The following is a 56,626-nucleotide window of genomic DNA, read 5'->3' on the forward strand; positions in this document are numbered from 1 at the left end:
CCACATCGACATCGCCGAGCTCCAGACCGCCGAAGGCAAGCTCTACCTCTATGTCGCGATCGATCGCACCAGCAAGTTCGCGTTCGTGCAACTGGCCAGGAAGACGGGACGGACCTCGGCCGCGGCCTTCCTCGAAGCTCTGATCGCGGCTGTCCCCTACAAGATCCACACGGTTCTCACCGACAATGGGATCCAGTTCACCTTCCCCCCGCGCTATGCGGACGGCCCGACGGCAAGATACGCGACGCATATGTTCGACATGCGCTGCCAAGAGAACGGGATCGAACATCGGCTGACCAAGATCAAGCATCCCTGGACCAATGGCCAGGTCGAACGCATGAATCGCACGATCAAGGAAGCGACCGTGCAACGCTACCATTACGATCGACACGATCAGCTCGAAGCTCACCTGGCTGACTTCATCAACGCCTACAACTATGCTCGGCGGCTGAAGACCCTGAAAGGCCTCACGCCCTACGAATACATCTGCAAATGCTGGACATCCCAGCCAGAACGATTCAAGCTCAATCCGCTCCAGCAAATGCCGGGACTAAACAACTAGGGAAAGCTTGCAAGGGAGAGGTCCCATTTCAATAAGGACGAAATGTCGTCTGTGTTGGCCGGCTCAGTGCGCTCATAGATCTCAGCAGGTTGTTGCGACGGGTGAGGGGATCGGGACGGGGCACCGCAGGTGCATAGGTCAGCCTGGTAAGAACTTGCGCGCCATGATGAATATCAGGACTGTTGACAAGTACCTCGGCGTAAGGTGAAGCGAAATGCTGTAGCGCAGCAGATGGTTGCATGGCGAGGGTCCTTCGGCAGCTTGTATGCAAATGCGCGAATGAGGCTATTGCCGGGTATCGTCAGAATGCAGATATCGCGCTTCCGCATTGGCGAGTTCATTGTACTTAAGCAATTCGAAGAGCTCATCGAGCGTCGCAATATTGGGCTCAATGCTGCCAGTGGTCTCCTCAGCGAAGATGCGACCGCAGGCCTGCCGCATAGCGGCTATTGCGGCCCGCATGGAGTGGTTGGCCCAGATCACCGTGGAAATGTGGGCCTTGCGATAGGCAGAGACCGGTGTTCGATAGTACTTCGTTGGAACAATCACCACCGGCAACCTGTTCTGCCAGGCGCGCACAAATGCAAGGATCTCGTCGGCAGCGCTCCTTCGCGAGTGAATGAGGATCGCATCGGCTCCAGCGTCGGCGTAAGCGTGAGCGCGAGAAATTGCTTCGTCCATTCCCTGGCCGCCGATCAGCGCTTCTGTGCGGGCCACAAGGACGAAGTCTCCCGCGACTGTATCCTTCACGGCGCGCAAGCGGCTAGAGAATTCATCGATGTCCGCGAGGGGATGCAGATCACCAACGAACGAGTTCATCTTCGGAAAGCAGCTGTCCTCCAGCGCGATCCCGGCAGCGCCACGCTGACGAAGTTTGCGCGCCAGCAGGCGAGCGTTGTTAAAGTTGCCGAAACCACCGTCCCCATCGACCAGAACCGGCAGCTGGCTCGAATCCACGATCCGCTCGACGACGTCGACCAGTTGAGTCCAGGACGCTTCATTGGCGTCGCGGTAGCCCAGAGAGGAGGCTATCGATAGGCCCGATGCCCAGAGGCCCTTGAAACCTGCGCGCTTGGCGATCGCGGCCGACAGACCGTCATGTGCTTCCATGAGAAACGAGAGTTCGCGGCTACAGCAGACCTGAGCGCGTAGCATGTCGACAAGCGAGGAAGCACCGGATTGAGTGAAGCCGTTGGTGAGGACAGATAGTGACTGGTCTTGCATGCTGAGTCCTCGTGCGCTTGGCCGGCCGACGATCGTCATGGAACGTGACATGTGTCTGTCATCTAGATCAATTGCGCAGGTTGGTAGTTGACGCGATCTCAAGCTGTCGGACCCCCCGCTGCAGATGCGCAGGAACTCCGGCTAAGGCCAGACCATCACCGGATCATCAATCGTTTTTGGCGGAAGTAAGCTCCTGCGCTTAGGACGTCTGCCCGCGCGCGCACCGGCTCGGTGTACCAGCATTCCGCGATCCTCGATTGCTCGAGCGCTCGGGTACGAACGAGGAGATGGATGCGTGTCTGAACCGGAGACGCCAGCGGGCTAATGATTGAACCGAGCCAAATGCTCTGATGTCGGCTATGCAACATGCTGTCGCTTTCACGACCCGTCCGATTGGACAAATAGCGTTCAAAAATCAAGCTGAGCGATTGGCACAAGCCTTGATGGAGGCGTGCAAGCAGCAGCCCGTGTGCAAGGAGCGGCAGTGGTGGCTTACAAGAGCATTGGATCTAAGTGCAATGTCCGCAACGAGTACGGGGTCGACCGTTCCAGAGATGCAATGTCTGGCAACGCGCGGGTGGTATTGTCCGCATGATCGATTATTGGATACTGGTTCGGGACAACATCGCTGCGCGCTCGCGTTGCGGCGCTGCGCCTTTTCCGGGTCCTGTACCGGCCGGCAACCATATTCGTGAGGCCGTCGAATTCAGATGGATCGAGGCGGAGGGCCGGCGGATGGATTCCGATGGACCAACTGCAGCCGATTGGCGGAAGGTCAGCACGCTGTCGCTCAATATTCTGACGAAGCAATCAAAAGACATTCTGGTTGCCTGTTGGGCAGCCTATGCTTTGTTTCGGGTCGAGGGATATGAGGGTCTTGCCATTGGCCTCAGCATCTTGCGCGGCATGGTCGTGACGCACTGGGAGGGGCTATTTCCACCATTGAGGCAGGAAGGTGCCCGGGTCGGAGCGCTCGATTGGCTCGTTGGTCACCTTGGGCCGGCGGTGTCTAAAAGTGTGCCGACCGCAGCCGACTCTTCGGCGGTCGTCGCCGCCAATGATGCGCTTGATGATCTCGCTCGCCAACTCACTGGGAAATTGGTCAACGGGCAGCTCGTTTTGGAGGGGGCTCCGGGCGCTGCAATCGCATTATGAACGAGCCACTTGCGAGCTGGCCACCGTGACCCAAGCATGAGTCAACCATGAAGAACCTCCCAAGCGGTTGAGCGGGAGTCGACCGTTGGAGCGTAGCGAGGTTTGAGATTGCAAGAGTTTTTGGGTTTGAAGGTCCGAAAGCTTGTAATTTCATTTCTGCGATTCGTCGAATCGCGGGTCGTGATTCCGTGTTCGCATCGGAAAGGACGATGCGACCCAAGGAATTCGGACAGCGGACAGGCCGATCTTCTGCGCTCGCGGCTGGACGCGATCATCGACATAAACCACGCCCTTGTGAAGCTTTCGCGGACGATCGACTGGTCGTTCCTCGAGGAGCGGTTCGGCGCGGTCTACGAGGACAAGCCGGACCGGCCGCCGCTGCCGACGCGGCTGATGGCAGGACTTGCCATCCTCAAGCGCCTGCGACCTCTCCAATGAGGTGTTGTGTGAGTGCGGCTGGAGAAACCCTCCTACCAGTTCTTCTGTGGTGAGGAGTTCTTCCAGCTCCGGCTGATGTTCGATCGCTCTTCCGCTGACGCGCTGGCGCCGGCGCGGGGGCGAGGAGAAGCTGCAAGCGTTGCTGCAGGGGGGCCTCTCGGTCGCCACCAAGACCGAGGCGATCAAGCCGTCCGACCTCAACCGCGTCATGGTCGACACCACGGTGCAGTCCAAGAACGTGATGTTCCCGACCGATACGCGGCTTCTGAACCGGGCACGCGAAATCATTCGCGGCGTCTTACAGCCAATCTTGGTCTCGGATGTCCCTCGCGACCTTGGTGATGGTGGTGACGTGGTCTGCAACGAATTTCGGGCGGTCATGGCGGCCAATGAGAAAACGTTCGAGCATTACTCATCTCGAATGCTCAAGCGCACCGGAGGCGTGAAGTATCGATATTTGCCGGTAAGCGTTCCATTGACGAACTGAAGGCCGTGATCACCATAGATCATATCCTCACGTACGTAGCCGTCCGTTATGGCCTCTCGATTGTTGCCGCCAACTGTTTTTCGGTCAGTCGTCACTAGATGGCTGGCTGGCGGCGAGCCGAGTATTTCGATTATGGCATCGCGTGGTGTGCCAAGTTTCAATGAATTGAACTGTTTGGAAGGAATTATTCCGGCTTCATTGATGAGCTCGGCTCTCATTCGCGGAAGATCCTCAGATCCAATTGGTCTACGAACCACAACTTTCTCGATGCAGTGTGAATGGATTGGGATGCCAGGGTGCGAGTCCCATTTGATGTAATGATCAGAGCGCAAGATCTCCCAGCCCGCTTCTGTATAGATGGCCTCCAGCTCGCCGCGCCGGAACGATTTCTTGTGACCAGATGCCAAGGACTCCTTCGAAATAGGATGGTCTGGTTGATCGAGCGTGTTCGTGAAGCAATGAAATCCCCCAGGGCGCGTTCGATTTATTAAGGTCGTGACGAGCGGCTTCCAGACTCCCCGTTCGGTGAAATGCAGTACGCAATGCGCTATAAAGACGTCCAGGTAAGCAGGCGGCTGGAAGTCTTCCACACGAGCGACCCCACTCGTTATGTTCACGCCAAGATCACCTGCGAGGCGGTTCAGCTTGGAGATAGCGGTTTCGGAGGTGTCGGTCGCGATCACCTGATGATCAAAATGAGCCAAATAGAGGGCATTGCGGCCTTCCCCGCAACCCAGCTCCACAACCACGCTCTTCGTGCGGAGAGCTGGTGCTATCTCGAAGATTTCGGGACTGGGACCACCCATACACGATACGTTGGGTTCGGCGTAGCCCGAGTCCCACCAGAGTGGTGAATGCTTCGCGCCCCCTTGCATACTGCACCTCACGCTGCCTGATATTGCTCTTCCAGAGCCACTATCGTGCCCGAGTAAAACATCCTCGCCACAATGCTCGAATATGTGAATCCCGAGTGAGTCAGTCGATAAGTATCACCGTCGGCCAGGTCGACGAGCTGCAGACATTCGAGGGCCTTGAGCTCTTCGCTGAAATCGGCGGTCAGTTCGCGTCCGAATACTGAAGCGTAGTTCTTTCTGCTCAGGGCTGACAACGTGAGGCCAAGCAGGACGTAGCGACGCGCGAGATCGTCCGGCGTCAGTTTGATCCCGTGCGATGCTATCGCCTCAGGATCGAAGGAGCGAGCCGAGAAGGCGTTGATGATCGACGAAGCCACACTCGAATCGACTGCATAGTCCGAGCCATAGTGATATTGCCCGAAATAGCTTCTGGCGCCAGCTCCTAATCCTAACAGGGGCGTTCCCTCGAAATCCGAGTTCTCCTGCCGGTAGGCTCGGCCGCCGGCGATCTTGGTGAAACGCGTAAAGGATTCCTGGCGGTAACCTTTGGCTGCCATCAGAGCAACATTCTGGTCGTAGACCTCATACTTTTCCGCATCAGAGAAGAATAATTCGGGGGCGTGCGCCTTCGAGGTCATGATGTTTGTCATCGGACGAACAACAACGGGGTAAAGGGAGACTGTCTGCGGCTCGTAGTCGAGCGCGCGGCCAAGCGAAAAGTTCCAGGAGTCACGGGTTTGACCACGCAGGCCGTAGATCAGATCAAGATTGACGTGGGAAAAACATTCCGTCAGTGCTTTGATTCCGGCTTCTGCAGTCTCGATCGAATATGGTCTACCAGTGTGCGCAAGCTCGCGGGCTACCATGCTTTGGATGCCCATGCTCATTCGGTTGACGCCATGCCCCTTTAGGCATTCCAGAAGGTCGTTGTCGAAACTGCCTGGCGCGCTCTCGACCGTAATCTCACATTTCCGGCTTCGTTTTGGAAATGCAGCGTCGAGGGCGGTAAAAAGATCGCTGAATTGATGTTGGGTCAACAGGGTTGGCGTGCCGCCGCCGAAGTAGATGCTTACAACCTCTCTATCTCCGAAGTATTCTCCATATCGCGCGATGTGCTCTGCCAGCCGAACAACATAAGACTCCCTCGTCGCTGCTGTTTGGCGGGTTGTAAGAAAGAGGGTGCAGTAGGTGCAGCGATAGCGGCAGAACGGGATATGGATATAGATGTTGATTTGCTTGGAACGCCTGGCCTGCTCAACGACTTCAGTTATGCGGAGTGGCTGCGGAAAAGCCCGATAAGCGCGCTTGGAAGGATAACCATAGACGTAGGTCGGCAACTGCTTTTTCGCTATGTTTGTCCGAAGAAAATCCACACAATCCATGACTTAACTCGTTGATTGCCAAAGCCGGTGATTGCCTGAACGCCGTCCTTTGGCCGAACGCCGCCAGTTCATGCTTTGTGATCAACAGTTTCCATGGAAGCTGCCAATCCGCACTCGGTCACGGCGTTTTCATTACTTGTGCTCTTCAGGCCTGGCTGTGCGGAGTCCGCCAACGGCTCCTATGAACGGCCAAGACCTGCTTCCCGAAGTGCAGATGCTTCTTCAGCAATTCTGTCACACAGTATGCTGACATCTCAGTCTTCATTAATTGTCTCCCTCTTAGTGAGAGGATCAATCACTAATGCCGGTAGGCAGCTCCCGCCGCCGTGACCCGACGACACTCAAGAGTCGTGCCAAGTGCGTGGGAAGAGGCACCGAAAAGCCGTCCTGCATTTTATTCAACAACTTAACTGCGAGCGCTGCGGCCTTTCGGTCGAACATCATGGGTCGCGGACGTGAGGAACCGGGGAATTGGGAGCGACGAAGTCATGTCGGAACAGCTGCAACCGGAAATGAGTGCTGGTCTTGTCACGGAGCCAGCAATGTTGTTTTGCAGACATCGTTAGCGCGCCGCACGTTTCCGGAGAGGGGCGCTCTGCCCCACGCGTTTGATTAATTCTCGAAGGATTGCTCCTCATGGCCCAGACGCGACTTGCCGGGTTTCTTCGATGCTCAATCCGTGGCATTTCGGGAATGTGCCAATTGCATCGAGGATCGGCTTTGCGAGTCCCGAACACTGAATCGCTGAAAGGGCCGGCTCCGCTTTGAAGCATAATTGCCCTGACTGCGACTGTTCGCGGCGAAACAATTTTGGGCACCGATTTGACAGGTATCGTGGTTGCAGGTGGAGAGCCGCTCGTCTGTCCAGGCGCAGTGAATGTCATAGGGCGTCAAAGACGTTGACGGTATGTCAAACAAGCATGGAATCCGGAATGAGACTAGAACCTATCTCAAAATTGAAGATCAGCGTCGATCGGCTATAAAGGAAAGATGATTCGGCTGACGGACGAGCAATGGGAGCGCATCCGGAAACACTTTCCGGAAGAGCACATTGCCGACGGCCGGCCGGGCCGGAAGCCGATTGCGACGCATCAGGTTCTCGAAGCCGCTCTTTGGATTTTGAACACGGGCGCGCAGTGGCACATGCTGCCGCAGTGCTATCCGAACTATAAGACCGTACATCGTCGCTTTCAGAACTGGTGTCGCAATGAAGTGTTGCGACGCGTTCTGACCGATATCGCCAACGAACTTCGCGAGAAAGGCTTGCTCGACGAAGAGGAGTGTTTCATCGACGCGACCTTTGCGATGGCCAAAGGCGGCGGTGCAGAGATCGGCCCAACGAGGCGCGGAAAGGGCTTAAAAATCATGGCGATTGTGGATCGCCACGGTTTGCCGCTTTCAGTGAGCACGCATGCCGCGAACCATCACGAAGTGCGCTTGGTACAGCTCTGCTTCGACTTCTACATGATCGAGGCCAAGCCAGAGAACCTGATCGGCGACCGCGCCTATGACAGCGATGCGCTCGACGATGAACTGCGGTCACAAGGCATCGAGATGATCGCGCCACATCGTTCAAACCGAGTGAGGTCGCTCACCCAGGACGGCCGCAGGCTTCGTCGTTATACTCGGCGTTGGCTGGTCGAACGCTTCTTCGCCTGGATACAGTGGCGGCGGCGCCTGCTGGTCCGCTGGGAGTTCTATCCGCAAAACTTCCTCGGCTTCGTCCAGCTCGCTTGCCTGCTGATCCTGTTTCGACAATTTTGAGATAGGTTCTAGTCGATCGCGCGGATTGTCACTGCGCCGTTGCGCGAAGTTCAAGACACGTTTCGAGACCTCGCGATCAGGGTGCGCGCTCGCGCGCTCAACATTGCGCTGGCTAGCGGAAGTCGAGATCCCTTGCGGACGCCCAAATCGTGTGTGGCCGCAAGCCCAATCAGCCTCGAGCCGGGATACAAGCAGACTTGGCGGCGCAATCAAAGTTGAAGCGAGCGCTCGAAATCGGCGGTTAATGGGATCGTATGGCGCGGGATCGGCTCGACAAGTGCGCGGCAGTGAGAAGGCTCATGTCTTGGAGGTGATCGAGTTATCGGTTGGTGTAGGTACAATCTGACAGAGAGAAGGTCGTAAGCCGTGGCAGTTGATCGTCGAACCTTCGCTGTGGGTGGGTTTTCCACGCTCGTGAGTGGATACGCGCTGATGAAGCAGGGGCGGACCGCGCCGGCCTTCAACCCCGTGGTCGTCGGCTATGTCGCCCCGTGGAAGGCCCGGGCGGGCGGTCCAAGCATCAAGACAATCCCGGCTCGCGAGCTGACCCACCTGATATACGCATTCGGCGCCGTTTCTGCGGAAGGATCCGCTGAACTTGCGGATCGTTGCCTCGACACAGGAGCCTGCGACGGAACCTCACGGTCGGGCCCGGTCGGCGGCAATTTCGCCCAACTTGCCGAACTGAAGCGGCGCAATCCGAAGCTTCGGATCCTGATGGCATTGGGCGGATGGAGCGGATCGAAATATTTCTCGGCCGCCGCTGCCACGCCGATTTCGCGCGCGCGGTTCGCGCAATCGGTCATCGAGGCGTTCTTTCGGCCGTATCCCGGTCTGTTCGATGGTGTGGACGTCGATTGGGAGTTTCCCGTTTCGGGAGGGCCTCCAGGAAATCTCGCGCGCCTCGAGGACCGTACGAATTTCACGCTCCTGATCGCGGAACTCCGCCGAAAGCTCGATAAGCTTTCCGCATCGGAGCGCAGGGAGCTGGAGCTCACCATTGCCGTGTCGGCCGCGCCCGACAAAATCGTCAATCTACAGGCAGCCGCTCTCGCCCGGCTGGTCGACCGGTTTCATCTGATGGCCTACGATTATCACGCGGGCTCGGCCCTTGCTGCCTTCAATGCCCCGCTGTTCGCCTGCGCCGGCGATCCAAATCCCGATCTCAATGTCGATGCGAGTGTGAAGGCCTTGATCCGGGCCGGCGTGCCGCCGGCCAAGGTGACGCTCGGGGTCGCCTTCTATGGCCGAGCGGTTGCGGACGTTCCGCCCGAGAACGGCGGGCTCTTTCAAAAGGGGGCGACAGCAAGCGAGGAGTGGGGAGGGAGTGACGGCGTCGATTATCGCGATCTCGTTGCCCGGCAACCGGAAGAGCAGGGCTTTCGCCGGTATTGGAGCAACGAAGCCCAGGTGCCGTGGTTCTATGACGCCGAACGGCGAATATGGATCAGCTACGACGATCCGCTTTCCATTGCGCGCAAGGCGATGTACGCGCGCGCCCATGCACTCGCCGGGATCATGATTTGGGACCTGTTTGCTGACGACGGTTCACTGCTCGCAGCACTCCGCACCGGCACCTTTCCTTCGCAAAAGTCCGAATAGGGGTGTGGTTAGCGCGCCGCGCTTAAGCGCGTCATCGGCGCGCCTCAAGCCAGCCGCGAACTGGGCGGTGCTGGGGAATCAGAGCCACGTCCGATTGAAAGCGGCTCCTGTCGCCAAAAAAAGGCGGCCGGCAGCATCGTTCCAAAGGCATGCCAACGGCAATGCGTGTTTTCTTCCGTGACGCGGCTCCTAATTTGAGGGACTGGCTCGCCTCCAAAGCCTCTTCTGTATTGAGGCTTCTCTAGCGGGGAAGGTGATCTTGGCTACCAAGCACACGAAACCCTGGCAGTGAAGTCGGACAGTCTGAATTGTTTGGTGCTCTTCTCCCTCAAAACGAAGGCGGTTGATGAACGTTAAGAGCCGGGGCGCGCCGAATCTCGGAGCTTGAAGGGTCTAACGAGCTGGCGACACCGTTTGGCGTGATGGGGAAAGACTGAATCCCAGGTTGATGCTCATGAGTACGTGCATGAACCCAGAGCCTCTTGATTGGGCATCTTGAGGCATGTTTCATGTCACCTGCCAGTTGGCGTGGCCTCAGGTTCGATGAAGCGAGCTTGATAATTTCCGAATGCGCCAATCGTCTGCGTCGTACGTTTCCACCGGCAACTGCAATCTTTTGGCCCGTTCGTCGCGGTCCTTCTTTCGAAACTCCCGCTCGCTGCGCTCGAACTTGGCTAGTTCGTCATTCGCGGCTCGCATGAACTCAGCGTGCGAGGCGCTGGCGCTTTGGATACGGTCGGACATATTCATCTCCGGACAATTTGGTCAGAAACGTAAACCGAAATGCCGCGAATGACCCCAACCTTACACCATCTTGAGAACACTGCGAAATAGCAACGAATTGGGTGAAATAACTGCGAACAATGTGAGCGCCACGGCCTATGAACACGACGCATCAACAGCTTAGCGGCTCTTGCCGTGCAACATAGTGGCATGATGCTCGAAGGCCATGTGGCCGAACTGAACGAACACCGAGGCTCTTTCCCATTTTCGCAGCGTCGGGGCACGATTGCTACCGTTGCGGCGCCACAGCAAACGAACAGCCGGTCGGATCGGAGAGATCGGAAAGCGATAAGCCCGGCATTGACGGTCGCGGGACGAACGGCATCGAGGGCATCATCTCGCGGGCAGACCTGGTGATACTCTCTAGCCTGCTAGGGGGGCTGTCGCCGGCCTGAACTGGTATGACAACGAATGTGAAATTGGCCGCAAGCAAAGCAAAGATTGTGAAAACTATTCGCAGTGAAAGCGCCCGCGGCCCCTTTTGGGTTCGGATGAAATATCAACCAGCAGATGCGTGCAATAGATGGTGCGCCTAAAGTATAGACCGTCGACGCGCTAAAAGATGTTGAATGCGGGGCAAGGGCACAGCTGCATCACTTTAGGACTGATGGTGGTCCGCATTATGGAAGCAGCTATGTTTGATACCATCACAGAAGGAGGCCGCGGGTGAGCCCGGAACGACCGGACCATTGTCCCAGCTCGGTTGAAGCAACTCCAACAGCGGCTCGCCGCCACCAGATGCGGCGGAAGAACGAACGGCAGCAGCTCCACTTAAGAACCGGACCCGGTGGTCCTCAGCAAAGGGTCCACTTCACTGCAGGCCGCGCGAACATTACGTCGCATGTCAAAGTCATAGCATTCTCGTCGCAAACGCGACGCCTATTTGTTGTTGATGAGGCTCCACAGCACATGGCAGCTGCACGTGCCGACCGGCAGACAGAGCCGAGTCACCGGACCAGGCAAGACAAATAGATCGCAAAAACGAAAAGCGGGCGCGATGGCAGGCTCCATCACCTTTCCTGGTTTGCTACGCTCAACTAAACTACACAACAGTGAGTGAACTCGAGGCCGGTCGTGATGTCCGCCGCCCTCCATGGCGACGCGCAGAACTTGCTCGGAGTGGAGGGCCGAAGCGAGCGCATTCCATTTATCGAACAGCTTTTTTCTTGGCGTAGTTGGCACGGTCTTTGATAGCTGCTCCTCACACAGAAAAGGAGACAACGATGAAGACCGATATGTCAGCCTATGGCGTAACCGAACTAACTCCTCAAGAGGCATCGGCAACTTCGGGAGGCTGGTTTTGGGCGATTGTGGAAGTGTTGGCGGGCCTAGCAGCATCCATCGCCGCTGGCGGCCTCTTGCCTAAATCTTGAAGCCAAAAAAGAGAATGTGGTCCTAGCTGTCGCGGGATGCTGCCGCAGCTGTGCGTTTTGAACCGCAACTCTAGGAAGCGGTCTTGGTCGCATGGAGTTAGAGCCCATCCGATCGAGCGCACCTATAGCGGCAGCTTTGACTGCCAAGCTGGAGGCTGAGCGGGGCGCGCTCACTGACAGATGCAGATAGTCGGAGCGCTGTCAATCAGGCCGCTGAACGAGGCAGAATGGGGGGCTTGGGTTCTCACTTCACAGTTGCCGCAACTCTTGAGTCCCTTTTTGCGCGGCCGTAGGGCCGGTCGATCCGGCATCACTGAAAGGACTCAAAAATGACGACCGATGTGTCAGCCTATGGTGTAACCGAACTATCTCCTGAAGAATCATTTGTGACTTCGGGAGGGTTTTGGTAGCGCGACAATCTGGCTGGGAAGCCGTCAATCAACGAGTGTTTTTGAGGTCGCGTGCGACGGTGGCCGACCTGGGCCGCGTTTTCGCTCGAGCGCGGTGCGCCTTCGTCGACGTTCATTTCGATGATGGTGGCGTGGTGAACGAGGCGATCGATGGCGGCGAGCGTCATGGCGGGATGCGGGAAGACCCTATTCCATTCGCCGAAGGACTGATTGGCGGTGATCAGCATCGAACGCCGTTCGTAGCGTGCGCTGATGAGTTCGAACAGCACGCTTGTCTCGGCCTGATCCTTGGTGACGTAGGCGAGGTCATCGAGGATCAGGAGGTCGAAGCGATCGAGGCGATTGATGGCGGCCTCGAGGTTGAGCTCGCGCCGCGCCACCTGGAGCTTCTGCACGAGATCGGTGGTGCGGGTGAACAGGATCCGCCAACCGTTCTCGATGAGAGCCAAGCCGATCGCTGTCGCCAAGTGGCTCTAGCCACCGCCAGGGCGGCCCGAACAGCAGCAAATTGGCGCCCTTGCCGACCCAGCCGTCGCCAGCGGCAAGCGCGGTCACCTGCGCTTTGGAAATCATCGGCACGGCCTCGAAGTCGAAGCTATCGAAGGTCTTTTCCGGCCGGCAGCCTAGCCTCGACGAGATGGAGCTCGATGCGACGGCGGCCGCGTTCGGCGATCGCGTGCTCGGCGACGACGGCGAGGAAGCGGGCCGCCGGCCAGCCTTCCTTGTCGGACTGTTCGCCGAATCGTGGCCACAGCACCTTGATGGCGGGCAGCCGCAGCTCGTTGAGCAACAGATTGAGGGGCGCGGTGTCGACGGTGTTGGCCGTGTTCGTGCGGCATCTCCGATCTGGCTGGCGCCGATGAGAAACTCATAGCTGGCGAGCCGGGCGAGCTGCACCATGACCTGCGGCACGCAGGCAGGATCGGGCGCGAAGTGGGCGCGCAGCCGGTTGAGGTCGGGGGCGAGCTGACCGGCGACTTCGGCCTCGCAGCCGCGCTCGTGCGCCAGCGCAAGCAGATCGACCATGAGCCGGCAGGCTTCCCTGTCGGCTTCGAGGAACTCCTTGGACAGGGCATAGTGCATTGAGGCGCGAAATTAACAATGGTGTAGCAGTTTCGCCCGATCCGGATCCCGGCGATGCTCGCTGCCTTCTTCGCGCATGTCGTGTTTCCAACTGCTCGATTAGTCGTGTTCGCAACGCGATGTTCAAGCGGCCCGCTGCACATTCCCTGTCAAGACTCCGAATGACGTGCAAATGCTCGTTTTTGCTGCTCTGCGCGCGGTTGGCCCGAGGCTTGCGTTCCTGCGGTATCGTCGGCAGCAGTTGCTGACCGGCAACGATGTGAAAGGAGAAAACATGGAAAGCGATATGTCAGCCTATGGCGTGAACGAATTGACCCTTGAAGAAGCATGTGCGGCTTCGGGAGGTCACGATGTGATGCCGCCCCACTGCCACCCCATCCTCGGCAAACGCAGTGATTGTAACATCCCAGTCTGCCCGGAGCTCAATAACTAAACGCAAACATTTTGGCGAGCCGGCGAGCGGTACGCGATACCGCTCGCTTGTCCCGCTTCAGTCCGAGAAATTATAGACGTAGTGCTTCGCCAAGATTAAGAAAACGCCTCTGTCTCGGCGGCGGCGCTAAGGTTTCGCAGGTGTGCGGCGAGGCTCTCAGTTGATCGGGTGAATGAGTGCAAAACGGCTTTTCTCGGTCTTTTCGGCGTAATCGCGAGTCTCTTCATTCTATCTCGTCTAGCAGCCGAAGAACGTTGCCGAGGCAGTCGAAGAAAGTTGCTGACGTTACCGCTGGGCTGCGACTTCAGAAGGTGGGTTCTCGGATTACCGCCCATGCAGCTGCAACGGCGAACATGGTTGCAAGGACTGCTGCAAAAGGCGTCGATGGTTGGGTTCGGGTCCGAGGATTCGCGCCTATACGTCCGCATTCGTAAATGACGCTGCTGGCCCTCATACAATTCGTGACAAGTTACTATGGCTCCGGCGGAGGCCGCCTTGTGTACTTTGCGAGGCGGGTTGAGGATTGACCTTAATTTATGGTCCGGCCGTGCATTGCGAGAAGATTCGAAGATTCGTCGAATTGGCGGCGGCGGTCTTGCTTCAATGTATCCGGCCTCTGATTGGAGCGTTTGTGCTCCCGGCCATCATGGATATCAGCGCGCGCGTTCTGATTAGTCTACAGGCCTCGAACGGGCCCTTAAGGTCACCAGTATCCGCGCGCGCTCGTAAGACCGATCCTCCATTTTGTCTTGTCTTCTCGCAGGCCTCGGCTGGAGACTGTTGATGCGGCAATCGGCCGTTCGGTGATCGCACAGGTGCTAGCCTATCTCGGCCGCTATACCCATCGCGTTGCAATCGCAAACAGCCGGCTCTCGCGAGCCAGGGATCCTGATCCCATTCAAGACTAACGGGAGATCGTCGATTTGCACGGAAATCTCGGCAGTCGGGGACGACGCGTCACCGGCGGCAAATGATTGAGGAACTCCGCCGCTGAATAATGAAAAATAGACGATCTTCAGTGCCTTCGCGCGCGCAACGTATTGCGGAATCCAATTGAATGCGCCGCGAGCGGTGACATGACCGATTTGCACTCAAGAAGCTGCCGATAGTCTGTCAAAGCCTGGGCAAATTCACGGTCGCACTTTTCTCTATGACGAGCCTGTCATCAGGGCGGTCAGCAGCCTTCTATGCAGCAAGTATTTTTTCGCTGCTCTACGCTGGCTCCCCACGACTGCTGAATAGTTGTTGAACTAACCCGTTTCCTGCCTTTTCTATCCATCCCCGTCGCCGATCGCTTGCTGCGATTGGCTCTCGACGGGGGACGATCATGGCGGGCACTTCACTCCATTCGGAAGCGTTCTCGCGTGGCGCGCGCATGCTGCGCACCGCGCTGGGCCCTGCGATCGCGACCTTCCTTGAAGACCCCTCGATCGTGGAAGTGATGCTCAACCCCGACGGTCGGCTCTGGGTCGATCGGCTGTCCGGCGGACTGGAGGATAGTGGCCGCACGATGTCCGCCGCCGACGGCGAGCGGATCGTGCGCCTAGTCGCGCACCATGTCGGTGCTGAGGTGCACGTGTAGGTAAATTTGCCGAGACCCGGAGTTGGCACGTCTACTGTGGCAACGCGCGGACGCTGCATCTTGGCCCCATCTGCGAGACCGCCGATAAATTCAACGCGAGCTTTGGTCATAGGTCTGATTATCCCCGGTCTCTTCAGCGATCACGGTGCGCGACAATTGGAGGGCATGTGCCAATCGAAGCTCTCCGGGTGGGAAATTCGAATCTTCCTTCAGGCACCATCGTTTGACCTCCCGACTTGCGATCGATGCTGATCGATCGCCTCAACCAACGCGATCAGATCGACACTACCGTCGATGATCGTATGACGGGGATTGCCGGCGTCGACATGGACGCCGGCGCCCTTATGTTCCTCGTGCTGCCGGCGCAACTCGGTCAATATGATATCGATCAAGCTCACGGCAGCGCCGTCTCTCGAGTCTCCAGTTTGCTGACGCTGTTGAGTTTGTTGTGCCGCGCGACTTGGTCGGACAACAAGTTCGACGGATAGGTCTTGCTCGCCGGCATCCATCAGTGCTTCGTTGAGCGCTTTTACGGCATCAACTATCTTCACGGATGCTGTCTGTTCTGCTGTTGCCAACTCGTTTTCTTTCGCCATTTTCGTTTAAGGGTAGGACGCTGGATTGTGGATCCGGTAGTGGCCGTTCGAGTCGGCCAGGTGGTGCCGGCTTGGCGAGCTATCCGGATGGCTCGGCGTGCTGCGATGAGTGAGGCTCATTGGGGGAGACTCGGGTACACAGCTGTGTGCTCGCTTTATCAATCGGCTAATTCGGAGAGGTCGCCATTGGTAATGCCGAATTATTCGTGTGTTAGCCGTTGCATCCATCCGTTCTGGAGGTCCGGTTGGACTTTGGGCGCCTCACTTGCAATTTTCTCATCCGCTGAACGACAGCGACTTCGCTTCTCTCGAGCAGGATAGAAATACGCTTCGGCACTTCGTTGTTCGAGCCGAGTTCGAGCAGGCGCTCGTCCTCTTCCTTGCTCCATCGCCTGGACCGGTTCCTAAGCGCACTGATATGATTGACTGTCATTCCTTCGCCCTGGTTGTTTGGTGTGTCCTTTGGGTGAAACGCGATTGCCCGCAGACTAGCGGTCTCCAGCGTGCCAGTCCGCGCCGTGAAGGCGGATCATCTCACGATGAGCGCGTTTGATGAAGGCGCGTTCGAACCAAAGGCCAGCACCGAATGACGCGGCAAGCGGCAAGAATGCAGGCGAAATAGCCATTCGCAAAATCCCAGGTCGCATTGCCGGCAGCGATTGCGAGCAAAGTTCCTACCATGAACAGTATTACGAATACTCTTGATCATGTCGGTTCGGCAAATACCGGATGCAATCTTAGCATTACAACCACAGCGATAATCGGCGCAAAGCGGCCGTCATCCGCTGTCTTTCTGCTCGGTCGGCCGATGGTGAGACGCGGTCCACACTCGTGAACAGCCGGTGGTTAATGATCTTTCGCACATTGCGAAGGTCCAGCACCGCGTGCGCGGGGATCGTGACATCAAGTCACTTGGCGAAGATATTCGTATAACACGCGCTTGCGCTTGCGAACGCCTATGCTATTGCTGAGAATATCGATGCGGTCATGTGGATACGCTACTCCTGGGCATAGTCGGCCGCGGCTTTCGCTAGCTGAAGAAAAGCGCTCTCGCGGAGGATGCGGATTCGTTGCCCTTTTGCTATCAGCGCTTCAGCTTTGAGATGCTTGCTGCTCTTCGATTGACCGGTTGCGAAACGGGTCACATCTTGATCGCCCACGATGAGCAGCGTCGTGTTTTTCGTGACGCCGCCATCCACTTCGCGGCCTACACGGGCCGCCAGGTCGGCCGCTTTGCGTCGCGGCATCGACAAAGCTCCTGTGAAGACCACCACTTCTCCAGCGAGCAGGCCGTCGAGATTGCCCTCGCGCGTTATATGGCCCTATGGGGTAAGAGGCTGGCAACGTGTGATCCAGTCGTCAATCGACAGGCCTGTCTCTTCCATAGCTTTAAGGAGGATCATGCCCGTGGCGCGAGCATCTTCCGCTGCATGATGATAGCTGAATGTGATACCGAATTCGCGCGTCAGATCTCCAAGGCCATAGCCTGCGCGTGCGAATTGAGCCCAAGCTCGCTGTGCAACGCGCGTCGTGTCCAGCCACCGGCAACTAACGTCTGTGAGGCGGTGTCGAGCGGATGCCTGTCGCATCGCCGCTCGATCGAATAGCGTATGACTGACAACCACCGCGCCATTCAGGCGCGAGGCCAGTTGCGGATAGATGTCCGGAAACTTCGGGCGCTTCGGATTTGGCTTTCACCGATCCCATGAATAGAGACATTGATTGGGTCAAAGTAGTCATCGGGAGTCACAAGTAGGGACCGTTCCGTCAAGGATGTTACTACTAGTGGGCAAGATTTGGCCAAGCAGGTTTTCCAGGTTCATGGCGCAGACGCTGAAGGCGCACCGCTGTTCCAGCGAAAGCTACGGCGTGCGGACGTCTTGCGCTTCTTCGAGAAATTGTCACCGTGTTTGGTCGGAATGGAAGCATGCGCGAGCGCGCACTATTGGGCGCGCGAGATCGCGGCTTTTGGTCATGACGTCAAACTTCTGCTACCTCAATATGTGAAGCCATTCGGTGCGCCCCGACGGCGCGTATTACCAGTGGAGGAAGGATCCACCCAGAGAGTTGTCGATTGATCTGGTAGCTGACGAGCGGTTTGGACGAGCAATCGGACGGATCGAAGCCTCGTGACAAAGGTCGCTTTAGGCGGCCGAGCAATCCAGCGGGCCGTAACGTGAGTGAAGCCTGAGCACGCCTCGAAAGTTACGATGTGAATGCCGATCCGATCGTATGGCGGGGGAGGCCGTGCGGACAGGGAAGCAATCGACGCACGCACCTGTCTGGTTCACCGGGGTAATGGGCACGGCACGTTGGAAAGGTAGTACGGGTAATCGGGGGAGACCCGTCTTGGTCGAAGGTCGCGCCTTCAGCATTGAGTAGTGGATGGACCGGACGGGAGTCGGACAGGGTCAAAGGTACCGATGAAACCGGGTAATTCCGGCGGAGGAAAGGACCCTGACTTCAGGTGCGCTTTTGAAGATGGCGAGGGAAAGGGTAGATTGGCGATGAGCCTTGAAACGCCCGATAAGATCAGGAGCCTTCAGAGAAAGCTTTATTGCAAAGCGAAGGCGGAGCCTGCCTTCCGCTTCTATGTGCTGTACGACAAGATCTGCCGCGAGGACATTCTGAGCCATGCCTACAAGCTGGCCCGCGCCAACGCGGGTGCGCCGGGAGTGGACGGAATAACTTTCGAACAGATCGACGCGTCGGGACTCGAAGCATGGTTGGCTGGCCTGCGCGATGAACTCGTCACGAAGACCTATCGGCCCGATCCGGTGCGGCGGGTGATGATCCCGAAGCCCGGCGGCGGCGAACGTCCGCTCGGTATCCCAACAATCCGGGACCGGGTCGTCCAAGCTGCTGCAAAGATCGTGCTGGAACCGATCTTCGAGGCGGATTTTGAGGACGGAGCTTATGGATATCGCCCGCGCCGCAGCGCGGTCGATGCCGTCAAGGAAGTGCACCGGCTTATGTGCCGGGGCTACACAGATGTTGTTGACGCCGATTTGTCGAAATACTTCGACACGATACCGCACTCGGACCTCCTCAAATCGGTGGCCCGACGCATCGTCGACCGGAATGTGCTGCGGCTGATTAAGTTATGGCTGCGAGTACCGGTCGAGGAGCGGGATAGCAACGGGAAACGGCGCATGAGCGGCGGTAAGAGCAACAAGTGTGGCACGCCACAGGGCGGTGTCATCAGTCCGCTGCTCTCCGTCATCTACATGAACCGGTTCCTGAAGCATTGGCGTCTCAGCGGTCGGCGTGAAGCATTCCATGGCCAGATTATCTCCTATGCCGACGACTTCGTCATTCTCAGCCGCGGCCACGCGGAAGACGCATTGACGTGGACGAAAGCGGTGATGACCAAGCTTGGGCTGACACTCAACGAGACTAAAACCTCGGTGAAGAATGCCCGATTGGAAAGCTTTGACTTCCTTGGGTACACGCTCGGACCCCGCCACTTCCGCAATGGGGGGCGGTGGTATCTTGGCGCGGCTCCGTCGAAGAAAAGCGTGCTGCGGATCAAGAGGAAGGTCAGCGAACTGCTGACGCCGGGCAACAAGGGCGCTTGGCCCGAAGTACAAGCACGACTGAACCGCCTTCTGCGCGGCTGGTCCGCTTACTTCAGCTATGGCTCGCTTGCTACGGCTCATCAGGCCGTTGATCGACACGTCTTTGACCGCGTGCTCGCCTTTCTGCGCAGACGACATAAGACGCCAGGACGTGGCGTCAGACGGTTCTCTGATCAGATCTATGGGAACCCTGGCGTACTTGTGCTGAACCGCGTGCGCAAAGTGTCGCCGACGTGCGCCTTGTGACGAAACCTGTCGGAAAGCCGGATGCGGGAAAACCGCACGTCCGGTTTGATGAGCGGGGAGAGGAAACGGAACGCGCAACAAGCGCATCACCGCGCCTCTCCTCGACTCTACTCAAGCGCGGGAAGACTAATGCTGCCGACGCAGAGGCGATCAGCGAGGCTGCAATACCATGCGCTTCGTCCCGGTTCGTCGAGCACTACAATCGCGTCCGCTGTCATGAGAGCATCGACAACCTACTCCTGTCGATGTCTACCTCGGCAGGGCTGAGGCGATCCTTGCAGGCCCGCAGCAATTGGCTCTTCCATTCGGTCGTCCCCCATCGCGGGTGTCAAGCCGGGCACGCGGGCCGCGATTTTAATCGAACCGAAGCTACCGGTCAGCGACCGCAGCCGGCTGCCGGGTCGATGCCCGTAACGGGGCGTTCCCTCATGGCCGGCCTTCACGCCGCGTCCGTAGCGCGGCCGCGCAAGGGCCGGATCGAACTCGCTGCGGAGCAATTCTTCTAATCAATTCCCGCGCTCGTTCCCGCAGCGCCGTTTCGACCGGATCGAATCAATTTCGAAAAGCTGCGGAGCCGTCTCTCTTTCACGCGGTGGGGAAATGCATCTTTGTGATGTTGCTGGTCATGGCATGGATCTCCGATCCGGCGCTCCAAACGGCGGATGATTCGAGGTTGATCACCTCGGAGACTACGCCGCTTTCAGTTCCAACCAATCGCGAGGGGCCCTGGTCTGAAATCCGCCAGCCTGTCGGGAACGCGACCGGAAGCGCGAGAAAAATAGCGACGTCTGGCTCTGCCCATTATGGCCCAACTCTTGCGAGGGGCGAGCGGGCAAAGGTTGGAGATTGAGAATGGCGAGCGTGTCGAAGCTAAAGGTGCTTGTGGTCCTGATTGCTGCCAAGGGTGCGCTTCTCGCGGCATCGGCAAAAGCTCCGATATGGAGTTCGAGTGCTCAATACGGGAGCTTTTCAATCGATGGCTACAGTTGGAATAACGACGTATGGGGCAGGGGCGCAGGGCCCCAGACTATCTCGGTGAGTGCTGTCAACCAGTGGGGGGTGTGGTCGAACCAGCCTGATGCTGGCGGAATCAAGAGCTATCCCCACGAGGGTTTCAATGTCGGTAAACCGCTCAGTTCGATCAACACTCTGATCTCGACCTTCAATCAGGACGTTCCGACTAGCGGCGCCTGGGACGTCGCCTACGATATCTGGGACAGCTCAAATCAGTATGAGATAATGCTCTGGACGAATTACACTGGCAATCCTGATGGTGGCGGCAACGTCAAGCCTATTTCTTACAAGTACGCTTCTTCCGGGGCCGCGATACCGATCTACACAAATGTCGATGTAGGCGGAGCGACTTGGAACGTATTTCAAGGAGAAAATCACCATAAGGTCATCTCATTTCTGCGCACTTCGAAGACCAACACTGGGACGGTGGATATCAAGAGTGTCCTGCTGTGGATCAAGTCGAAAGGGTACTTTGGGGAGATAAACGTCGGCAACGTCCAATACGGCGTTGAGATCACCTCCTCTCCAGGTGGGATGAACTTTAACTTCAATAATTGGACCCTGACATCGAGGTGAGTACTCGCGGTCGCTGAGGTGAAGCGGCCTCGGATTTTGGACCGGCGGCTTAGTCCTACTGCGTCCCAAACGATGATCTGTCTGGTGGTCGAACTTGATCGCACAACAAGGAGATCTCGACAGCGTTCGGACGAGCCCATGTTCGAGGCGCCGTCGCATCGTCGCGATCGAATTTGGAATGTGACGTTGGGTCCGCAGCGGCAGATCCCCGGGGTCTGTAATCTGCGGGAATGCGATCGAGCGGGATCGGCCGGGCGCGCCGAGCGCCTGAGGGGGGAATCGTCTCCCGCTCGGAGATCAGGAATCCGTAGCCTGCGATGCACATTGTTGCGTGATGATGAAAGCCGCGCCAGCCGCGTCCCTCGAAGTGGCCGAGCCCGACCTCCTGCTTGAGTTCCTGATAGTCGCGTTCGATGCGACAGCGCAATTTAGCCATCTCAACGAGAGTCCGGAATGCCACATCCTCCGGCAATGTCGAGAGCCAGTATTTGGCAGGCTGGTCCTCGCCTTTTGGCCATTCGATCAGCAACCATTCCTCCAATCGCCGGGTGGTTTGCCAATAATCACGATGCGCGGCACGGACCCGCACGCGTGCAAAGCGCGAGGTCAGCTTTTCGCTCGTTCCTTGCCGCCATGTGATGGTGCGCCAAGCTTTGGCCGGCAGGCCGATCGCGAGCGCCTTGACGGCGGCCGGCTGATGCTGACGGTTGCGGCGCATCAGTTTCGGTGGACGGCCGCGGCCCGACCATGGCTTCGGCGGCAAGGCACCGGTGCCGGGCGCCCATACCGTTGTGCTCGACAGAAGACCCGCCACATAGGTCAATCCCAGCGCCGTGATCTCCGTGCGCAGGTCGCTGTTGTTGCCATAGCCCGCGTCCATCAGCACAACACCGCGCGGAAGGCCGCTCGCACAGGCCCACCGCAACTGCTCCAGCGCGATCTCCGGCTTGGTCCGGAAGCCAACTTCGGCAGGAATGCCCACCTTGCGCCGCCGATCGCAGTCCTCAGTGCATTCCTTCGGAAGATAAAGGGGATAGGCGACAGGCAGGCTGGCGTGGTGGTTGGCAATCGATAGTGATACCGCCACCTGACAATTATCCTGCTTGCCGAGCTGCCCGCAATATTGCCGTGCAACTCCAACTGAATGTCGCCCCTGCTTGGGAATCCGGTATCGGCGATGATCCAGGCTTCGATGGGGCCCTGGCGTTCAATCGCCGGCAGGACCATCTCACGTACCTTGCCCAGCACCTTCTCATCCGACCAGGCGCCGCTGCCGACGAAATGCAGCAGCGATTGATGCTGGGCGGCCGTCCGTTCCGGAGCTGTCACCGCCGCCATCGGCTCCACGCTCTTGCGACCGCCACAGGCCATCAGGCCGACGCAAAGTCGCGCAGCGGCGCCTTCCGATCAGCATGACCGATGACACTGGCAAGCCCTTCCAAATACGTCGCAAATCGCTTCTCGCACCGCTCATGTCGGCCTCTCGACTGATGGTCCATGCTTCATCCATCGCTGATTCTGGCCGGCAGTTTTGTGACTCAGTCAGACTAGCAAACATGTGGTGCTGACCGCACTGGACGAACATCGATTCGCACGATGCTCACGCTGCGTAGGTAGCCCGTCGGCGGATGGGTGGGCTTGTTGCGGGGGCCGACAGTCCAGAAGTGGACTCTTAGCCTAATCGCGATTGATCTTCGTTCGCAATCCCCCGGCACGTCAGATCCAGGCCCAGCTTCAAAAACGTACGGTACGATCGTGGTATGACTTTGCCGGGCAATCTCGGCCGATGGCCACTCCGAACCTCATGTTTTCATCGCAATAACTCGGACAATTCCTTGATCTCGCTCAACCACAGTTTGGCGTCTGGAGTTACGGCAAAATTGCCGAAGCCGATAATGCATTCTGGTAATGATAAGGGGTTAGAAACATGTCGCGGAAGACGAGCAATTCTAACGCTCGAAAGCTGCGCGGCTGCTCCTACCTTGCCGTGCGCCCGTTTTTCAAAAGCTCAAAGAAATGGCGAGGGAAATGCGCAATTTGGGATTTTCGCATCATCACCGTACTTTCGGCACTGTTCTTGAAACGAGCCATTCCGCACCTCGTCGAGTTGGGTAAGAACGATCAATGCCCGCTGCGCGGCCTTTCGTGAGCGAAGGTAGCGGGAGATGTCCCGATCGCTATTGAACTACGCCGGGCCGACGTTGCCGGAATGAATGTTGCGTGGCCCTCGTCTGGGCAACGGGCTTGATCGTCATGCGATCGTGGTGAGCTTAAAGGGCCGCGCGCAGAACCGACAATTTCTTATGCGCCGTCAATCATCGGAAGGCCTTGTTGGCTCGATCATGACGGCTACGACCCACCGCAAGGCCATACCGGCATCCCGCCAGCGTTTGACGTTGCGCGTGACGCGGCGAATGCTGCCCTGAAATGGACCCCGGTTTTGGGACGAGAGGCTAAGTTGGAAAAGGGCCGCTCCGTTTTCATGGACGGAGGGCATGATGACGAAGAAGACACGACGGGAGATCGACGCGGCGTTGAAGGCAAAGATCGCGCTGGAAAGCGGCGCGGGCGCGAGAGCGAGGAAACGCGCGAACGCGAGATCGAGAAGCTGCACGCCAAAGACTAGCGCGGAGGTCCGGAAGATGAGCACGCCGGACCGTCGAGGAATGCTCGATCGCGCCAACCAGGCGCTGTCGACCCGCCGGCAATGCATGTTGCTCGGCATCGCCCGTTCTTGCGTCTATCGGCCGCTACAGCCGGCCAACGACAACGACCTTGCCCTGATGCAGCGGATCGACGAGCTGTTCACCGCCTTGCCATTCTTGGACTCGCGGCGAATTACCGCGATGCTGAAGGCTGAGGGGCTCCGGGGCAATCGCAAGCGCGTGCAACGGTTGATGCGCAGGCTGGGCATCGCGGCGCTGGGACCGAAGCCGAACACGACAAAGCCGGCCCCGGGGCCACAAGATCTATCCCTATCTGCTGCGCAACATGGCAATCGACCAGCCGAGCCAGGTGTGGGTGGCCGACATCACGTATCTGCCCATCGGCCGCGGCTTTCTCTATCTCGTCGCCATCATCGACTGAGCGAGCCGTGCGGTTCTGGCGTGGCGGCTGTCGAATACGATGGACGCTCCTTCTGAGTGGCGGCTCTGGACGAGGCGCTGGCGACGCACGGCACGCCGGAGAGTTTCAACACCGAGAAGGGTAGAGGCGTTCTCCGATCGGATCCGCCAGCGCGCTCCCGCTCGCGGTGACAAATGGCATCTGGACCAGGTCGCTATCTCGATCGCGGGCGAACAAACATTGGCTCTGGCGCGCTGTCGGCCAGAAGGGCTTCGCTCTCGACGACTTGATCCAGCGTCGAGAAGAGACTCGCGCGCTGCGCAGCGGCTTTTAAGTCCGCCGGCACGCCGCCGCGCGTGATGATCACGGACAAGCTGCGTTCGTACGGCGCCGCGAGGGTTGAACCTCGCTAGCGCAAAGCTCTCAACAATCGGGCCGAGAATTCTCATCAGCCGACGCGGCGACGCGAGCGGATCATGAAGCGTTTCAAATCGTCCCACTGGGCTCAACGGTTTCAGTCAGTTCACGATCAGGTGCGAACCTTTTCCACATCCGCTATCTCGGAGCTATCACCGCCGACTTCCGTCGTGCTTCGCGCGAACGAGCCTTTGCGACTTGGCGCGAAATCTCCACGACAAGCGCTATCGCCGAATCTCGAACCTTCGAGAATCGCCTCCTTCGTCTCGGCGGTCGATTAAGTTGACGATGCCCTCCATGCGTCGCCCACGCGTTCTTCCTCGGCCTTGATTCATCATCGGCCGAAAGACCGAGACTGCAGCCCGCAAAGCTGACCGGCCGCTACGGCAGGACGTTCTGGTGTGTTCGAGGTCAGACATACGGCGTGCCTCAACAATCGCTAGCCCTGTCGCGTAAGCGACATAGCTATCGGAAGCCGTCGGGAATGCGCATCGCTTCGCTGGCATGGATTCTGCTCACCACCAGGGGCGTAGAAGCGAGGCTACGACATCGAGCGTCGTTGCGGTTGGCGCGCACATGTGTTGTTCGTGAGGTGATATGCGACCTGGAGTTCTTGTACGGGGCGCGGCAGCAGTTACGCTTGCCGCCTGCGGTGGCGCTAAATCGGCGGATCTCGATCCAGCGGTGAAGGTTTCATCCGACACTGTGGAGCTGGACCGAGAATTACATTGCGTGCACGGCGGTGGCGGCAATGGCCGGACATCTTCAGTGACCCCTACGGCCCATCTATCTATGGCGCCATCGTCCATACCCCTGCATCCCTGGCTGGGGCCAGAGCGGTGATCACAGCTTTAGACCGTGCCGCCCAGTCGCCCACTCAGATATCTGGAAGATTGGAACCTGATTCTGGCGCAAGACTTGCGTGCAACGTTTAGGACGCTTTGTGCGCACGGGCCAGTGCTGGGCTTTGGAGGAGACACTGAACGCAGCTGCGCCATTTCGTGAGGTCATCCCCAGCCTCCGTTATCCCCACAGAACGAGGACGAGTGAACGAACATGTACAAGCTTGGCGCTTTCATGCTTGCGCTGCTGGGTCAGCAGGGATTGGCAGCCGCGCAGGCTCCGGCCGACAACATTGCAAAGCCGCTGCTGGTGCCGTCCGATTACGAGCGAGCGCTCACGATCGGCGCTCAATATAACCAGCTCACTGTCAATATGCCCGACGTTCCGTTCTGGCTCGCAGAGGGCGAAGCGTTCGTCTACCGACGGACGACTCAAGGCAAGCACCAGTTCATGCGGGTCGATGCCGCCACTGGCGGAAAGCAGCCGGCTTTTGATCATACCCGCCTCGCGGCGGCGCTGGCCAGGGCAAGCCTCGAGAACTATAAAGCCGACAATCTGCCGTTCGACCGTTTCGAGCTGGCCGACGATGCTCGCATGATCACCTTCAACATCGACAACACCCGGTGGACATGCGATCTCGTAAGCTATGGCTGCACAGCCAATGCCATGCACCCGGACGTCCATCAACAGATGGGCTATGATCCCACCCCGCCCGCGGAGAACGATCCGGAGAACACAAGCATATCCCCTGACGGCAAATGGTTGGCCTATACTACAAAATACAATATCTTCCTGCGCAGCGAGGACGGCTTGCAGGACATCCCTTTGACCTGGGACGGATCGGAAGGCAACTACTATGCTTTCTCGACGCTAAGATGGTCTCCAGATTCGCGTCACCTCGCGGCTTACCGCATCCGTCCAGGCCACAAACGTCAGATCCACTACATCGAATCGTCCCCGACGGACGAGCTTCAACCTAGATATTCGACGATGACGTATCCGAAGCCGGGTGATGCCTTGCCACTGCTCCAGCCGGTGCTGTTTGACATCATCATGCAGAGCAAGATTGAAATCGACAATGCTTCCTTTCCAAATCCCTACCACCTTTCGCCGATCAAGTGGTGGAAAGATGGTCGCGGGTTCACCTTCGAGTATAATCAGCGCGGGCACCAACTCTATCGCCTTGTCGAGGTGGAAGCTGCTACAGGTAAGGTGCGCGCTCTGATTGATGAGCGCAGCATTACCTTCATCGATTACCAGCCTCTAGTGATGAACCAGCGGAATACTGGAAAGTTCTTCCGCTACGACGTTGAGGACGGAAAGGAGATCATCTGGGCGTCCGAGCGCGATGGATACGAGCATCTGTACCTCTTCGATGGCCGAACCGGTGAGCTCAAAAACCAGATCACTAGCAGGGTGTTGAAAAACTCAGCCGCGTTCGCAAACGAAGGCGGAATCGTCGCCGTTGTGGATGTAGAAGTGGCCGACGAGCCTGCCCTTGGTGCCAATCATAGCCCATCCGCGACCGCAGGATGGATCATTCTCATCGTGCCCTTCCCATGAGAACTCCGCGCAGGGCGAACCGTCGCGGGTGCCGTAGCGCACGTCCAAGAAGCCCTTAAGAGCCCCAAAGGCGATTTCGCCATCGGACTTGCCCTGGAAGGTGAGATGCGCCTCTTCGACAAGATCGAGGAAGTCGCTGTCCCAGACGTCCATCTCGACGATGCGCCAACGTCCGACAAAGGCCTTGGCGAAGCCGGGCACCTTGCCCATCAGCCGGTCTCCGCGATCAACTTGGGCAGCCGCACCAGATTGTAGGCGCTGGCAGCGAAGGTGAAGGCCCATGCGACGCGATCACGGCCACGGAAGCTGGTCTTCTCTTGACCGGCGACCGTCTTGATCCAGCCGAACGCCTCCTCGATGCGCTTGCGGATGCGCTGGCTGACGGCATAGCCGCTGTGCCGGGTCGTTCTCCCGTCGATCGAAGAGCTGCGGCCGCTGGTGTTCTGCGCAACATGCGGCGTTACGTGCATCGAGCGCAGCTCGTTGACGAAGTCCTCTGCGTCGTAGGCTTTGTCGGCGCCAAGCGTGATTGCTGTCGGCCGGTCGGCACGAGGCTCAATCATGTGCAGCGCGGCCACTCGCTCGGCATGCCCGTCGGCCCGCGTCAGGCAGGCGTCGACCAGCAGGCCGTGGCGGTTCTCCATCAGCCCATGCCCGATGAAGCACAGCTTCGTCTCCTTGCCTTTACCTTTGCGGTAGAGCCTGGCATCGGGATCAGTCGTCGAAGCATGGGTGTCGTTCGAGCGTTTCTGGCCGTGGAAGTGCGCGTCAGCATTGCGCCCGCCGCCTTGCGCCGGCGGCTCGCCCGTGCCGTCCTTGGGTTTGACGCTCTTCATTGAGGCCCAGGCATCGATCAGCGTCCCATCGACCGAGAAGTGATCGCTCGACAGAAGCCTCTTCACCTTGGGCCGCTCCAGCACCGCCGCGAGGAACTTGGCCGCGATATCGCCCTGCAGCAGCCGGTCGCGGTTCTTCGAGAACACCGAATGGTCCCAGGCTGCGTCGTCGACGCCGATTCCGACGAACCACCGGAACAGCAGATCGTATTCCAGCCGCTCCATCAGAAGCCGCTCCGAGCGGATCGAATAAAACGCCTGCAACAGCATCGCCCGCAGCAGCTTCTCCGGCGGGATCGACGGCCGCCCAATCGGCGAATAGAGCGCGGCAAACTCGCGCTCCAGCGCCGCCAGCGCCTCGTTTACGATCGTCCGGATCGCTCGCAGTGGATGATCCCGCCGCACGCGAGCCTCCAGGTCAACGTAGCTGAACAGCTCGCCCGTTCGATTGTCGCCGCCGCGCACGCACCATCTCCCGAATCCCCTCGGAGCTAGTGAATCACGGTCGCCGGCCGGCGGCGAGCATCCTTTTTCAACAGCCTGCTAGAGGAGATTGGGTGGTTCGCGCGGTCTACTACGTCGATCCGGTCAAGCGCCAGATTTGGTTTGGTGCGAGCGGGAAGGAAAAAGGGGAAGATCCCTATTTTGTCCATGCTTACCGTGTCGACTTCGATGGGAGCGGACTGACCGCGCTCACTCCTGAACCGGCCAACCATCACATTGAGTTTTCACCTAACGGCCGCTACTATCTCGACCTGTGGTCAGGCATCGATGTCCCGCCGCGCTTGGTGTTGTATCGCGCCAGTGATAATGCCGAGCTGATGCAGGTTGAGAGCGCCGATATCTCCGAACTCATCGCCTCCGGCTGGCAGCCGCCCCTCAGCTTCCATGCCAAGGGCCGGGACGGCGAGACCGATATATGGGGGGGTATTCACAAGCCCCTCAACTTCGATCGAAACAAGAGATACCCGGTGGTGGAAAACATCTATGCCGGCCCAACGGGTTCTTTCGTTCCCAAGTCGTTCTCGGCCTTGGTTGAGCCGCTCACCCAAATGGGGTTTATCGTCGTTCAGATCGATGGAATGGGTACGAACAATCGCTCGCGCGCGTTCCACGACATTGCCTGGAAGAATTTAAAGGACGCCGGCTTTCCCGATCGGATCCTATGGCATAAGGCGGCGAGCGCGAAATATTCGTGGTACGATATCTCGAACGTCGGCATTTTTGGCGGGTCCGCCGGCGGGCAGAACGCGGTGAGCGCGCTGCTCTTCCATTCTGATTTTTACAAGGTGGCGGTGGCTAACAGCGGCTGTTACGACAACCGGATGGACAAGATATGGTGGAATGAACAGTGGATGGGTTGGCCGGTTGGCATCGAATATTCGCTGTCCTCCGCCATCGACAACGCCCACAGACTACAGGGTAAGTTGATGCTCATTGTCGGCGAAATGGACCGCAATGTCGATCCGTCCTCTACCTTCCAGATGGCTGATCGGCTCATCAAGGCAGGAAAATACTTCGACATGCTTGTGGTACCCAGCGCAGATCACGGAGCGCCCGGCAATTATAGCGAGCTCAAGCTTCTGGACTTCTTCGTTCGCAATATTCTTGGGCAAATACCACCTAACTGGAACGCCCTATCGATTAAGCTGCTGAAACCCAATTAAGGGCCATGATTGCGCGAAGAGCTATCATCATTTAGGTCCAACGCCGTGGCGACTCGAACGAGCGCCCACCGATTTCGCTTGTCTCTCAGCATTAGAATGCAAAAGCACAGTGATCTATGACTCTTTGGGAGTTTTGGGACAGGCGCTGCCGATGTCGGCGCGGGCGCTTTTCTAGTGTGGGCATCCATTTAATGCGGAAGCGGACGGCATTTCGGTATCGTTGCCAGGTGTTGATTTCGCGGCACATTCGCTTGGGATATACCATCTTGAGATCCAGGTACTGGGCCCACCGGACGCCGATCTGATTCTCGACCATGTTGAGCAAGCATTCGTGTTTGGAGGGGCAGTGGAAACTCGAGGCGTCGCAAGATCCGCCTAGCTTCGGCAGGTGGAATGCCTGTTACAGGGCGCCTGCGGACGCGCAAAGAGATGCAGGCGCTGATCGATGCCGACCCTCCTCCGGCGACCGCGGCGCGCGCATGGTCGCGGGCTTTAATCGCGGCTACAAGGCTTCGAACAGACCTACCGGACCTGTACGCCGGCGGCTTGCGTCGTGATCCGCGGCTACATCGAGGAAGGCTTGAGTATAACGCGACCTGACGGCCCGCTATGCCAACTGACCGCGCGATCCTCGACGGCACTCTGCCGGCGGATGGCCTGAGCTGGCCCCGCAAATTCGGACAGTAGCTTGAGTGGATTTTCTGCCTGACAGCGGCGAGGATTCTTGCTGCGAATCAGGAGCGAAGATGACGAAAAAGAGCCGCCGGACGCATTCTCCGGCATTCAACTTGGCGTCGCCACACCGTAAGCAGCCCCCGCGAACCGCCATTGCGCCGCGCAACCTCGGAGATGTTCGCACTCTCCCCAAAGCTCTCCGCCACGATCCGGGCCTTCTCCTCGCCCGTCCACCGACGCCGTCGGCGCTCCCCAGTGATCACCTCGACGCGACGATAGGAGTCATCTTCCTGCCTGGCATCAAGCATGGCATTTGCCATCGTTCCACCTCCACCGATCAGCTCATGCCAGGCTGTATCGCGCGCAAGCCGAGGGGTGGCTAGGTGGGGGCCTCATGCCGGTTACTGCCAATCGCGTTCCTCAACGCACTCAGCTTGGCTTCCTCGCGGCGCAGCAGCCCGCATGATCCACCGAACCGCCGGATACGGACCGTGTGTCCGGTGGTGTGGGAGGGGCGGAGTCGCGAGACTCCCCGTATCCCGATTTCGTGATTTGGGAGCTGCGTGGCTTCACGGGCGAGTGCCTCGTCAGCTTCTCGAAAGCTTGCCCGGGTAGGCTTCTCAGTTGATCTGTAGACGAGAGGCTAGCGTGGACCCGCACAATTTTGACCCCTCCAATGTAGCGGCCTCCTCAGAGGTGCAGCACGCACTGATGGATGATCAGCAGGCAGACCGGGCGGAGCAAGAAGCCTTTGAGCAGCAAATGGCAGCGGCGCGCCTGGCCGATTGGGCGATGCCCGATTGGGGGTCGCGCGGTAGCCTGCGCCCCAATGTGTCTAGCGACGGCCAGCAGTCCCGCGATGAGCTGATGGATGCACTTGCCAGGAGCAACCTCCTGTCAAGCGAGGAGGTCGTAATCAACGATGAGCATGGCACAGCTGAGTTGAGACCGGTAAAGAAGCCGAGGATCCGAAACAATCCGCAAGGCGTTCCGCTTGAGCGGCAGCTAGGCGAGATCGCGAATTCAAGTGGAGGTGGTGGAGCAATGCCGTCAGCCTTGGCGCTGCAGTCGGCTCACTCAACGGGAATTGTGATAACGGAAAAGCGGGACAAGCGGCCTCTTTATTCGGAGGATGGTCCCGTTATCTTGAGCCTTGAGGCGGCCCTCATCAAGGGCGGCATGACCGCCACCCCGGCGAGGCAGTATGCAAGTTCTCTTCTTAACTTCAGCCGTTGGCTCTTCGCAAACAACAGAGCGAGCATTGTCGCTCGGCTCGACAGTGAGGCGCTGAGCGATGACGGTGACGTACGCGAGTTCACCGCAGAGGGTAAAAATAATAAACTCCTTAAGGCGTTAAATCATCTCCGGAAATTTCGGTCGACGGGCGCAACCACGCCCGTCATCCACCCGGGGCGCGAGACGCCGCCTCTTTATGCCGAGGATGTTCCCGTTATCTCGAGTCTTGAGGAGTCTCTCATCGAGGCTGGGATGGCCGCCACCACGGTGAAGCCGTATGTAGGCTCTCTTCGTAGCTTTAGCCGTTGGCTCTTCGCAAAAGACAAGCCGAGCATTGTTGCTCGGCTCAAGAGTGAGTCGCTGAGCGATGACGGTGACGTGATCGAGTTCACCGGAACAGGTAGTCGCGTAAACTTCTTTCGCGCATTAAACCATCTCCGGACCTTCTGGTCGACGGGCGCGCCGATAGGACGCGACACGCCGCCTCTTTATGCCGAGGATGTTCCCGTTATCTCGAGTCTTGAGGAGGCCCTCATCGAGGCTGGGATGGCCGCCACCACGGTGAAGCCGTATGTAGGCTCTCTTCGTAGCTTTAGCCGTTGGCTCTTCGCAAAAGACAAGCCGAGCATTGTTGCTCGGCTCAAGAGTGAGTCGCTGAGCGATGCCGGTGACGTGTTCGAGTTCACCGGAACAGCTAGTCGCGTAAACTTCTTTCTCGCATTAAACCATCTCCGGACCTTCTGGTCGACGGGCGCGCCGATAGGACGCGGCACGCCGCCTCTTTATGCCGAGGATGTTCCCGTTATCTCGAGTCTTGAGGAGGCCCTCATCGAGGCTGGGATGGCCGCCACCACGGTGGAGCAGTATGTAGGCCCTCTTCGTAGCTTTAGCCGTTGGCTCTTCGCAAAAGACAAGCCGAGCATTGCTGCTCGGCTCAAGAGTGAGTCGCTGAGCGATGCCGGTGACGTGTTCGAGTTCACCGGAACAGCTAGTCGCGTAAACTTCTTTCGCGCATTAAACCATCTCCGGACCTTCTGGTCGACGGGCGCGCCGATAGGACGCGGCAACACTAAGTCCAATCCTCCCCCCAGAAGGTCGCCCGCGTCAATTCCGAGAAGGCGGTACGGATGGAGCCGAAAGGCGTCGGCAACGCCGCTGCGCAGCACAGCGCGTGGCAGGAAGCTGGCAGGCGGCCCGAGCAGATTCCAAGACCACGGGATGATCAACCCGCCCCGTCGGTTTTCGTCCAAGAGCACGTCGCGTTCGATCCAGAGCAGATGTCTCCGGGGAAGCTTCGGCGAGTGCTCGAACATCTGGATGATCAATCTATGCCTTCTCCAGCCGATCGAGAGGGGCTTCTCCGACTGGAACAGGAGCTTCGCCAGGACATCCAGGCAGGGCAGAATAATCAGCCCGCTCCATCATTTGCCGTCGGTCCAGATTTCGATTCAGGGCAGCTCGCTTTTGAACCGGAGGAGCTTCGGCAACTACTGGATGATGAACCGGCGCCGTCGGGAGTGGCATCTAACTCAGGCCCGACAGATCAGTGGGCTCACGAGCGGGGGCCACTGCCTGATCTATCAATGTATCTCCCCTGGACTTCCAGCACAGCCCCAAATGGGCGTCGGAAGAGCACGTCGCGTTCGACCCAGAGCAGATGTCTCCAGCGGAGCTTCGGCGAGTGCTCGAACATCTGGATAATCAATCTATGCCTTCTCCAGCCGATCGAGAGGGGCTTCTCCGACTGGAACAGGAGCTTCGCCAGGACATCCAGGCAGGGCAGAATAATCAGCCCGCTCCATCATTTGCCGTCGGTGCAGATTTCGATACAGAACAGCTCGCTTTTGAACCGGAGGAGCTTCGGCAACTACTCGATGATGAACCGGCGCCGTCGGGAGTGGCATCTAACTCAGGCCCGGCAGATCAGTGGGCTCACGAGCGGGGTCCACTGCCTAATCTATCAATGTATCTCCCCCTGGACTTCCAGCACAGCCCCAAATGGGCGTCGGAAGAGCACGTCGCGTTCGACCCAAAGCAGATGTCTCCAGCCGAGCTTCGGCGAGTGCTCGAACATCTGGATGATCAATCTATGCCTTCTCCAGCCGATCCAGAGGGGCTTCTCCGACTGGAACAGGAGCTTCGCCAGGACATCCAGGCAGGGCAGAATAATCAGCCCGCTCCATCATTTGCCGTCGGTCCAGATTTCGATACAGAACAGCTCGCTTTTGAACCGGAGGAGCTTCGGCAACTACTCGATGATGAACCGGCGCCGTCGGGAGTGGCATCTAACTCAGGCCCGGCAGATCAGTGGGCTCACGAGCGGGGTCCACTGCCCAATCTATCAATGTATCTCCCCCTGGACTTCCAGCACAGCCCCAAATGGGCGTCGGAAGAGCACGTCGCGTTCGACCCAAAGCAGATGTCTCCAGCCGAGCTTCGGCGAGTGCTCGAACATCCGGATGATCAATCTATGCCTTCTCCAGCCGATCCAGAGGGGCTTCTCCGACTGGAACAGGAGCTTCGCCAGGACATCCAGGCAGGGCGGAATAATCAGCCCGCTCCATCATTTGCCGTCGGTCCAGATTCGATTACAGAACAGCTCACTTTTGAAGCGGGGGGCCCTGCTCCGAGCAAGGGGTCATGATGGTGGCTGTCCCCCCGATATGTCAAACGCCATCCGGAACTGCTCAAATTTGCAAACGATGACGTAATTGCGGTCGACGTTCGGGAGGGAGGTACTCTCGCTATTGTCGAGCTCTCGCAATCAAACGATTCGGAGCATCTATGATGAAGCAATACGTTGGGCTGGACGTCTCGCAGAGGGGAACTGCGATATGCGTAGTCGGCGAGATGGGACAAGTAGTTGTCCGTTCTTTAATCGCGGGCACAGTGTCAACCCCGACAAACAAAAGTGATCCACTGCCGGGTTCATGGTTCTTTCCGCGGTCGTCTCGATGCAGGAGCGCCGCATGATGGCGTTCAAGAGGTGTGGCATCTCGATGTGAAGAGCGCGGTGCATGGAAGCCCGCAGGGACGACTTCGAGATTGCCCACACCTTCGTCCCGGCAGGGACGCTTGTTCCGCCGGAGGCGGATCTGAGTTGGTTTAAGACTTGTTCATGCGGTGCGCATCTCTGCCTGGAATTCGGTGCCATCGGTCCAGATGGCATGGAGGATCACAGCCATTTTGCGAGCGACGGCAACCTTGGCCCTCTTTGCGCCGATGCGTTTGGCCAGCTTGCTGCCCCAGCGCTTGAGCGCAGAACCTCGCCTGACAACGGTCAGCAGGACGTTCGCGGCCTCGAACAAATAAGTCCGCATCTGGTGGTTGCCACGCTTGGAGATGCGGCCAGTGCGATCCATCTCACCGGATTGATAACGTCTTGGTGCGCGTTTCGCGGGATCGTGAGCACGGATTTCAGCGCATCGTGAGCAACGATTTCAGAGGATCGTGAGCAGCGATTTCAGGCGATCGTGAGCACCTTTTGGCGGTGCCGGACGCTTCGGCCGACAACTCAACCGGGCTACGGGTTTCTCATTCAACCAATGAGGAAGCCTGATGCCTACCCAGAGATTGTCGATGCGCCGGATCCGAGAAGTTCTACGTTTGAGGCATCAGGGCCTGACCGAGCGCGTCATCGCGCGGACGTTGGGAGTGAGCAATGGTGTCGTGCATGGCTACGTGCGTCGCGCCCGCCTTGCCGGGCTGAGCTGGCCGCTGCCGGAGGGCATGGATGACGAGGGCCTGGAGCTGCTGCTGTTCCCGGCGCCAAAGGCTGCCTCGCAAAGCGACCGACGACCGTCCCCCGACTGGGTTTATGTGGAGAAGGAGCTACGCCGGCGCAGCGTGACACGCCTGCTGTTGTGGGAAGAGTATCGCGCCGCCAATCCGGACGGCTTTGGCTATACCTGGTTTTGCACGACTTTCGAGGCATGGAAGCAGCGGGCGCAGCCGAGCATGCGTCAGACCCACATCGGTGGGGAGAAGGTGTTCGTCGATTTCGCTGGCGACACCATCGACATCTTCGATCCCATCACCGGCGAAGTGCGCGCCATGAAGCTGTTCGTCGCGGCGATCGGGGCCTCGAACTACACCTACGCCGAGGCCTGCCCAAGCGAGAGCCTGTCCGACTGGATCGGCGTGCATGCCAACCTGTTCGGGTATCTCGGCGGCGTGCCGAAGTTCGTGGTCTGCGATAATCTCAAGGCCGCCGTGACCAACCCCGATCGCTACGATCCCGGGATCAACCGAACCTATGCCGAGATGGCCGGTCATTACGGCACCGCGATCCTGGCGGCGAGGCCGAGGCGGCCAAAGGACAAGGCGATTGCTTCATATTGCACCTCATCCTGACAGTTGCGCGGTGGTAGATGTTGTTTGTGGTTTGCGGGAGCGGCGGCCGCCGCGGCCTTTAAGGATAGTCGTATTTGATGGGATCTCCCACAGTCCACGGTTAAGGCTGTCAGCGTAGCACTGTTTGATGAGCCCCTGACGGCCCCACTCCTGCACGGTGGTCTTGGCAATGCCAAACCTCGCTGCGACCTCGCGCGTCGTGAGCATACCACAGTGGCGCAGTCGATCGTATCGACTCGCCAGTTTGTAGGCACCTCGAATGAAGGCGATCTTCTTCAGATTGAACGGCTTTGCCTCCCATGTGCGCCATCCGTTCTGATTGAGAATCTCAGCGATCTCACGATCGCAGTAATGTGTGTTTCGGCGTGGAATAAGGACCCCGTATTCGGGGTGATCGGCATCCAATCGGGACCCCGGGTCAAGGGTCCACAGTGGCTTCCATTGGGTCATGGAAGCCGAGGTTGGGATGCTGGTGGTGGAGACGATTGCCAAGATCCGTCGCGCCTATTTTGTTGATGGTCGCCCGATCAAGGCGATCTGCAGAGAACTCGGCGTGTCGCGGAAGGTGGTCCGCAAGGTTATCCGTTCTCAAGCAACTGAGTTCCGGTACGAACGCGAGACGCAGCCGCTCCCGAAGATGGGGCCGTGGAGTTCTGAGCTTGACCGGCTGCTGGCGGCAAATGAGAGCAAGGCGGCGCGGGAACGGCTGACGCTGATCCGGTTGTTCGAAGAGCTTCGCGGCCAGGGCTATGTCGGCGGCTATGACGCGGTTCGTCGCTACGCGCGACGCTGGAGCCGGGAGCGCGGCGCCTCGACAGCATCAGCCTATGTGCCGCTGAGCTTTGCGCCAGGCGAGGCCTATCAGTTTGACTGGAGCCACGAGGTGGTGCTGTTGAGCGGCACCACGGTGATGGTGAAGGTCGCCCACGTCCGGCTCTGCCACAGCCGCATGCTGTTCGTGCGGGCCTATCCGCGGGAGACGCAGGAGATGGTGTTCGACGCCCACGACCGGGCGTTCGCGCTGTTCAAGGGCACCTGCAGTCGCGGCATCTACGACAACATGAAGACCGCGGTCGAGACAATACGGTGGGAGTTGCCGTTGAGACGGGCGCAATTGCTTGTGATCGGCGCGTTGCAATCGGGCAACATGTTTTGGAGAAATTGACGAGCGGCCGTTTGCGCCATTGCGCGACCCACATTGATCCCAAGAATGAGCCTCTTCGCATGCTTGGCTTTTCTACACGGCTCCGGCGGAGCCTATGGAGGCGACGGCATCATGAACCCGCGGCGATTTGCGATAGTGGCGCCAACGTTTTGCGGGACGGTCGTTCTCGCGGGGGGGATCGTTGGCTGGCTGGCTGGCTTCGGTTCGGCCGGCACCGAGAACGCCCGCGCAGTGCCAATCGAGGACCGCGCAGCATCTCTCGCCGCCACCGCTCGGCTCGCGGATGAACCGCAGGCAATCGCAATGGCCAACGCCGTTGTCGCAAACACCGTTGTCGCGAACGCCACTGTCGCTAGCACCGAAGTGGCGACGGCCGCCGAACCCGCGGCAGGGACGACCACCGACACGACGGCGGTATCGGATAAGCCGGAATCGATCGTCGCGTTGCCCGATCCGTCGCAGATGCTGTCGGCCGATTTACCGCCTGTGCAGGAATCGGTGGGCTTGGGCCACCGTGATGTCGCCCAACCGGCGCCGACAAGGTGTGGTGCATCCGGCGGTTCCTCCAACTCGGGGCCGCAGGATTTTCGGTATCTCATTTGTTATGTCTGGTCCGAACTGCCGCCTGCCGAGAAGCCGGCTGCGATCGTCTTGCGTTCGTTCAAGGACATCCCGGTCGGAACGCCGGTGGAAGAGATCAAACGCGCGTCCGACGCTTTCGGTCTGGATTTCACTTTCATGAAGGCGGTGGCTAAGGTCGAGTCCGGTTTCGACCCCAAGCAACGCACCGGGTCGTATATCGGACTGTTCCAGCTGAGCAAATACGAGTTCGGCAAATTCGGCTCCGGAGACATTCTCAATCCCCGCGATAATGCCGTTGCGGCAGCCTACAAGGTCATCATCGAAGGCATTCTGTTTCAGTGGGTGACGCACAGGGAGCCGGACTTGAACGATCTCTACCTGATCCATCAGCAGGGCTGGGAGGGCGCCGCGGAGCACCTCAGCCAACCCAAGCGCATAGCCTGGAAATCGATGTGCGCCACCAGCGAAGGCAGGGAGAAGGGCGAAAAATGGTGCAGGCGCGCGATCTGGCGCAATACGCTTCCGGCCGTCAAAGAGGCGTGGAAATCGGTGGAGAAGCTAACGTCGGAGGCGTTCGTCGGAATGTGGCGCGAGCGGGTTGCTCATTTCTATTCGAAATACATGACCACCGCCACCGCCGATGCCGAGCGGGCGCACCAGTAAATTTCCGTTGAGTGTTTGGCAGGAGTTGCCGCACCCGCGGGCCGAGCGGGGCCTCACCGCCGCTGGTCGCGCGGATGCACTTTACGTCGTCAACGACGCGCTCGGGTCGTTCCTGCTGCGCGCTAGCGAGGTGATCGATCAGGTGCCGATGTCTGCTTGCGCTTCGCACGCGGCGATATGAGGGACCACATCGTTTCCCACAAAAACGACCACGGAGCTTCGTATGGGCGCTACGGAGCATTGCAGTGGTGGAGCTGGCTAAAATCAGCTTTTGCGAGATTTTCGGCGTCGTTCAGCTTTCGACTTTTGCAACACTATCGGCCCTTCGGCGACATGCAGATCTCGCCTTGTGTCCGCTTTGCGCCCAAGAGCGGCCCTCCCTTCTGGCCCATCGCTGACGTGCGACCCAAATGTTTTCAGATCCGCTAAACGCATCAAAAGGGACGTCGGCCATCGACCGACTTCTTTCATAACATCTCACTTGCGAATCCGCTCGTGGACGCGAAGCGGACATCTGGCGAGATAGTCGACAACGGCTAAGGACCAGAAGGCGAAGCCTGATTGATCTTGGGCAGGCGCATCAGGGAAGCCGTATTGACGCATTGATCCTCCGCCGTGGACTTGCGCAGTGTAGTTGTCGTGGGCGACAATGACGTAATCCGACGGGTACCAGGCTATGGTCCCTGCAACCCACTACGCCAAGAGCGGCGACGTTCACATCGCCTACCAAGTCGTTGGTGATGGGCCCATCGACTTGGTGCTGGTTCATGGCTGGATTTCTCATCTTGAGTACCAATGGGAAGATCCCGCATTAGCCAGGTTCCTCAACCGTTTGGCCTCTTTCAGTCGCCTCATCGTCTTTGACAAGCGCGGCACGGGCCTGTCGGACCGCGTCGCGGAGAGCGCGCTGCCCACCCTCGAAATGCGGATGGATGATATCCGCGCGGTCATGGACGCAGCAGGTTCAAATCGCGCCGTCATCTTCGGCATCTCTGAGGGGGGGCCGCTTTCGACGCTGTTTGCCGCGACCTATCCCGGGCGCACCGCCGCACTGATCATGTACGGCGCTTACGCCAAGTGGATTCGCACCGACGACTATCCGTGGGGCCCCACACGTGAGCAGCACGAAGCCGCCTTCAATGCTTACGAAAAGCATTGGGGAACACCGATCGGCCTCAAGACGCTGGCCCCCAGTGCTGCCAATGACGAACGGGTGCGTCAATGGTGGGCCCAGTTCATGCGCATAGCCGCCAGCCCAGGCGCCGGCATCACGCTCTATCGGATGAATGTCGAGGTCGACATTCGCGCGATCCTTCCGACGATCAGGGTGCCTACCTTGATCCTCCACAGGAGAGGCGATCGATTGCAGCCTTGCGAGGGCGCTCGCTACATGGCCGGGCAGATCCCGGGTGCAAAGTTCGTCGAGCTGCCCGGCGACGATCACATGCTCTGGATCGGCGATGCCGATTCGCTGCTTGCAGAGATCCAAGAATTTCTGACGGGCGAAACTCCGATGTTGGAGGCGGACCGCGTTCTCGCAACGGTCCTCTTCATTGATGTTGTCCAGTCGACCCAGCGCGCCACGGAGATCGGAGACTCACGTTGGCGCGACCTGGTCGACAACTATCATCAGCTCGTTAGCAAGGAAGTCGCGCGTCTCGGCGGTCGCGTCGTGAACACTGCCGGCGATGGTGTGTTCGCAACCTTCGACGGCCCGGCGCGCGCGATCAAATGCGCGCGCGCGGTCAGGGACGTGGTTGGCAGTTTGGGGTTGGCGATCCGCTGCGGTATTCATACTGGCGAGTGCGTAATTGAAGGCGACGACGTGGCTGGCATCGCTGTGCACATCGGTGCGCGCGTGGCAGCCCGCGCTGATCCTGGCGAGATACTTCTTTCCAGCACCGTGAAGGACCTGATCGCTGGCTCAAGAGTAGAATGCTCGGACCGGGGTTCTCATACTCTCAAGGGCGTCCCCGGCCGCTGGCGGCTTTTCGCAGTTCAAGAATGTGCACGTTAGGCCTTGTCGGTTGCGGAAAGCACCTGCTTCGGGTCAACAAGCGACTTGGCCGGATGGCGGGTCCTCGCGCAAAGCGGACATTCGGTCGGACCGGCAGTTCGCAAAAGAGTGGGTCCTATCATCCGCTTGCTGACAAATTTTCGGCAAAGCGACCACGAAACATGAGCAATTTGCGGACTGACGCACCGCGGCAAGGTGCCGCTATCCGATCAGAAGCGCTGCGAAAAAGTTGATCCGCGCGAGTCTGGTTTCGGCCGATCGTTCGGATAAGCTTGCAACAATTGCGGAAAGATCAAAAAGCTTCTTGGGAGGAAATGATGCTCGACACCACGCTTAACGCGCGCATCCAGGCCTTTCTCGACAAATTCGAAGCGGCGCTTGTGGCGGGCGACCTGGACGCCGCCGTAGCGATGTTCGCACCCGAGTGCTACTGGCGCGACCTCGTTGCCTTCACCTGGAACATCAAGACCATGGAAGGTCGCGATCAGATCCGCGAGATGCTCAACTCCTGCTTGGCACAAGCAAAGCCACGCAATTGGAAAATAGCCGACGCGGAAAGCGCTACTGAAGCCGACGGCGTAATCGAATGCTGGATCACGTTCGAGACCGAGGTCGCGCGCGGCTACGGTCTAGTCCGTCTCCAGAACGGCCAGATCTGGACGCTTTTGACGACGATGGTCGAACTGAAAGGTCACGAGGAAAAGGCGGGCTTCACCCGGCCGCTTGGTGCCCGCCATGGCGTCAATCCCGGCGCCAAAACATGGAAGGAATTGCGGGACGAGGAAACCGAGCAGCTCGGCCTTAAGACGCAGCCGTACGTGCTCATCATCGGCGGCGGTCAGGGTGGCATCGCACTCGGCGCGCGGTTGCGCCAGCTCGGCGTGCCCACCATCATCGTCGAGAAGAACGCCCGTCCCGGCGACTCCTGGCGCAACCGCTACAAGTCGCTCTGCCTGCATGATCCGGTCTGGTACGATCATTTGCCGTACATCGACTTTCCGAAGAACTGGCCGGTGTTTTCGCCCAAGGACAAGATCGGCGACTGGCTGGAGATGTACACCAAGGTCATGGAGCTGAACTACTGGACCGGCACCACGGCCAAACACGCTGACTGGGACGACGCCAAAAAGGAATGGACGGTTGTCGTCGAGCGCGATGGCAAGGAGATTACGCTCAAGCCGAAGCAGCTGGTTTTCGCGACCGGCATGTCCGCCAAGCCGAACATGCCGCAATTCAAGGGTATGGACACCTTCAAGGGTGAACAGCACCATTCCTCGCGCCACCCAGGTCCCGATCGCTACAAGGGCAAGAAGGTCGTCGTGATCGGCTCGAACAATTCGGCACATGACATCTGCGCCGCGCTGTACGAGGCCGGCGTCGACGTGACCATGGTGCAGCGCTCGACCACCCATATCGTGCGCTCGGATTCGCTGATGGCATCCATCGCGGACCTCTATTCAGAGCGCGCGGTCCGCGGTGGAATGACGACAGCCAAGGCCGATCTGATCTTCGCTTCGCTGCCCTACAAGATCCTGCATCAGTTGCAGAAGCCGGTTTATGACAAGATCCGCCAGGATGACGCCGATTTCTATGCAGGGTTGACGAGAGCCGGTTTTCGGCTCGACTTCGGCGACGACGATTCCGGTCTGTTCATGAAGTACTTGCGTCGCGGCTCGGGCTACTACATCGACGTTGGCGCCTCGCAGCTCATCATCGACGGAAAGGTCAAGTTGGTCGCAGGCCAGGTCGAGGAAATCACGCCCAATGGTGTCAGACTCTACGACGGGAAGGAGCTGCCCGCCGATGTGATCGTCTACGCCACCGGCTACAGTTCGATGAACGGCTTTGTCGCCGACCTGATCAGCCGGGACATGGCCGACAAGGTCGGCAAGGTCTGGGGACTAGGCTCGAATACCACCAAGGATCCCGGCCCATGGGAAGGCGAACAGCGCAACATGTGGAAGCCGACGCAGCAGGAAGGGTTATGGTTCCACGGCGGTAACCTGCACCAGTCGCGTCACTACTCGCAATTCCTGTCCCTACAGTTGAAAGCTCGCTATGAGGGCGTTCCGACCCCGGTCTATGGCCTGCAGCCCGTTCATCACAAGGCATAAAGCTTCGTAGCACATGGTTGGGTTCGCGGTTTGGCGTGGCCCATTGCCGCATGGGCCTGACAAGCTCGTGCGGACCCCGCATCGAAGATCCACTGGTCCGCTGCGCCAGCTTTAGCGCCTGTGTCGCGTCGACCGGTTGAGCCGGCAATGCAAGGCGGAGATCAAGATAGATTTCGGCCCGGTGTCTAGTTTGAGGTCGGTCTATGGCCGACTTCTTCCATAACAACTGATGTGCGCATTGTGGCTTATCTCGCCTTGTTTGCTTTGCGGGCTCCGGTGGTCCGAAAACCCAATTGTCACATAAAGATCGGATGGGTGAAGGCGCGGCTGTTTCTGTCGATACTCGGCTCGCAGCCGGCTTCTTTCGCTTTGCGTGTTCTACTTCCGAAGGCCTTTTGCGCCCGTCTGAAGGCCGGTATCGTTGCTGCGAAAGCCGTGTCCCTTAGGTCCCGGCAGCAGTCGCGGGGGAATAGATGCAAAAGAACGGCGCGGCGATCGTCTTCAGCGCAGGCGACTTGGTCGGGCACCTGAATTGTCGTTACCTTACGTACCTCGATCTCAAGGTCGCGCAAGGCGAGCTGGCGAGGCCAAGGGTCCGCGATGACCCAACTCTCGATGCGCTGACAGAGCGCGGCAAGATCCACGAGCGGGGCTTCGTCGACCATCTTGCCGAGCAGGGCGGCTCCGTCGCTAGGCGATGGTCCGCGGCGACGCAGTGATCGTCCAAGCGGCATTACAGGATGGACATTGGAGTGGTCGCGCCGATGTGCTGCGTCGGGTCGAGATACCAAGCGGCTTGGGCGCTTGGGTCTTACGAAGTCACGGACGCCAAGTTAGCGCGCGAGACCAAAGGCAACACGGTCCTGCAACTCAGTCTTTAACTCGGACTTGTTGGCGAAGATGCAGCAGAGGCCCCCGGAGAAGGCCCACGTTGTGACGCCGGGGACGCAATACTTGCCGGAGGCGTATCGCATGGCTGATTTTGCAGCGTTCTATCGGCGCATCAGGCGAAGCCTCGAGACCTTTGCGGCTTCGCCTTCGCATAGCGGTCTCTATCCCGACCCGATCGAGCACTGTGAAATCTGCCGGTGGCGTGAGCCCTGTGCGTCGAGGCGGCGCAGCGACGATCACCTGTCGCTTGTCGCAGGGATAGCCAAGACCCAGATTGAAGAACTGGTCCGGCGAGGTGCGGGCACTATGGCGGCCCTCGCTACGCTGCCTATCCCCCTGCAATGGCGCCCTGATCGGGGCAGTGCACCAGGCTACGAGAAGGTCCGCGAACAGGCGAGACTCCAAGTCGAGGGGCGTCGACTCTCACTCAGAGATTTTTTACTGGTTCGGCGTGGATTTTTGGCGAGCTCAATAGGATCGGTCTGGTTTGCGTTCGAAATAAGCTTGGTGGGCTAATCACTTAGCGGGACGGTTGGCCGACAACTCACGCTCGAGTGCGGATTTATTTCCACGAGGCATTTGGAGCGATGCCGGTTAGCCAGCTCTGGTTGGGCTCAGGCGCTGCGTACCCACGAGAGCAAGCTTGGAACAACAAGGCCGGCTCGCGCTTGAACAACTAAGGAGGCCGGCTATGTCGCTAGTAAAACCGTCGCGTCCTATTCGCACAACGCTCAATCTTGCAGACGCGAAGCAGGTAAAGTCTGTTCGAAAGCGGCTTGGCATCTCCGCTCCTGATTTAGTCAGGATCGTCGATAAGATGGGTAACTCGTTAGCCGCCATACAGAAGGAAGTTGAACTCGAAAGGCTGGTGAACCGCCCCGGGTTTGCCGGAGGCTCCAACTCCTGAGAGGATGGAGCCATGACGAGCAAGACAACGAACAAGTTTTCAGCCGAGGTCCGGACCCGAGCGGTTCGGATGGTTCTGGATCACGCCGGCGAGCACCCGTCGCGCTGGGCGGCAGTGACGTCGATCGCGGCCAAGATCGGCTGCACGCCGCAGACGCTGCATGACTGGGTCAAGAAGGCCGAGGTCGATAGCGGGCAGCGGGCCGGCGTTCCAACCGAGATGGCCGAGAAGCTGAAGGCGCTCGAACGGGAGAACCGCGAGCTTCGGCAGGCCAACGAGATCCTGCGCAAGGCAAGCGCCTATTTTGCGATGGCGGAGCTCGACCGCCGGTCCAAGCCATGATCGCCTTCATCGACGATCATCGTGGGGCGCATGGGGTCGAGCCGATCTGCAAGGTGTTGCCGATCGCCCCCTCGACCTACCACGCCCATGTGGCCAAGCGGCGCGATCCGGCCAAGTTGTCGGTACGCGCCAAGCAGGATGCCAGGCTGAAGATCGAGGTTCGGCGTGTGTTCGAGGAGAACTTCTCCGTCTATGGCGCGCGCAAGGTGTGGCGTCAGCTCAAGCGCGAAGGCTTCGATGTTGCCCGTTGCACAGTCTCGCGATTGATGCGGGACATGGGTTTGCAAGGGGTGATCCGCGGCAAATCCGTCAAGACTACGATCAGCGACAAGGCTGCGCCATGCCCGCTGGATCACGTCAACCGCCAGTTCAAGGCGACAAGGCCGAACGTTCTCTGGCTCTCCGACTTCACCTATGTCGCGACCTGGACCGGCTTTGTCTACGTCGCCTTTGTGATCGACGCCTATGCCCGCAGGATCGTGGGCTGGCGAGCCTCGCGCACGGCGCATGCAGGCTTCGTGCTCGATGCTCTGGAGCAGGCACTGCACGATCGACGGCCGGTCCATCGCGGCGGCCTCGTGCACCATAGCGACAGGGGTAGCCAATACGTCTCGATCAAATATACCGAGCGCCTGGCTGAAGCAGGCGTGGAGCCCTCCGTCGGCAGCGTTGGAGATTCCTATGACAATGCTCTCGCCGAAACCATCAACGGTCTCTACAAGGCCGAGGTGATACATCGGCGTGGGCCATGGCGCAGCTTCGAAGCCGTCGAGTTCGCTACCCTGGAATGGGTCGATTGGTTCAACAACCGAAGGCTCCTTGAGCCCATCGGCAACATACCGCCGGCCGAAGCAGAGCAACGCTACTACGCCATGCTGGAACAACCCGCCATGGCGGCATAACTTAAACCAAATGGCCTCCGGCAAACCCGGGGCGGTTCATGGCGGGCCTTGAACACGCCAGCTCCAAAAAAGAACCCGCGGCCGTGACGTAGAGGTTTGGGGCCGACCCCGTTTGAGGAGAAATGCGATGAACGGTCTCATTTACTTGATAGGACTGATCGTTGTGATCGCGGCCATTCTTTCGTTCTTTGGCTTACGCTAATGCCCCGCAAGTCTAAAGTGTCCTTGCCTGTTTGTGGCCGAGGCCGGTGGTTGCAGCAAAATGGATGATCCACACCAAATAAACTCCATTATTGCCACCGCGATTTCTGATTTCTTCAAAGGACATCCTGACGCGCAATGTGGAATTGAAGAAGCCAAGCTCCTAGGGAAGCAGATTATCGAAGCTCTGAATGAGGCGGGCCTGCAGATTACCCCGGTCGATCCGGGGCGGTCGGCTCGCTAACTCTGCCTCATGTGAATGGCGTCCGCCAGATCGGATCAACTCTCAGGGCTGCACCGCTTTCAGTGCGACGGGAATTTGGTCAGGCAAGTCTGGCCAAAGACGCGCGATGACATGGAAAACTCCATCACTGACTGAACCAACAACTCAGCGAGATCCGAGCGTGTTTGGCTGGATTAAAACTGACCCAAGACGGAAAACAATCCAAGAGGATCGGCAATACGTCGTTGGCCGAACGCAGCGCTTTCTTCGAAGTTATTTATCGGCAGATGAGGCTCGCAAGCGGCGATTTTATGAGGCGATAGAAGGAGCATCCGCCGGTTGCCGTCCGGTCATAGAGCCGCTTTCGGAGGATGCGCAGATTGCCAGAGCCACCGCTGAAGCTGCCCTTGAGGTTGTGAAGCGGCGCAGCCAACGGGGAAATGACGGCGAAGACCATTTGGCAATATTCATCACCGACGCCTACGCCACTGTAGCAATGGCATATCACCGCGCCGCGGGCACATACGCGATCGATCAAGAAATGCAGCAACTTGGCACCGCTGCCGTCCATCTTCTGACGATTGCGACATCCTATATGACAGCTCACCATCCGGCCGAAAAAGGCGGATGAAGCCAGTGCCAAGCCCTACGGCTTAATAAGCTCCGAAGTAGGCGCGCCTCGCGCAGGCCGTTGCGGCTATCGGACGCGGAACGGCCTTTACATACAAGAACAAGCAGATCGACTTCAGGACGCTCGGCAAGGACCTTGGCGTCCGCTGGGCAGTCCAGGGCGCGGTGCGACGCAACGGGGATCAGGTCCGGGCCAACGTATCACTTACGGATATCGCGAGCGGTCGGGACGTATGGTCCGATCGTTTCGACGGCGATCGTACGAACCTCGCCGCCTTGCAGGACGAGATCACAGCGCGGCTCGCCCGCTCGCTGAACATTGAACTGATCCAGGCCGAAAGCCGTCGCAGTGAAGTGGACCGGTCGAGGAATCCAGACGCCATGGACTTCGCGATGCGCGGCTGGGCAAAGCTCTACGGGCCGCAGTCGAAGATCCAAAATGATCAGGCGAAGGACCTATTCGATAGTGCGCTGCGCCTCGATCCGGACAACTTAGAGGCCATGGTCGGGAAAGCGCAGTGTTTGGCCACTGGTGCGAACAATCGATGGTCTGCTTCCGTTACGTTTCCCTCAGAGACCAAGCCGCTCTTGATGAGCTTCGGACACAGCGCCGCAAACTTATCGCAGATCTCAATTCATGTACCGGGATCGACTGCACGAGCACTATTCGACAGATCGAGGAAGACATCGTCGTGATTGAGGCTGGGCTGGCGCGGTTGGATGGCGCAGCGACGAGATCGCCAACCAGTTGTTCCCGTTCAGCCCGCCGCCTTAACTTCCTTCTCCGCTCCACGCATCACAATCTTGAGCGCGCCATCCGGCAACGGCCGCTGTAACGCCTTCGCTCATGCACAGCCGGCCATCGTCGATGAAGCGCGTGAACACCTCCCAGCGCTTGAGGCTGTAGTCGATCGCCTTGGCGGTCTCGCTCTTGCCGGAGAGCTTGGCGCGGCGCTCGTGCAGGAAGGTATGAAGCTCATCGACCAGCGGGCGGCTGCGCGCATGCCTTCGAGCAGATAGCCGAGCTGGGCCGGCGTGATCGTCACGGCTCCGTCCACAGCCTGTGGCCAGATGAAGCGGCCGCGCTCCAGCCGCTTGGCGAACAGGCACATGCCCTGGCCGTCGTGCCACAGCACCTTGATCAGCCCGCCGCTGCGGCCGCGGAACACGAACAGATGGCCGCCATGCGGATCGCGCTTCAAGGTCTCCTGGACCAGCAGCGCCAGGCCGTCGAAGCCCTTGCGCATGTCGGTATGGCCGCTCGCCAGCCAGACCTGTGTGCCGGAGGGGATCGGGATCGTCATCGCGAACCCGCCCGGAGCGCCGTGATCACCGCCGTCACCGTCGCGGCATCCGCCGCGCCGCTGATCCGGATCTTGGTCTCAGTCCCGATCTCGACTTCGATCAGCCCCTGAGGCGGAGCTGCCGCTGCGTGAAGATCGGGATCGGCTGCAATCGTCACAGCGGCGAAGCCGGGCACGGCAGTCTCCTCGCCGCACAGCTGCTGGCGCCAGCGGAACACCTGGCTGGAATGCACACCAAACGCGCGCGCCACGCCCAGGATCGTTGCACCCGGCTGCAACGCTGCAGCGACGATGCGCTCCTTGTCAGCCCGCGACCAATGCCGCCGTCGCCGCTCCGACGTGATCACTTCCACTTCCGCTTTGGCCATAGGACTAGCTCCAGGACTAGTCCTATGGCTTCGCGAAGCCTCACTGCCGACGCAAGGTGGCCGTCACCGGGGGCTTACCCTTTGTCCGCGCGGTGACGAAATGAATTCCGACCTGAGATCCATCGACCCAAATCAGTTCGCATCGCCGAAATGCCAGACCTGTGGTGGATAGAACGAGGAAAAATTCTTGTGCCTTTAGAGGATCGGTTGAGCCTTCAACCTCAAGTTTGGCACCGCTTTCAGACGCGTCGAGAAGATGACACCTTCGCTGCCATGTCCCATCGGCTCCCATGATCCTAACGATATGTTTGTGGTCAAACCGAACGCGATTTGTCTTTCGATTATTTCCAATCATCTGAAATTCCAATGCTTCAATCAACTTTTCAAAATAGATGCGTCCCTGCGCGCGGCTCCAAGGCGCATATCGATCATCGCAGAATGAGCAAGTAGCGCCTTTCTGACCTCTTCATCCAAATTGGTCTGCCCGACGATCAGTCGGATGCGAGTATTCGCGAGTTCAAGAAGAAAAATGGCCTGGCGGGCGTCATCTGCTGTCTTAATTTTTAGAACTTCAACCTGCGACAACAGAGCGGCGACGTTCGCTAAAACGTCGGGCAGTCTCTGGTCTGAGGGACTTGTCCCAGATTTCAATTTGCGAGGCCGCTGAAATCTAAGGACCGAAGACATTGTCGCAAATCTCTTTTGCGGTCGGCAATTACTGCCGCAATGACGTTGCTTTGTCGAAAGCGATCAAAAAAACGATGAAAAAAATATAGCTTCACGCGAGACAACGGTCGAACAGACCAACTCCGACTAGAGTTGCCGTGATAATCACGGCTGCCCGATACGCAGTAGAAATCCGTGTTTTAGTTTCACGCCTAAGTGGTTAACGAAAGTTTATCAGGTTGCGCGCGGTCGGTATTGAAGTATCCAAGTTGCAGAAAATAAGTGATCGAATTTCGGCAAGCATCGATTTACCGGATCATCCGGCACTACGCAGGCACGGGGCATAGCAGTTGACCACGCGGTAGGGCGCGAGGATGGCGCTTGGTCGGGGGTGATGCTGACGCACTCGACCTACATCAATCCCTTATCGGTAACGCGCAAGCGGCGGACGTAATAGCCTTGGCTCTGAACGGCCAGCCTGATCTCGGCGCTGACTTTGAAAACTCTTTTTCTGCTCTTGCGCCACTTATGTGCAGAGTAAAGCACGGGTACGGCAGAGCCTGTACTTAGAACGAGCAAGTCGCGCTTGTCATTGCGATAGACATCAAACACCTTTTGTCCCCCGCTAATCTTATTGAATGAAATATGTTTTGGTCGTCTCAATCGACGAGCTTAGTATCTCAAATGACTGTGCGGGTTGTAAATGTGCAACTGTTAGCCGCGAATCATTGCCGGATCGAAGCGCTGGGCCTGATGCCGTGGCAAAGTCTACGGTGCTATCCCACCTTGAGCGCGCTGGATCAGCCCTATGGCGATCCCGGTGCGAAGCGCGAAGGTGCCGAATTGGCGCTGCGCATGCGAGGGCTCTTACGTCACACCCCTTATCGTGACGCGAATGACCTCAGTCGAAGCTCGGAATAAGAAGCAGGCCGTATCCGCAGAATGCTAAAGCAAGAAGCACGTAAGTGCCAACCGATGCTTGACGTCATTCCGGAAAAAATTCTCTATGAGGATCGATCGGAGCAGGCCTTCAAACTTACTCTTTGCTAGATTCCAGTTCCCGACATCGGGATTGTTCCGTCCTGTCGCAACATCGACGAAGCTGTCAAATTCCGCGTCATCATATTTCCCATGCAACGTGCGGTGACCTTCGTGTCTGATAACCCCGTTTAGATCGATGTAATTGTCCACGGTGAAATGAACCAGCGCTCGCTCCGCGTAATCAAACTGATCGGTGCCGACCCGGAAAATATAGGGTCGCCGCAATCGGTAAAGGATGTTTGCTGAACCCAAAAAAATTAGGCCAAAGTATATCAGCTTCAGTCGCCCGGACGCCGTGAGGCTAAGGGCGTGCCGACTGGTCGACGCTCGCGCGTGAACTAGCCTACGTCGCCTTATGGCCCATCGCGTCAGTTAGTCCGATGCAGCGGTTTGTGGCCATCCAGCCTGCGGTGGGCCATCCGTTGCCGGCGACAGCACTGGCAGGATCGTCGCCGGCGCACCAACTTCTTTGAAAGATGCCGCTGCAGAACATGGGGAGGGCGCCATGTCGACCGTCGCGAAGTTGCTTGCGCGGAAGAAACGGCTCCTGGCGCAACTGGAGAGCGATCCCGGGCCGAACGAGCGCGAGGAAATCGAAAGGATGCTCGCGCAGATCGAGACCGCACTGAGCTTGCTAGAACCGGGAGATGTCGTCGGTCGGAGTGACGAGTGATGCTTTTCCGTCGGTCAGAGTGCGCTCAGATCGTCCGGCACGTCCCCGAACTTCCGGATCAGCTTCGCGTCGCCGAAGTCCCCGGTCGCGGGGTCCCCGCTGCGGCTGAACGCTACGGCACCGGCGTGTCCAGGCTTGCGCGACAGCGCCTCGGCCCGCACGACCGCGGCATTGGCGCTGAAGCACTCCGTCGCCTCGCCGGCGGCCACGCCGTCGTCGGAGAAAACGAACGGTAGAGCGACGTAGTAGGTCACTTCAGCCATCTGCCTCGTCCTTGCGTTCCCGAGCCGGTGGGAGCCGTCCGCGGGCGTAGCCGGTAGACACCTTCGTCCGGAGCGCCTCGAGCTGTTGCTCCAGAAAGTCGTTCGCGACCAGGAGCGCCTTCACCGCTTCCCTCGCGTCGCCGCCGCAGGTGGCTATGGCCTGGTCCGCAGCGACGTCCAGGTCGGCGACCTTGGTTGTGGCTTCGGGGGCTGCGGACATGGCCCATTGTTCTCTATTTGTTCATATCAAGTCAAGGGTGCGGGCGGAGGCGGAGGGAATCGTCGGAAGATCGTATGTACGTGTCGGAACCGGGCCCACATGATCGTCTTGAATCCAGGCCACTACGTATCCGGAGTATCGAATTCATAGCCCCGCGCGCCAACTGGAAGGGTTTTCTACGTCTGTCCCTCGTCACCTGTCCGGTCGCGCTTTATCCCGCCACCTCGGAGAGCGAGAAGATCGGCTTCAACCAGCTCAACCGGGCGACCGGCCACCGGATCAAATACCTCAAGGTCGACGCCGACACCGGCGAGGAAGTCCCGAGCGAGGACATCGTCAAAGGCTACGAACTCGACAAGGGCCAGTATATCGAGGTGACGAAGGAGGAGCTCGAGGAGGTCGCGCTGGAGTCGACGCGGACCATCGAGATCGACGAGTTCGTCGACAAGGCGGATATCGACCCGCGCTACCTGATCCGCCCCTATTACCTGCGACCCGACGGCAAGGTCGGGCACGACGCCTTCGCCGTGATCCGGGAGACTATCCGCAAGATGGACAAGGTCGCGATCGGCCGCGTGGTGCTGACCAACCGCGAGCACATCATCGCCCTCGAGCCTCTCGACAAGGGCCTCGTCGGCACGCTGCTGCGCTACCCTTACGAGGTGCGATCCGAGCAGGAGTATTTCGACGAGATCCAGGACGTCAAAGTGACGAAGGACATGCTCGATCTCGCCAGGCACATCGTGAACCAGAAGGCGGGTCGGTTCGAGCCCGAGAAGTTCGAGGACCACTACGAAACCGCCTTGATCGACCTCATCAATAAGAAGCGCGCCGGCAAGCCGATCATGCCGAAGGAGCGTCCCGCTGCGACTAACGTCGTCGACTTGATGGAGGCGCTGCGCCGGAGCGTAGGGGGTGCTGCGGCAGAGACCAAGGCGCCCAAAAAGGCCGCCAAGAAGCCGAAGAAGGCGGCGGCAGGACAGCGCGAGATGCTGATGCCGATCGAGGGCAAGAAGCCAAAGGAGGGGGCCGCGAAGAAGCCGTCTTCCAGGCCGCAGCGGAAGTCGGCCTGACGCCATCGTAGGAGGGTCGCATGGATATGAAGGAAGCCTCGGCAATGACGGAAGCCTCCGGGCTGACGAACGCTCAAGGCGGCATCGAGCAGGCTTCGGAAGCCAGGCCGAGCAGCCCGGCGCAGCCGCGAGAATTTCGAAGACGCTCACCTCAATCGGAAATGGCGATGCGCTGGGCCGACCAGTTGCGCGAGGTGACCGTGAAGGCCCCGCTGCAGTCGCTCTTCGTCGCGTTTCTGCTCGGGGTCTGGGTGGCGCGCCGGCGCTAGGCGAGGCCAGCACGCTTCATGGCAAGGAAGCTCAAGACGTTTCAGACCTCGCTGGGCTTCTACGATCTGGCGATCGCGGCGCCGTCGATGAAAGCGGCGCTGGAAGCCTGGGGAGCGGGCAGCAACCTCTTTCACCAGGGCGCCGCCAAGGAGACAGACGATCCGGACATAGTCGCCGCGACGATGTCGAAACCGGGCGTGGTCCTCAAGCGTCCCGCCGGATCGAAGGGACGCTTCGCCGAGCACTCCGATCTCCCGTCCGACCTGGGGTCCGGCGAGAACGGAACGCAGCGTGAAAAGCGTCGGCCTAAGCCAGCGAAGCGAACCGCTCCCAAGATCAGCGAGCGGGAAGCCCAAAAGACCGCCGCCGATTTCGAGAAGGAGCAGAAGCGCCGCGAGGTCGATCGCCGGCGAGATGAGGCTGCCATGGCCAGGAGCGGGAGCGGCGGGAGAGGGCGGTCGCGAAGGCTCAGGCCGCTCTACATGATGCGAAGGCCGAGCACGACGCTAAAGCGGCCACCATCGAAGCAGAGCGCGCGGCTTTCGAAAAGCGAGCTGAGGAGGAGGAGGTCCGCTGGGAGAAGCGGAAGGAAAAGTTGGAAGCCGCCCTCCGGCAGGCGCGGGAATAGCGCCAGAGTGTCGCCTACGCTCACTGCGGTCTCCCAACTTGCTCATAAAAGCGATGAGCGGAACGGCCAACGTCGCCGAAGCATGCCCGAGTAGAACCATCGTCACGACAGCCTGCGTGAGCATCATGCGGACCTCCGCTGCGCGGCGGCCCAGGGCTGCTCGATCGAAGCGCTCCTTCGGTGCCGCCCGCAACATTGAGGAGGGCGGCTCGCTGACCATCATCGCGACCGCGCTGGTCGATACCGGCAGCCGCATGGACGAAGTCATCTTCGAAGAGTTCAAGGGCACCGGTAACTCGGAGCTGATCCTCGACCGCACTGGGGATAGTAAGAACCCGTTAAGGTCTCACCTGCACCCGCTTCTCCGGTATGGAGAGTTCGTCGTCGTTCAGGACGTCCTCCGGAGACGCATAGTGCGCTGCCGGACGGAAGAATGGATTGAGATTGCCGGTGTTCGTGTTGGCGTTGGTCATCGATGGCCTCCCTTTACGCTCCTTTCGTCGGGACGGGTTTCGGTGAGTTTGGGCGGCGGCGACCGCCGCCCGTGATGGTCTTTACTGCGTGTTGATCGCGATGCGCTTGACGCCCGCGCGCGGGTTCTCTGACTTCGGTAGCGAGATCGTCAGGACGCCGTTCTTGAACGAGGCCTCGGCCTTGTCCTCCGCGACGTCCTCGAGTGCGATCTGCCGCTGGAACGAGCCGTAGTAGCGCTCGGTGAAGTATCTGCCTTCGTCCTTGCGCTCGCTCTTCTTCTCGCCGCGGATGGTCAGCACCCCGTTCGCGATTTCGATCTGGACGTCGTTCTCCGTCATGCCGGGAAGCTCGGCGGAGATCGTGAGTGCCTTCTCGGTCTCGCTGAGCTCGATCTTTGGCCAGCTGAATTGCCCTTCCATATGCGGCGACAGGCTTGTGCCGCCGAAGCCGCGGAAGACGTCGTCGAACAGCCGGTTCATTTCGCGATGCAGCGTCATGAACGGATCGTGGGTGCCGCGCGCCGGCGCGAGCTCCTGGTTTCGCGACCAGGGAATGAGATCACGAACTGCCATGGTTTTTCTCCTTCGTTGCAGGGGTCAGGGAGCGCGGCCACGCTTGCGCGCGCCGCGTTCCGCTGTCGAACCTCGATCAGGCGTCAGGCCGCCTTCTTCTGCTCGATCTGCGAGGCGGGAGAGGCGCCGCCTCCGATCTGGATCCGGCGCGGCTTCATGGCTTCCGGCACCTCGCGGACGAGATCGATAATCAGCAGTCCGTCGCGGAAGGAGGCCTCCTTCACCTGAACGTAGTCGGCGAGGTTGAACGCACGCCGGAAAGGACGCGCGGCGATGCCCCGGTACAGGTATTCGCCGGCCGCTTCCTCGGGCTTCCTGCCCTCGATCGTGAGCGCGTTCTGCTCGGCCGTCACGGCGATGTCGTCGGCTCCGAAGCCGGCGACGGCGAGCGAGATCCGGTAGTGGTCCTCGCTGGTGCGTTCGATGTTGTACGGGGGATAGTGGTCTTCGCTCGCCTGGCGGAGCGTGCTGTCGACGAGATCGGCCAGATGGTCGAAGCCGATGGTGGAGCGCCACAGGGGCGCGAGGTCAAAGGTGGCCCTCATAACCAAGTCCTCCAAAGAGCAAGATGGATACAAGGAGCGCAAGGCAGGAGTCAGAGCGGGTCTGATACCCAGCCCGGCGCCCGCGCCGGGCCCGTGAAGGCGCCCGGCACACCGCTCTCGCGGCGAAAAATGATTTAGAAAAACGAGAAGTCGTTTCAATAGGCGGATCGAAAAAAATCTATGCGACGCTCGGTCGGTGCAGAGCTGTCGGCCATTGCGGCACCGCAAAAGCCGTTTGGGAATGATCGGCCAAGGATTTGGGCGTTCGACCGCCGCCGGAATCTTGACTCCGGTATCGCCCCGAATATTTTTGCGTCGGGAAATTCTCTTTCCCGCTTTTCTAAGCACCGAAGGACCGTGACGACCGTCAGGAGTGACGACGATGCTCGACGAAGACTTTGCCCGCATTCGTGCGCACCGCAACAACATCCACCGCTACCGACGCCTGCTTCGGACTAGGCTATCGGAGCTGGAACGTCAGTTCATCGAACGGCGCCTCGCCGAGGAGCAGACCGCGCTCGATGCTCTGGCTGCCGAATTCCCCGTCGCATTCGCGCTTCCGACAGGCCAGGATTCCGCAATGATGGGGGCGGAGCGATGAGTGACGATCCGCGGCAGCGAAAAGGTCATCGGACACTATCGCTTGCTGTTGGCGAGCGCCAAAACCGAAAGCGAGCGCGAACTCTATCGGAGCCGGATCGAGCGCGAGCAGCGGCTGCTGGACCAGCTTCAGGGCGTCCTTCCGGCTCGGTTCGCGGCGTGAGCGGGATGTCCTCTCATTGGCGGGTGTCGGACGGCGTTCCGCTCAGCGCGCTGCCCCGGTCCGCCTAGCGTCCGGAAGCGACAGCCGGTTCCGATTTAACTCGACTCCGGAACCCATCAAGCAACTACTTACGCTATCGCCGCACGGCCCTGTGGCATCTGTCGGTGACTGAGAGACCGATCGCGCTCCCGCCCCCTCAAATGTCAATCGGCCTGTAAATTTGACCCCTCATCGGCGTCCAATTTTGACCCCTTCGTGCGCCGCGGTTTGACGGTAGCGCTCGGCTCGTTGGAGCTGGCCGGGATAGCGGAGACGAGACGAGCGCGGGTGGCGTGATCGTCGTCGCGGCTTTTGAAGCGCCAGCTGTCATTGCCGGTCTCGACGATGTCACAGTGATGGGTCAACCGATCGAGCAGCGCGGTGGTCATTTTGGCGTCGCCGAACACGCTCGGCCATTCGCCGAAGGCGAGATTGGTGGTCACGATGACGGAGGCGCGCTCATAGAGCCGGCTGACGAGGTGGAAGAGAAGCTGGCCACCGGACTGGGCGAAGGGCAAATAGCCGAGTTCATCCAGCACAATGAAGTCCATCCGGGTCAGATGCTCGGCGAGCCGTCCTTGCCGTCCGTTGCGGGTCTCGGTCTCGAGGCGATTGACGAGGTCGACTACGTTGAAGAAGCGGCCGCGGGCACCGGATCGGATGCAGCTTCTGGCGATGGCAATGGCCAGGTGGGTTTTGCCTGTGCCGGTGCCGCCAACCAGCACGACGTTGCGTTGTTGGGCGATGAAGCCGCCGCCAGCAAGATCATTGACGAGTGTCTGATTGATCGGCGTGCCGTCGAACTGGAAGTCGGCGATGTCCTTGGCAAGCGGAAGCTTGGCAATGGTGAGCTGGTATTTGATCGACCTGGCTTGCTTCTCGTTGATCTCGGCGTTGAGCAGGTCGCCGACAATGCGCTGAGGTTCGTGCTGGCGCTTGACGGCAGTTGCCATGATCTCGTCGAAGGCAGCCTTCATGCCGTAGAGCTTGAGTTCGCCCATGAGGTCGAAGATTTGGGTTCGTTCCATCAGATGGTCCTCCGGAGGTTGTCGTAGCGGGCACAATCGGCGATCGGTGCATGACGGAGCGTCAGTGCGGCCGGCGTCATGATGTTGGCCGGTGGGGCGGGTTCACGTTGACGGGCCAGGATATTGAGAACGACATCGGCCGAATGGACGCTGTGACTGAGCGCTTCGGCACAGGCCGCTTCCACCGCGGGCAGACCGTCAGTCAGCACCGCGTTGAGGATGTCGACCATCTGTCGATTGCCGTCGTCGGTGCTGGCAAGCTTG

General features: G+C 59.1%; 46 protein-coding genes, 1 tRNA gene, 19 pseudogenes and 1 other annotated feature (2 of these 67 cut by a window edge). Of the genes and pseudogenes, 37 read left to right on the top strand and 29 right to left on the bottom strand.

Going from position 1 to position 56,626, the window contains the following annotated elements; all coding sequences use genetic code 11:
• Positions 1 to 562: the 3' portion of an IS481 family transposase gene (locus EI171_RS11860; RefSeq protein WP_161533415.1), read on the top strand. Its footprint begins 404 nt before the window's first position; the window shows 562 of its 966 coding nt (coding positions 405-966); the start codon falls outside the window, past its left edge; its stop codon occupies positions 560 to 562.
• 285 nt (positions 563 to 847) lie between these two features.
• On the opposite strand, the gene aepX is transcribed toward EI171_RS11860, so the two are convergent.
• Positions 848 to 1,717 (bottom strand): phosphoenolpyruvate mutase, encoded by an 870-nt coding sequence (aepX, locus tag EI171_RS11865; RefSeq protein ID WP_161536977.1) that lies wholly within the window; start codon positions 1,715 to 1,717, stop codon positions 848 to 850.
• A 660-nt stretch (positions 1,718 to 2,377) separates the two neighbouring features.
• Here aepX and EI171_RS11870 point away from each other — a divergent pair.
• A complete protein-coding gene (locus EI171_RS11870) occupies positions 2,378 to 2,941 on the top strand; it encodes a type VI secretion system ImpA family N-terminal domain-containing protein (RefSeq protein ID WP_161533416.1) in 564 nt (187 codons plus the stop codon).
• 209 nt (positions 2,942 to 3,150) lie between these two features.
• A pseudogene (locus EI171_RS45595) lies at positions 3,151 to 3,662 on the top strand (transposase); the annotation flags it as partial.
• A gap of 125 nt (positions 3,663 to 3,787) precedes the next feature.
• On the opposite strand, the gene EI171_RS11885 reads toward EI171_RS45595, so the two are convergent.
• On the bottom strand, positions 3,788 to 4,615 hold the full coding sequence (locus EI171_RS11885) for a class I SAM-dependent methyltransferase (RefSeq protein ID WP_161533419.1): 828 nt from the start codon (positions 4,613 to 4,615) through the stop codon (positions 3,788 to 3,790).
• Positions 4,616 to 4,749: 134 nt separating this feature from the next.
• Positions 4,750 to 6,102, bottom strand: coding sequence for a coproporphyrinogen-III oxidase family protein (locus EI171_RS11890; protein ID WP_161533420.1), 1,353 nt, complete (start codon positions 6,100 to 6,102; stop codon positions 4,750 to 4,752).
• A gap of 990 nt (positions 6,103 to 7,092) precedes the next feature.
• Here EI171_RS11890 and EI171_RS11895 point away from each other — a divergent pair.
• Positions 7,093 to 7,866 (top strand): IS5 family transposase, encoded by a 774-nt coding sequence (locus EI171_RS11895; protein WP_161533421.1) that lies wholly within the window; start codon positions 7,093 to 7,095, stop codon positions 7,864 to 7,866.
• Positions 7,867 to 8,232: 366 nt separating this feature from the next.
• The gene (locus EI171_RS11900; protein ID WP_161533422.1) at positions 8,233 to 9,468 is read left to right on the top strand and encodes a glycoside hydrolase family 18 protein; all 1,236 of its coding nucleotides are present in this window, start codon (positions 8,233 to 8,235) and stop codon (positions 9,466 to 9,468) included.
• Between the two features lie 534 nt (positions 9,469 to 10,002).
• Here the strand turns inward: EI171_RS11900 and EI171_RS11905 are convergent.
• Positions 10,003 to 10,212, bottom strand: a complete 210-nt coding sequence (locus EI171_RS11905) for a hypothetical protein (RefSeq protein ID WP_161533423.1) — start codon at positions 10,210 to 10,212, stop codon at positions 10,003 to 10,005.
• Positions 10,213 to 11,474: 1,262 nt separating this feature from the next.
• Between EI171_RS11905 and EI171_RS11910 the strand changes: the two genes are divergently transcribed.
• Positions 11,475 to 11,624, top strand: a complete 150-nt coding sequence (locus EI171_RS11910) for a hypothetical protein (protein ID WP_161533424.1) — start codon at positions 11,475 to 11,477, stop codon at positions 11,622 to 11,624.
• Between the two features lie 434 nt (positions 11,625 to 12,058).
• Here EI171_RS11910 and istB (EI171_RS11915) read toward each other — a convergent pair.
• Positions 12,059 to 12,827, bottom strand: a pseudogene (gene istB, locus EI171_RS11915) (IS21-like element helper ATPase IstB).
• A 38-nt stretch (positions 12,828 to 12,865) separates the two neighbouring features.
• Positions 12,866 to 13,081 (bottom strand): annotated as a pseudogene (locus EI171_RS11920) (IS21 family transposase); the annotation flags it as partial.
• Between the two features lie 208 nt (positions 13,082 to 13,289).
• Here EI171_RS11920 and EI171_RS11925 point away from each other — a divergent pair.
• From EI171_RS11925 to EI171_RS11935, 3 genes and pseudogenes are all read left to right on the top strand, one after another.
• Positions 13,290 to 13,550, top strand: a complete 261-nt coding sequence (locus EI171_RS11925) for a hypothetical protein (protein ID WP_161533425.1) — start codon at positions 13,290 to 13,292, stop codon at positions 13,548 to 13,550.
• Between the two features lie 815 nt (positions 13,551 to 14,365).
• The gene (locus EI171_RS45600) at positions 14,366 to 14,458 is read left to right on the top strand and encodes a transposase (RefSeq protein WP_246740519.1); all 93 of its coding nucleotides are present in this window, start codon (positions 14,366 to 14,368) and stop codon (positions 14,456 to 14,458) included.
• A 419-nt stretch (positions 14,459 to 14,877) separates the two neighbouring features.
• Positions 14,878 to 15,126: pseudogene (locus EI171_RS11935) on the top strand (P-type conjugative transfer ATPase TrbB); the annotation flags it as partial.
• 215 nt (positions 15,127 to 15,341) lie between these two features.
• On the opposite strand, the gene EI171_RS11940 reads toward EI171_RS11935, so the two are convergent.
• Positions 15,342 to 15,728 carry a hypothetical protein gene (locus EI171_RS11940; protein ID WP_161533426.1) on the bottom strand — a complete coding sequence of 129 codons (387 nt, stop codon included), beginning with the start codon at positions 15,726 to 15,728 and terminating at the stop codon, positions 15,342 to 15,344.
• Between EI171_RS11940 and EI171_RS11945 the strand changes: the two genes are divergently transcribed.
• Positions 15,724 to 15,794 (top strand) — tRNA-His (locus tag EI171_RS11945). The genes EI171_RS11940 and EI171_RS11945 overlap by 5 nt on opposite strands.
• A gap of 932 nt (positions 15,795 to 16,726) precedes the next feature.
• Here EI171_RS11945 and EI171_RS11950 read toward each other — a convergent pair.
• Together EI171_RS11950 and EI171_RS46710 are read right to left on the bottom strand one after the other, a co-directional pair.
• Positions 16,727 to 17,044 (bottom strand): BRCT domain-containing protein, encoded by a 318-nt coding sequence (locus EI171_RS11950; RefSeq protein ID WP_371740539.1) that lies wholly within the window; start codon positions 17,042 to 17,044, stop codon positions 16,727 to 16,729.
• 6 nt (positions 17,045 to 17,050) lie between these two features.
• A pseudogene (locus EI171_RS46710) lies at positions 17,051 to 17,398 on the bottom strand (exonuclease domain-containing protein); the annotation flags it as partial.
• Positions 17,399 to 17,524: 126 nt separating this feature from the next.
• Here EI171_RS46710 and EI171_RS45605 point away from each other — a divergent pair.
• The 3 genes and pseudogenes from EI171_RS45605 to EI171_RS11965 all read left to right on the top strand — a co-directional run.
• Positions 17,525 to 17,743 (top strand): annotated as a pseudogene (locus EI171_RS45605) (IS110 family transposase); the annotation flags it as partial.
• A gap of 492 nt (positions 17,744 to 18,235) precedes the next feature.
• Positions 18,236 to 19,552, top strand: a complete 1,317-nt coding sequence (gene ltrA, locus EI171_RS11960; RefSeq protein ID WP_202633193.1) for a group II intron reverse transcriptase/maturase — start codon at positions 18,236 to 18,238, stop codon at positions 19,550 to 19,552.
• Positions 19,553 to 20,404: 852 nt separating this feature from the next.
• Positions 20,405 to 21,142: a glycosyl hydrolase gene (locus EI171_RS11965; RefSeq protein ID WP_161533429.1), complete on the top strand. Its 738-nt coding sequence runs from the start codon at positions 20,405 to 20,407 to the stop codon at positions 21,140 to 21,142.
• A 55-nt stretch (positions 21,143 to 21,197) separates the two neighbouring features.
• Here the strand turns inward: EI171_RS11965 and EI171_RS11970 are convergent.
• A pseudogene (locus EI171_RS11970) lies at positions 21,198 to 22,641 on the bottom strand (IS701 family transposase).
• A 428-nt stretch (positions 22,642 to 23,069) separates the two neighbouring features.
• Between EI171_RS11970 and EI171_RS11975 the strand changes: the two are divergent.
• Positions 23,070 to 23,291 (top strand): hypothetical protein, encoded by a 222-nt coding sequence (locus tag EI171_RS11975; RefSeq protein WP_161533430.1) that lies wholly within the window; start codon positions 23,070 to 23,072, stop codon positions 23,289 to 23,291.
• A 121-nt stretch (positions 23,292 to 23,412) separates the two neighbouring features.
• Here EI171_RS11975 and EI171_RS11980 read toward each other — a convergent pair.
• Positions 23,413 to 23,564 (bottom strand): annotated as a pseudogene (locus EI171_RS11980) (IS256 family transposase); the annotation flags it as partial.
• A gap of 220 nt (positions 23,565 to 23,784) precedes the next feature.
• Here EI171_RS11980 and EI171_RS11985 point away from each other — a divergent pair.
• The 3 genes and pseudogenes from EI171_RS11985 to EI171_RS11995 form a co-directional block, all read left to right on the top strand.
• The gene (locus EI171_RS11985) at positions 23,785 to 24,285 is read left to right on the top strand and encodes an IS3 family transposase (RefSeq protein WP_161533431.1); all 501 of its coding nucleotides are present in this window, start codon (positions 23,785 to 23,787) and stop codon (positions 24,283 to 24,285) included.
• A gap of 73 nt (positions 24,286 to 24,358) precedes the next feature.
• Positions 24,359 to 24,906: pseudogene (locus tag EI171_RS11990) on the top strand (transposase); the annotation flags it as partial.
• 775 nt (positions 24,907 to 25,681) lie between these two features.
• Positions 25,682 to 26,878: pseudogene (locus tag EI171_RS11995) on the top strand (DPP IV N-terminal domain-containing protein); the annotation flags it as partial.
• An 18-nt stretch (positions 26,879 to 26,896) separates the two neighbouring features.
• On the opposite strand, the gene EI171_RS12000 reads toward EI171_RS11995, so the two are convergent.
• Together EI171_RS12000 and EI171_RS12005 are read right to left on the bottom strand one after the other, a co-directional pair.
• Positions 26,897 to 27,241 (bottom strand): hypothetical protein, encoded by a 345-nt coding sequence (locus tag EI171_RS12000; protein ID WP_161533216.1) that lies wholly within the window; start codon positions 27,239 to 27,241, stop codon positions 26,897 to 26,899.
• Complete coding sequence (locus EI171_RS12005; RefSeq protein WP_161533217.1) at positions 27,241 to 28,332, bottom strand: IS5 family transposase; 1,092 nt, start codon at positions 28,330 to 28,332, stop codon at positions 27,241 to 27,243. Before EI171_RS12005 ends, EI171_RS12000 begins: the two co-directional genes overlap by 1 nt.
• A gap of 62 nt (positions 28,333 to 28,394) precedes the next feature.
• On the opposite strand from EI171_RS12005, the pseudogene EI171_RS12010 reads away from it, so the two are divergent.
• Together EI171_RS12010 and EI171_RS45615 are read left to right on the top strand one after the other, a co-directional pair.
• Positions 28,395 to 29,534: pseudogene (locus EI171_RS12010) on the top strand (prolyl oligopeptidase family serine peptidase); the annotation flags it as partial.
• Between the two features lie 420 nt (positions 29,535 to 29,954).
• Positions 29,955 to 30,154, top strand: a pseudogene (locus EI171_RS45615) (TIGR02301 family protein); the annotation flags it as partial.
• Positions 30,155 to 30,268: 114 nt separating this feature from the next.
• On the opposite strand, the gene EI171_RS12020 reads toward EI171_RS45615, so the two are convergent.
• On the bottom strand, positions 30,269 to 30,529 hold the full coding sequence (locus EI171_RS12020; RefSeq protein ID WP_161533432.1) for a transposase: 261 nt from the start codon (positions 30,527 to 30,529) through the stop codon (positions 30,269 to 30,271).
• Between the two features lie 547 nt (positions 30,530 to 31,076).
• Between EI171_RS12020 and EI171_RS44695 the strand changes: the two genes are divergently transcribed.
• On the top strand, positions 31,077 to 33,146 hold the full coding sequence (locus EI171_RS44695) for a hypothetical protein (protein WP_202633135.1): 2,070 nt from the start codon (positions 31,077 to 31,079) through the stop codon (positions 33,144 to 33,146).
• Positions 33,127 to 34,089: a hypothetical protein gene (locus EI171_RS12030; RefSeq protein WP_161533433.1), complete on the top strand. Its 963-nt coding sequence runs from the start codon at positions 33,127 to 33,129 to the stop codon at positions 34,087 to 34,089. The genes EI171_RS44695 and EI171_RS12030 overlap by 20 nt, the downstream gene beginning before the upstream one ends.
• 472 nt (positions 34,090 to 34,561) lie before the next feature.
• Here the strand turns inward: EI171_RS12030 and EI171_RS12035 are convergent.
• Positions 34,562 to 34,831 (bottom strand): annotated as a pseudogene (locus EI171_RS12035) (transposase); the annotation flags it as partial.
• Between the two features lie 172 nt (positions 34,832 to 35,003).
• Between EI171_RS12035 and istA (EI171_RS12040) the strand changes: the two are divergent.
• Positions 35,004 to 35,771: pseudogene (gene istA, locus EI171_RS12040) on the top strand (IS21 family transposase); the annotation flags it as partial.
• Between the two features lie 18 nt (positions 35,772 to 35,789).
• Here istA (EI171_RS12040) and EI171_RS12045 read toward each other — a convergent pair.
• Positions 35,790 to 36,203 (bottom strand): hypothetical protein, encoded by a 414-nt coding sequence (locus EI171_RS12045; RefSeq protein WP_161533435.1) that lies wholly within the window; start codon positions 36,201 to 36,203, stop codon positions 35,790 to 35,792.
• A 61-nt stretch (positions 36,204 to 36,264) separates the two neighbouring features.
• Here EI171_RS12045 and istA (EI171_RS12050) point away from each other — a divergent pair.
• From istA (EI171_RS12050) to EI171_RS12065, 4 genes and pseudogenes are all read left to right on the top strand, one after another.
• Positions 36,265 to 36,882, top strand: a pseudogene (istA, locus tag EI171_RS12050) (IS21 family transposase); the annotation flags it as partial.
• Between the two features lie 126 nt (positions 36,883 to 37,008).
• Entirely contained in the window at positions 37,009 to 38,208 is a 1,200-nt protein-coding gene (locus EI171_RS12055; RefSeq protein WP_028176056.1) for a transglycosylase SLT domain-containing protein, read from the top strand.
• 676 nt (positions 38,209 to 38,884) lie between these two features.
• Positions 38,885 to 40,225, top strand: a complete 1,341-nt coding sequence (locus EI171_RS12060; protein ID WP_028176057.1) for an adenylate/guanylate cyclase domain-containing protein — start codon at positions 38,885 to 38,887, stop codon at positions 40,223 to 40,225.
• A gap of 317 nt (positions 40,226 to 40,542) precedes the next feature.
• Positions 40,543 to 42,339 (top strand): NAD(P)/FAD-dependent oxidoreductase, encoded by a 1,797-nt coding sequence (locus EI171_RS12065; RefSeq protein WP_028176058.1) that lies wholly within the window; start codon positions 40,543 to 40,545, stop codon positions 42,337 to 42,339.
• 296 nt (positions 42,340 to 42,635) lie between these two features.
• Here the strand turns inward: EI171_RS12065 and EI171_RS12070 are convergent, their stop codons facing one another.
• Complete coding sequence (locus EI171_RS12070; RefSeq protein WP_161533436.1) at positions 42,636 to 43,004, bottom strand: hypothetical protein; 369 nt, start codon at positions 43,002 to 43,004, stop codon at positions 42,636 to 42,638.
• Between the two features lie 1,145 nt (positions 43,005 to 44,149).
• On the opposite strand from EI171_RS12070, the gene EI171_RS12075 reads away from it, so the two are divergent.
• From EI171_RS12075 to EI171_RS45620, 4 genes are all read left to right on the top strand, one after another.
• A protein-coding gene (locus EI171_RS12075; RefSeq protein ID WP_246740238.1) for an IS3 family transposase occupies positions 44,150 to 45,381 on the top strand; the annotation gives its coding sequence in 2 pieces (ribosomal slippage) (positions 44,150 to 44,441 and positions 44,441 to 45,381; 1,233 coding nt in all).
• Positions 44,434 to 44,550: a sequence feature (AL1L pseudoknot), on the top strand. It overlaps the preceding gene by 117 nt.
• 262 nt (positions 45,382 to 45,643) lie before the next feature.
• Positions 45,644 to 45,826, top strand: a complete 183-nt coding sequence (locus EI171_RS12080) for a hypothetical protein (RefSeq protein ID WP_074077354.1) — start codon at positions 45,644 to 45,646, stop codon at positions 45,824 to 45,826.
• A 106-nt stretch (positions 45,827 to 45,932) separates the two neighbouring features.
• Complete coding sequence (locus EI171_RS12085) at positions 45,933 to 46,436, top strand: hypothetical protein (protein ID WP_131234270.1); 504 nt, start codon at positions 45,933 to 45,935, stop codon at positions 46,434 to 46,436.
• Between the two features lie 275 nt (positions 46,437 to 46,711).
• Positions 46,712 to 47,131 (top strand): hypothetical protein, encoded by a 420-nt coding sequence (locus tag EI171_RS45620; protein ID WP_231166643.1) that lies wholly within the window; start codon positions 46,712 to 46,714, stop codon positions 47,129 to 47,131.
• Between the two features lie 75 nt (positions 47,132 to 47,206).
• Here the strand turns inward: EI171_RS45620 and EI171_RS45625 are convergent, their stop codons facing one another.
• The 6 genes and pseudogenes from EI171_RS45625 to EI171_RS12115 form a co-directional block, all read right to left on the bottom strand.
• A complete protein-coding gene (locus EI171_RS45625; RefSeq protein ID WP_370141091.1) occupies positions 47,207 to 47,566 on the bottom strand; it encodes a transposase in 360 nt (119 codons plus the stop codon).
• Positions 47,491 to 47,739: pseudogene (gene tnpB, locus EI171_RS12095) on the bottom strand (IS66 family insertion sequence element accessory protein TnpB); the annotation flags it as partial. The gene EI171_RS45625 and the pseudogene tnpB, both read right to left, overlap by 76 nt.
• Positions 47,736 to 48,107: a transposase gene (locus tag EI171_RS12100; RefSeq protein ID WP_039187448.1), complete on the bottom strand. Its 372-nt coding sequence runs from the start codon at positions 48,105 to 48,107 to the stop codon at positions 47,736 to 47,738. The gene EI171_RS12100 and the pseudogene tnpB, both read right to left, overlap by 4 nt.
• A gap of 40 nt (positions 48,108 to 48,147) precedes the next feature.
• The gene (locus EI171_RS12105) at positions 48,148 to 48,462 is read right to left on the bottom strand and encodes a PilZ domain-containing protein (RefSeq protein WP_074077349.1); all 315 of its coding nucleotides are present in this window, start codon (positions 48,460 to 48,462) and stop codon (positions 48,148 to 48,150) included.
• A 20-nt stretch (positions 48,463 to 48,482) separates the two neighbouring features.
• On the bottom strand, positions 48,483 to 48,692 hold the full coding sequence (locus EI171_RS12110) for a hypothetical protein (protein ID WP_161533437.1): 210 nt from the start codon (positions 48,690 to 48,692) through the stop codon (positions 48,483 to 48,485).
• 492 nt (positions 48,693 to 49,184) lie between these two features.
• Entirely contained in the window at positions 49,185 to 49,385 is a 201-nt protein-coding gene (locus tag EI171_RS12115) for a hypothetical protein (RefSeq protein ID WP_011090410.1), read from the bottom strand.
• A gap of 934 nt (positions 49,386 to 50,319) precedes the next feature.
• Here EI171_RS12115 and EI171_RS44700 point away from each other — a divergent pair.
• Complete coding sequence (locus EI171_RS44700; protein WP_202633136.1) at positions 50,320 to 50,487, top strand: hypothetical protein; 168 nt, start codon at positions 50,320 to 50,322, stop codon at positions 50,485 to 50,487.
• A gap of 14 nt (positions 50,488 to 50,501) precedes the next feature.
• On the opposite strand, the gene EI171_RS12120 is transcribed toward EI171_RS44700, so the two are convergent.
• Positions 50,502 to 50,750, bottom strand: a complete 249-nt coding sequence (locus EI171_RS12120; RefSeq protein WP_161533438.1) for a hypothetical protein — start codon at positions 50,748 to 50,750, stop codon at positions 50,502 to 50,504.
• Complete coding sequence (locus EI171_RS12125) at positions 50,743 to 50,970, bottom strand: hypothetical protein (protein ID WP_161533439.1); 228 nt, start codon at positions 50,968 to 50,970, stop codon at positions 50,743 to 50,745. The genes EI171_RS12120 and EI171_RS12125 overlap by 8 nt, the downstream gene beginning before the upstream one ends.
• A 146-nt stretch (positions 50,971 to 51,116) precedes the next feature.
• Between EI171_RS12125 and EI171_RS12130 the strand changes: the two genes are divergently transcribed.
• The 4 genes and pseudogenes from EI171_RS12130 to EI171_RS12140 form a co-directional block, all read left to right on the top strand.
• The gene (locus EI171_RS12130; protein WP_161536979.1) at positions 51,117 to 52,043 is read left to right on the top strand and encodes a Ku protein; all 927 of its coding nucleotides are present in this window, start codon (positions 51,117 to 51,119) and stop codon (positions 52,041 to 52,043) included.
• A 20-nt stretch (positions 52,044 to 52,063) separates the two neighbouring features.
• Entirely contained in the window at positions 52,064 to 52,312 is a 249-nt protein-coding gene (locus tag EI171_RS44705; RefSeq protein ID WP_202633244.1) for a hypothetical protein, read from the top strand.
• A gap of 18 nt (positions 52,313 to 52,330) precedes the next feature.
• Positions 52,331 to 52,941: pseudogene (locus tag EI171_RS12135) on the top strand (cell envelope biogenesis protein TolA).
• Positions 52,942 to 53,102: 161 nt separating this feature from the next.
• A pseudogene (locus tag EI171_RS12140) lies at positions 53,103 to 53,273 on the top strand (transcription termination factor Rho); the annotation flags it as partial.
• Positions 53,274 to 53,495: 222 nt separating this feature from the next.
• Here EI171_RS12140 and EI171_RS12145 read toward each other — a convergent pair.
• Entirely contained in the window at positions 53,496 to 53,987 is a 492-nt protein-coding gene (locus EI171_RS12145) for an Hsp20/alpha crystallin family protein (protein ID WP_161533440.1), read from the bottom strand.
• An 83-nt stretch (positions 53,988 to 54,070) separates the two neighbouring features.
• Positions 54,071 to 54,532: an Hsp20 family protein gene (locus EI171_RS12150; RefSeq protein WP_161533441.1), complete on the bottom strand. Its 462-nt coding sequence runs from the start codon at positions 54,530 to 54,532 to the stop codon at positions 54,071 to 54,073.
• Positions 54,533 to 54,914: 382 nt separating this feature from the next.
• Here EI171_RS12150 and EI171_RS12155 point away from each other — a divergent pair, with 382 nt between their 5' ends.
• On the top strand, positions 54,915 to 55,133 hold the full coding sequence (locus EI171_RS12155) for a hypothetical protein (RefSeq protein ID WP_161533442.1): 219 nt from the start codon (positions 54,915 to 54,917) through the stop codon (positions 55,131 to 55,133).
• Positions 55,134 to 55,295, top strand: a complete 162-nt coding sequence (locus EI171_RS44710) for a hypothetical protein (protein ID WP_202633137.1) — start codon at positions 55,134 to 55,136, stop codon at positions 55,293 to 55,295.
• Between the two features lie 203 nt (positions 55,296 to 55,498).
• Here the strand turns inward: EI171_RS44710 and istB (EI171_RS12160) are convergent, their stop codons facing one another.
• A complete protein-coding gene (istB, locus tag EI171_RS12160; protein WP_039183785.1) occupies positions 55,499 to 56,362 on the bottom strand; it encodes an IS21-like element helper ATPase IstB in 864 nt (287 codons plus the stop codon).
• Positions 56,363 to 56,370: 8 nt separating this feature from the next.
• Positions 56,371 to 56,626, bottom strand: a pseudogene (gene istA, locus EI171_RS12165) (IS21 family transposase) (its annotated part continues 1,235 nt past the right edge of the window); the annotation flags it as partial.

It is taken from the genome of Bradyrhizobium sp. LCT2, assembly GCF_009931255.1.
Lineage (GTDB): Bacteria > Pseudomonadota > Alphaproteobacteria > Rhizobiales > Xanthobacteraceae > Bradyrhizobium > Bradyrhizobium diazoefficiens.

What these genes read in the sequence shown, in the direction of transcription:
- EI171_RS11895 (WP_161533421.1), top strand. Translation starts at nt 7,093, where the DNA reads ATGATTCGGCTGACGGACGAGCAATGGGAGCGCATCCGGAAACACTTT.
- EI171_RS44705 (WP_202633244.1), top strand. Translation starts at nt 52,064, where the DNA reads ATGGATATGAAGGAAGCCTCGGCAATGACGGAAGCCTCCGGGCTGACG.
- EI171_RS12085 (WP_131234270.1), top strand. Translation starts at nt 45,933, where the DNA reads ATGACATGGAAAACTCCATCACTGACTGAACCAACAACTCAGCGAGAT.
- EI171_RS44695 (WP_202633135.1), top strand. Translation starts at nt 31,077, where the DNA reads ATGGATGCACTTGCCAGGAGCAACCTCCTGTCAAGCGAGGAGGTCGTA.
- EI171_RS11965 (WP_161533429.1), top strand. Translation starts at nt 20,405, where the DNA reads ATGGCGAGCGTGTCGAAGCTAAAGGTGCTTGTGGTCCTGATTGCTGCC.
- EI171_RS12100 (WP_039187448.1), bottom strand. Translation starts at nt 48,107, where the DNA reads ATGGCCAAAGCGGAAGTGGAAGTGATCACGTCGGAGCGGCGACGGCGG.
- EI171_RS11910 (WP_161533424.1), top strand. Translation starts at nt 11,475, where the DNA reads ATGAAGACCGATATGTCAGCCTATGGCGTAACCGAACTAACTCCTCAA.
- EI171_RS12120 (WP_161533438.1), bottom strand. Translation starts at nt 50,750, where the DNA reads ATGGCTGAAGTGACCTACTACGTCGCTCTACCGTTCGTTTTCTCCGAC.
- EI171_RS11985 (WP_161533431.1), top strand. Translation starts at nt 23,785, where the DNA reads ATGAGCACGCCGGACCGTCGAGGAATGCTCGATCGCGCCAACCAGGCG.
- istB (WP_039183785.1), bottom strand. Translation starts at nt 56,362, where the DNA reads ATGGAACGAACCCAAATCTTCGACCTCATGGGCGAACTCAAGCTCTAC.
- EI171_RS44700 (WP_202633136.1), top strand. Translation starts at nt 50,320, where the DNA reads ATGTCGACCGTCGCGAAGTTGCTTGCGCGGAAGAAACGGCTCCTGGCG.
- EI171_RS11975 (WP_161533430.1), top strand. Translation starts at nt 23,070, where the DNA reads ATGTCGCGGAAGACGAGCAATTCTAACGCTCGAAAGCTGCGCGGCTGC.
- EI171_RS12155 (WP_161533442.1), top strand. Translation starts at nt 54,915, where the DNA reads ATGCTCGACGAAGACTTTGCCCGCATTCGTGCGCACCGCAACAACATC.
- EI171_RS12070 (WP_161533436.1), bottom strand. Translation starts at nt 43,004, where the DNA reads ATGGTCGACGAAGCCCCGCTCGTGGATCTTGCCGCGCTCTGTCAGCGC.
- EI171_RS11905 (WP_161533423.1), bottom strand. Translation starts at nt 10,212, where the DNA reads ATGTCCGACCGTATCCAAAGCGCCAGCGCCTCGCACGCTGAGTTCATG.
- EI171_RS12000 (WP_161533216.1), bottom strand. Translation starts at nt 27,241, where the DNA reads ATGGGCAAGGTGCCCGGCTTCGCCAAGGCCTTTGTCGGACGTTGGCGC.
- EI171_RS12080 (WP_074077354.1), top strand. Translation starts at nt 45,644, where the DNA reads ATGGATGATCCACACCAAATAAACTCCATTATTGCCACCGCGATTTCT.
- EI171_RS11870 (WP_161533416.1), top strand. Translation starts at nt 2,378, where the DNA reads ATGATCGATTATTGGATACTGGTTCGGGACAACATCGCTGCGCGCTCG.
- EI171_RS12020 (WP_161533432.1), bottom strand. Translation starts at nt 30,529, where the DNA reads ATGGCAAATGCCATGCTTGATGCCAGGCAGGAAGATGACTCCTATCGT.
- EI171_RS12060 (WP_028176057.1), top strand. Translation starts at nt 38,885, where the DNA reads ATGGTCCCTGCAACCCACTACGCCAAGAGCGGCGACGTTCACATCGCC.
- EI171_RS12145 (WP_161533440.1), bottom strand. Translation starts at nt 53,987, where the DNA reads ATGGCAGTTCGTGATCTCATTCCCTGGTCGCGAAACCAGGAGCTCGCG.
- aepX (WP_161536977.1), bottom strand. Translation starts at nt 1,717, where the DNA reads ATGCTACGCGCTCAGGTCTGCTGTAGCCGCGAACTCTCGTTTCTCATG.
- ltrA (WP_202633193.1), top strand. Translation starts at nt 18,236, where the DNA reads ATGAGCCTTGAAACGCCCGATAAGATCAGGAGCCTTCAGAGAAAGCTT.
- EI171_RS12125 (WP_161533439.1), bottom strand. Translation starts at nt 50,970, where the DNA reads ATGTCCGCAGCCCCCGAAGCCACAACCAAGGTCGCCGACCTGGACGTC.
- EI171_RS11940 (WP_161533426.1), bottom strand. Translation starts at nt 15,728, where the DNA reads ATGGCGAAAGAAAACGAGTTGGCAACAGCAGAACAGACAGCATCCGTG.
- EI171_RS11890 (WP_161533420.1), bottom strand. Translation starts at nt 6,102, where the DNA reads ATGGATTGTGTGGATTTTCTTCGGACAAACATAGCGAAAAAGCAGTTG.
- EI171_RS12065 (WP_028176058.1), top strand. Translation starts at nt 40,543, where the DNA reads ATGCTCGACACCACGCTTAACGCGCGCATCCAGGCCTTTCTCGACAAA.
- EI171_RS12150 (WP_161533441.1), bottom strand. Translation starts at nt 54,532, where the DNA reads ATGAGGGCCACCTTTGACCTCGCGCCCCTGTGGCGCTCCACCATCGGC.
- EI171_RS12105 (WP_074077349.1), bottom strand. Translation starts at nt 48,462, where the DNA reads ATGATTGGAAATAATCGAAAGACAAATCGCGTTCGGTTTGACCACAAA.
- EI171_RS12055 (WP_028176056.1), top strand. Translation starts at nt 37,009, where the DNA reads ATGAGCCTCTTCGCATGCTTGGCTTTTCTACACGGCTCCGGCGGAGCC.
- EI171_RS11925 (WP_161533425.1), top strand. Translation starts at nt 13,290, where the DNA reads ATGCTCGTTTTTGCTGCTCTGCGCGCGGTTGGCCCGAGGCTTGCGTTC.